Here is a 57,671-nt window from a genome sequence, read left to right as displayed (position 1 = left end):
CAGCAGGAACAGTTACGGGTGCTTTTGCAACACGAGACATAATAAGCTCCTTACGCTACGAAACCGATGATTTCGCCACCTAAACCCGCAGTGCGAGCGGCGCGATCTGTCATCAAACCTTTAGAAGTAGAAACAATCGCAATACCCATGCCCGCTAATACTTGAGGAAGCTCATCGCGACCTTTGTATACACGTAAACCTGGACGTGAAACACGTTTGATTGTTTCAATTACTTCTTTACCTTCAAAATATTTCAATTCAACAGCTAACTCAGGTTTTGCATCACCTGATACTGAATAATCTGAAATATAACCTTCTTCTTTAAGTAAGTTAGCAATAGCCACTTTAACCTTCGAAGATGGCATTGTTACTGCAGTTTTTACTGCAGCTTGACCGTTGCGGATGCGTGTAAACATGTCCGCGATAGGATCAGTCATCATAACCATTTACTCCCGTGAATTACCAACTAGCTTTCTTAAGACCTGGAACTTCACCACGCATCGTTGCTTCACGCAACTTAATACGGCTTAAGCCGAATTTACGTAAGTAACCATGTGGACGACCAGTAACATTACAACGATTACGTTGACGGCTACTTGATGAATCACGTGGTAAACTTTGAAGTTTCAATACCGCATCCCAACGCTCTTCTTCAGAAGAGTTTACACTTGAGATGATCTCTTTTAACGCACGACGCTTTTCAGCGTACTGAGCTACTAGTTTTGTACGTTTTGCTTCACGAGCTTTCATTGACGCTTTTGCCATGACTCTACACCTTATTTCTTGAACGGAAAGTTAAAGGCAGTAAGCAAAGCATGACCTTCTTCATTCGATTGCGCAGTAGTAGTGATAGTAATATCCATACCACGAATCTTATCGATTTTATCATAATCGATTTCTGGGAAGATAATTTGCTCTTTCACGCCCATGCTGTAATTACCACGGCCATCGAACGATTTAGGGTTCAAGCCACGGAAATCGCGAATACGAGGAACAGAAATAGAGATTAAACGCTCTAAAAATTCCCACATACGCTCGCCGCGTAGAGTTACTTTTGCGCCAATAGGGTAGCCTTCACGAATCTTAAAACCCGCAACTGATTTGCGTGCTTTAGTGATCAGAGGCTTTTGACCTGAGATTGCAGTAAGATCATTCGTGGCTGCTTCTAATACCTTTTTATCGGCAATCGCTTCACCAACACCCATGTTAAGGGTGATCTTTTCAATCCGAGGGACTTGCATGACACTTTTATAGTCAAACTTCTTTTGAAGCTCAGCTACAACTGTATCTTTATAAAAATCATGCAGTTTCGCCATCGTTTACTCCAATTATTAAACTAATTCGTTATTAGATTTGAAGAAGCGAACTTTCTTGCCGTCTTCATCTCTAAAACCAACACGATCTGCTTTACCCGTTTTAGGGTTAAGGATCGCTACGTTTGAAACGTCTAAAGGTGCTTCTTTCTCAACAATTCCACCAGGCTGCTGTAACTGAGGTACAGGCTTAGTGTGCTTCTTGATCATGTTTACGCCTTCGACGTATACCTTGCTTTCTTCAACAAGAACTTTAGTAACTTTACCAGTTTTGCCCTTGTCTTTACCTGCAAGTACGATTACTTCATCATCACGACGAATCTTAGATGCCATTATCGTGACTCCTTATAGTACTTCTGGAGCTAATGAAACGATCTTCATGAACTTCTCAGTTCTTAATTCACGTGTCACAGGCCCGAAAATACGAGTACCAATTGGCTGTAAGTTTGCATTAAGCATTACAGCCGCGTTTCCGTCAAAACGAATGGCTGAGCCATCCGGGCGACGTACGCCCTTTTTAGTGCGCACCACTACCGCAGTTAGAACATCACCTTTTTTTACTTTACCGCGAGGAATTGCTTCCTTAACTGCAACTTTGATGATGTCACCTATGCGTGCATAGCGACGGTGCGAGCCACCAAGGACCTTTATACATTGCACGCGTCGAGCGCCACTGTTATCAGCAACGTCAAGCTGTGTTTGCATTTGGATCATTTACATGTGCTCCGCTATTTATCTAATACTAAGATAGAAATTCAAGGCCAAAAATTCGACCCGTCACTGCCTTTTCAACCCCCACTCACAAGATGAGGGCGCGAGATTATAACACCAGTAGAAAAAAAGTGGTACTTTATTTAGACAATTTTTATGAATTCTCTATATAGCCTACTTTCACTGATGAGGCTCTCGGAAAAAGACCTATAAAAAAACGGCTTCCTTGGAAGCCGTTTTTATTCATTCACACCATAAAGTGAGAATTAAATTACTTTCGCTTTTTCCACTACATCTACTAATGTCCAAGATTTAGACTTAGAGATTGGAGCACATTCACGAATAGTTACAATGTCACCCATTGCACATTGGTTAGTTTCATCATGAGCTTTCAACTTAGTTGAACGCGAAATGAACTTACCATAGATTGGGTGCTTAACACGACGCTCAATCAATACAGTGATAGACTTATCCATTTTGTCACTGATTACGCGACCTTGTAGTGTACGAATTTTATCGCTCATTACTTACCTGCCTTTTCAGCTATGATAGTCTTAACACGCGCAATATTGCGACGTACAGTTCTTAGCAAGTGAGTTTGTGCTAACTGACCTGTGCTTGCTTGCATGCGATAGTTAAACTGTTCGCGCAAAAGCTCAAGTAATTCAGCATTTAGCTCTTCAATGCTTTTCTCTTTTAATTCGCTAGCTTTCATTACATCACCGTTCTAGTTACGAAGGTTGTTTTGAACGGAAGTTTAGCTGCTGCTAAAGCAAATGCTTCGCGCGCTAATTCTTCTGATACACCTTCCATTTCATAAAGAACACGACCTGGTAGAATTTGACATACCCAATACTCTACAGAACCTTTACCTTTACCCATACGAACCTCAAGAGGTTTCTTAGTAATAGGCTTGTCTGGGAATACACGGATCCAAATTTTACCTTGACGCTTAACGTGACGAGTCATCGCACGACGAGCTGCTTCAATTTGACGTGCAGTCATACGACCACGCTCAACTGATTTTAACCCGTAAGTACCGAAGCTAACTGAACTACCTACTTGTGCAAGACCGCGGTTACGCAATTTAAATTGCTTACGGAATTTAGTACGTTTTGGTTGTAACATAACTTATCCCCTACTTGCTCTTGCGGTTGTTTCTTTTCTTAGGCTTAGCTGGTGCTTCTACCTGTGCAGGCATACCACCGATCACTTCACCTTTGAAGATCCAAACTTTAATACCAATAGTACCGTAAGTTGTTTCGCCACGCGCAGTTGCGTAATCGATGTCAGCACGTAATGTATGTAAAGGTACACGACCTTCACGATACCATTCTGAACGTGCGATATCAGCGCCGCCTAAACGACCGCTAACTTCAACTTTGATACCCTTAGCACCTAAACGCATAGCATTTTGTACGGCACGCTTCATGGCGCGACGGAACATAACACGACGTTCTAATTGACTACCAATGCTGTCAGCAACTAGCTGCGCATCCATTTCTGGCTTACGTACTTCAGCAATGTTGATTTGTGCTGGTACACCGGCAATTTTAGATACCTGTAAACGTAATTTTTCTACATCTTCGCCTTTCTTACCGATAACAACACCTGGACGAGCCGTGTGGATTGTTACGCGGATTGATTTGGCTGGACGCTCAATTACAATTTTTGATAATGATGCACGCTTAAGCTTTTCAGATAAGTATGCACGTACCAAATGGTCACCGTGTAAGTTATCTGCAAACTCTTTGCTACTTGCAAACCAAGTAGACGCGAAAGGTTTAGTGATACCTAAGCGAATACCATTTGGATGGACTTTTTGACCCATTCTAATATCTCCTAGCTATCAGCTACAATCACAGTGATGTGACTTGTACGCTTAAGGATACGATCCGCGCGACCTTTCGCACGAGGCTTAATACGCTTCATTGTTGGACCATCGTCAACCATAATAGTTTTAACGAATAATTCATCAATGTCTGCACCTTCGTTATGTTCAGCATTCGCGATCGCTGAGTTAAGTACTTTCTTAACCAAAACAGCAGCTGATTTGTTGCTGTATTCTAAGATTTCCAAAGCTTTCTCAACATTTAAGCCGCGGATTTGATCCACAACTAAACGCGCTTTTTGTGCTGAACCACGGGCAAATTTATGTTTAGCAATAGCTTCCATTTAACTTCCCCTTACTTCTTCGCTTTCTTATCGACGACATGGCCGCGATAAGTACGAGTTGGTGCAAATTCACCCAATTTGTGACCGATCATTTCTTCGGTTACAAATACAGGAACGTGTTGACGGCCATTATGGACAGCAATGGTCAATCCGATCATATTAGGTATGATCATTGAGCGACGGGACCAAGTTTTAATTGGCTTTTTATTCCCGCTTTCCACCGCTTTCTCTACCTTCGTCAACAAGTGTAGGTCAATAAATGGACCTTTCTTGAGAGAACGTGGCATGGTGATTCCTCTTTAATTAATAAGTACTATTACTTAGTACGACGACGTACGATAAACTTATCAGTACGCTTGTTTTTACGAGTCTTATAACCCTTAGTTGGTACACCCCAAGGAGATACCGGATGACGACCGCCTGAAGTTTTACCTTCACCACCACCGTGAGGGTGATCAACTGGGTTCATGGCAACACCACGAACAGTTGGGCGAACACCACGCCAACGATTTGCACCTGCTTTACCTAAAGAGCGAAGCATATGCTCAGCGTTACCGATTTCACCTAAAGTAGCGCGACAATCTGCTTCAATCTTACGCATTTCGCCTGAACGAAGACGTAAAGTGACATAAGCACCGTCTTTAGCAACTAATTGAGCATAAGTACCCGCTGCACGAGCGATTTGAGCACCTTTGCCAGGTTTAAGTTCGATTGCATGAATAACACTACCTAATGGTGTGTTACGCAATGGTAATGTGTTACCTGCTTTGATTGGCGCATCTACACCAGACTGGATTGAATCACCAGCTTTTAAGCCCTTAGGAGCTAAGATGTAACGACGTTCACCATCTGCATATAATACTAACGCGATGTTAGCACTACGGTTTGGATCATATTCCAAACGCTCTACAGTTGCAGGGATACCATCTTTAGTACGTTTAAAGTCAATTACGCGATAATGATGCTTATGACCACCACCAACGTGACGAACAGTAATACGACCTTTGTTATTACGACCACCAGACTTAGAGTTTTTCTCTAACAATGGAGCGTAAGGCTTACCTTTGTGCAACTCTGGGTTGACCACTTTAACAACGTGGCGACGACCCGGAGAAGTAGGTTTACATTTTACGATAGCCATTTATACCTTCTCCTATGCTTCTGCGCCAACGAAGTCGATGTCGCTGCCTTCAGCAAGAGTAACGTAAGCTTTTTTCCAGTCGCTACGACGACCAAAACGAGCACCAGTACGTTTTGTCTTACCTTTAACATTTAGTGTGCGAACACCTTCAACTGAAACTTCAAAAAGTTTCTCAACAGCTGCTTTGATTTCAGCTTTAGTAGCATTTGTAGCAACTTTGAAAACAACAGTGTTGTTTGCTTCAGCAGCCATTGTGCTTTTCTCAGAAATGTTCGGTGCCAAAAGCACTTTTAACAAACGTTCTTCGCTTATCATGCTAACATCTCCTCAACTTGCTTAACTGCTGATGCAGTCATCAATACTTTTTCGAAACCAACTAAGCTTGCAGGGTCGATACCCGCTACGTCGCGAACATCAACTTTGTATAAGTTACGAGCAGCTAAGAACAAATTCTCTGTTACTTCTGGTGTAACAATTAATACGTCTTTAAGCTCTAAACCTTTAAGCTTGGCAACTAATTCTTTAGTTTTTGGCGTTTCAACTGCAAAATCATTTACCACAACTAAGCGTTCTTGACGAACTAACTCAGATAAGATGCTTGCAAGAGCACCACGGTACATTTTACGGTTTACTTTTTGGCTGTGGTCTTGAGGCTTAGCTGCGAATGTAACGCCACCAGTTCTCCAGATTGGTCCACGAGTTGTACCAGCACGTGCACGGCCAGTACCTTTTTGACGCCATGGTTTTGCGCCACCGCCGCTTACTTCTGAACGAGTTTTCTGAGCACGAGTACCTTGACGAGCACCAGCTGCATAAGCAACTACTACTTGGTGTACTAAAGCTTCATTAAACTCACGTCCAAAAGTTGCTTCGGAAACTTCAAGAGCGCCTGAAGCGTCTTTTAATGCTAATTCCATCACAAATCTCCTGGGCGTTATGCTTTAACAGCTGGTTTGATGATTACGTTACCGTTGATTGCACCCGGAACTGAACCTTTAATAAGGAGCAAGTTACGTTCTGCATCAACACGAACCAATTCAAGGTTTTGTGTAGTTGTCTTCACAGCACCCATATGACCAGACATTTTTTTGCCTTTGAATACACGACCTGGTGTTTGACACTGGCCGATCGAACCGTTAGAACGGTGAGAAATAGAGTTACCGTGAGTAGCATCTTGCATGCTAAAGTTCCAACGCTTAATACCACCTTGGAAACCTTTACCTTTAGAAGTACCGGTTACATCTACTAATTTTGTCTCGTTGAATAACTCAACAGTGATTTCACTGCCGGCTTCAAGACCTTCACCTTCATTTTCGTTTAAACGGAACTCCCACAAGCCGCGGCCTGCTTCGATACCTGCTTTCGCGAAATGCCCAGCGGCTGGTTTGTTAACACGGTTAGCTTTTTTGCTGCCCGTAGTAACTTGAAGCGCTGAATAACCATCGTTGTCTACAGTTTTTACCTGAGCAACACGGTTGGCTTCAACTTCAAGGACGGTAACAGGAGTAGAAACGCCATCTTCAGTGAAGATACGAGTCATACCAACTTTACGTCCAACTAGACCTATAGTCATGTTAAAAACCCCCTATTAACCCAAGCTAATTTGAACGTCAACACCAGCTGCTAAGTCTAAACGCATTAATGCGTCAACAGTCTTTTCAGTAGGTTCAACGATATCAATTAAACGCTTGTGAGTACGAATTTCGTACTGATCACGCGCATCTTTGTTAACGTGTGGAGAAATCAAAACTGTGAAACGCTCTTTGCGAGTAGGTAATGGAATAGGACCACGAACCTGCGCGCCAGTACGCTTAGCAGTGTCAACGATTTCTGCTGTAGATTGATCAATCAAACGATGATCGAACGCTTTCAAACGAATGCGAATTCTTTGATTTGTCATGAAACAAATCCCCAAATTTAAAGAACGAACAAAATACTGCCCATCACCTTTTTATTGAAAAGGGGGGAGTATCGCTATAAACATTCAACTCCCTATCGGAGTTGCTGTATGAACTAAGTTCTTTCAAAGCAACTTAGTTATTTCCCGATGGCTAGGCCAATCGTGAGCGCGTATTATACATAAAAAAAGATAAAAGGCAATGGATTAAATATCCTTACCTTTTATCTTCTTTTAAGATAGTAGTAATATTTAAATTCAACAGTTACTTAATTACCACCATTATAATTTTTACTGTAGCTGCCACTATTACTGTACGTGCCTCTAGTCGCGATTGCTTCAGCTTTATTACTATAAACATTAGCTCTTTGAGAATGGAAGTATGGATGGTTTTTTAAACTGGTAGTCATATCCCAAATGGATGGATTTTCAGCTCTGGCAAGTAACCTTTGTTGAAATGCTTCGGTCGAATCTAAGTCAACCGTCAATTGATAGGATGGAATAAAGTCATTTAAATAATTACCCGCTAGCATTTGCTTGTTACCATTTCTTTCGATATTTAACGCAAAAGATTGTGAAGGTGTTAATCCATCAGTAAATTGTGTCAGTAAGTTTACCTTATCAACCACTCCACTTACGCCGACAATCTCAGTGATAATATCGCCTTGACGTAAGCCTAGCTTAGCTAATGGGCTATTCGCTTCAATAGAGGTAATCAGTAGACCTTTTTGTTTTAACTCTTTCCCCTTTACCCCTAAACTGGCATTACGTCTCTGGCTGTTTATCAATGTAATTCGTCCGTCGCTGTGCTCACTTGTTTCGAAATAGCGCTTAAGCATTAACATTAATGTATTGTATTGCTCATCCAGTTGACTTTCTTTTAGAGAATCTTTTATCACTCCGCCTTTTAAATCACCTTGAGCCAATGCAAACCAACTGCTGGGGATAATGGTTGGTTGGTTGTCTCCCTTAAGGGTTTGAGTTTTGCCATTCCTTTTAATTGACAGAGTTAATTGTTGCTCTTGGTTATTTTCGCGTAAATAGTTAGCTAACAACTCATTTGGTGAAAGCCGCTCGTTATTTGATAAGCCAGTGATCTCATCATTACTTCGTAAGCCCAAGTTAAATGCGAGTGTATTAGGCAATACCGTTAACACTTTTATATTGTTGTCTTTGCTGTATTTGTCATCAACTACAGCGCCAAAAAATTGATAAACACTTAAGGGGGAAAAGTGTGAGATAGCTTCTTCTGTCTTTGCTTGTTTTTCATACGCCAACATGATGTTATCAAGGGAGCGTCTTAAAACGCTCGGCAAATTCTTCACATCTTCTATTACTGGCTTGTAAGATTTTTTCGTTGTCAGTTGAGTATTGGCAGCACATTGACGATCACTGACTAAAAGAATATCGACAGCATCATTTTCATTAAGTCCTATGGTATAATTTTTATCACTCACTAACGGTAGCACAAACTGATGCACCTTTTGTTGCTCAAACAACTGAGCATATTTTTTGCGCGCCTTTCTATTTCTTTCAAATGACTGACTAAAGCTGCTAGGTCTAGATAAACGCTTTTGGAACTTATATAGCTCTTTTGGGGTTTCTAAAATCGTGAAAACCTTTGTTCCTTCAGTTACAGTATAATGAGTACTTTCAGCCTTAAATCCGGTGTCTAGCGCTAAAGTTTGATTGTCGATATCAACAATTTTTAAGTAAGTTGTAGCTTCTTGCTCATTAACCAAATCTATATGTGTGCATTTTTGTGCATACGCACTGCCAACAGGAAGGCTGCCAATAAACATGGCGAATACTGCTGTTCGAGTCGATATAACATTCATCTTTTATTCCTTCTAACAATTAAGTCATTATTGTTGTACTAGCTCTTTCTAATTCATCAACCATCCATTGTTCGCTCATACTAATTAGGTGGTTTTTCTGTTTTATTCCATTTCACAACCACAAGTTCTTATACAGTCATTCCTCGCCCTTAAGGTTCTGCTCTTAGTGACATTGAAACAATCCTAACAACACTCTTTAATATCAAGTAGATGCTTAAGCTACTAAGTGAGAATTAAATACTAAAAAGATCATCTTTTTCTTGCTCTAGTTGAGCAAAGTATTGCTGAATAAGTTTAGATCGTCGGTCTAAAATTTCTATTTTCTCTTTGGTACTTTTAGTCCCTACAAGCCGGCTATTGATTTCGGACAAATCATGCATTATCAATACTTGGTTATAAGCAGGTACATCAGCCTTATATAACTGTTCTTCCAGTTTGTTATTAAGCACCAAGACTGCTTCTAATTCCTGCTGCAACTGATGTTGACTCCACATTAACCAGCCAATTGATAACATCATTAACGAAGCGGCACTAGCATAAGTAAATGATTTAATTGAAAACGACTTTTTCTTTTTAACTGGCAGCTGTTTAGCAAGCTGTTGCCACACTTCATCTGAGGGTGACATTAACGACATTTGATTGGCAGAAACTTTCAGCGCCATTAATTTTTGGCGTTCAATTTTACACTGCGTGCATGACTGTATATGCAACAGCTCTATATCACTCAATGATTCAGTTAATCGGTCACTGGTTATGTGCATATGTTTTTACCTCCGGTGACATTCGTATTCTCTTTAAGGCACGTGATACGATTGATTTGGAATAACTAGGTGATTTTGATACTAGAACAGCGATCTCTTCATGATTATATTGTTCGACAATAAATAACCATAAAATTAACCTTTCAACTTCCGATATTTTGGCAAATAGTGACTCTATCAACCGACTATCTGCAATCACCTCAGATACACAATTTTCCTCATCAAACAACATATCAGGCAACTCTTCTATAAATTCCATACGGTTATTACGCTTAATGAAGTTTAGTGTATTGTTAAATGCGATCCGCTTACACCAAGCAACAAAAGATTGTTGTTTCTTAAAACAATGTACTTTTTCAAAAATATCCAAAAAGGTATCTTGCAATAATTCTTGGGCTGTTGCTTGGTTCTGACACACTTTATAAATAACGGTATATAACTGGGAAGATAATAAACGGTAGCAACGCTCACACGCTTGCGTGCTTCCTTGCTTTAATTCATCCACTAAACTTATTTCCCAAATCTCCAAAAATAACTCCTTTTATTGCTCTATAGTTATTAAACAATTAACTTGATTATATCGTCGCACTTTTTTTGTTGTTATCGCATTATTCAGCTTTATTAATTGTCATTATTTTAAATACTATAATAATGGTTATCATCTATGTAAGAAGAGCAATCACTAAAACACTATTGCCCTTCTTATTTTATTTGATTAATTTTTGCTATTTGCTGTTAGTGTTAACGTTTCTGTATCGGGGATTATCTGCGGCACGACTCTTTGCTCTGCTATTAATACTGCTAAACCTTATTTGTCTGTGTGGCATAGGAAAAGGTTTGGATATAAAATTCTTTTTACGTAATTCTTGTCTCGCTTCATTAATGTATTTTTCAGCATTCACCTCTAAAGATAACGTATAACCAGGTAAATATTGCGGCTCGTAGACACCTTGTAATTCTACTGATTTACCATCACGTTTTACTACCATAGAAACACTTTCATTCGGTTGCCATGCCCTAGTTTGCGCGATTAACGTCTCGATATTATCGGTCGCCTTTGATCCGTCCCCAAGGGTAATAATTAAGTCATCCTTCTTTAACCCAAGCTTTTTCATAGGGCTACTTTCAGTGAGAAATGTTACTAAAATCCCTGCCCCTTTAATTGCTTTTCCTTTAAGACCAAAGCTATTACTGAGTCTTTTGTCTCGATGCAAACGGATATAATCGGCTTTTATGTCTTTTGTGCGATAATATTCCTGTAAAGCCAACATTTCCCTGTCATAGGCAAAAGCCAACTTTGGATCTAACCTTTTTCTGTTGGTTATTTGTAAGGGTTGGTTTGTTGTATTATCAAAAGAATAATGACTGCCCGGAATGATCTTAAATTGTTTTTTCCCAGTTATCTTAAGCTTTTCATGATCTCTAATAACATCAAAAATTAAAGGCGCTTTGTAATCAACACCTTTTATATAACTTGCAAATAAATCTCGCGGTTCTCCGTCATTTTTAGTTATGTTTCTATTCCCCATACCTATGATGCTATCACCAGATTTCAATCCTAATTCAGCCGCCAACGAAAAAGGTAACACTGTTAAAATTTTAATTTGGTTTTTGTCACTATAATCATCATCAATAACGCTACCAAAGTATTCATCGATTTTGGTAGGCACAATATTCGCTTCAAAATCTCTTTCCTGTTGATGATAATCCCTAATACGGGTCATTACACGAGTTAAACCTTGCTCGAGCTCATCAGGTAATGGTTCGTTATCTACATACAAACTGTCTTTTTTTCCAAATATTATGTCATCTGACTGCAATTCACAGTTTGTACTTTGTTGGTTCACAAGATTAATAGGAGCAAACTCCGAATTTTCTGTTAAACCAATAGTAAGTTTATAACCACTGTCTATTTTTAAATGAAAAACCTTAATTTTTACATCAACCAAACCTTTGGCGCTTGCCCTTGGCGCAAAATCAGAGTTGCTTAACTGATAATATGATTTAGGGTATTGCAGCAAGGTGATAGAATGCTCGCCAGGCATGATTTTATATTCATGCCGACCGCTCATGACCTCACGGTAATTACGAGAAACCAACACGGGTTTACTATCTACGCTGGCAAGATCTAACACAAAGTCATCCGTTTGCTCAAAAGTTAGTACGGAACACTGTTCTTTTGCATAACTATTGACACAAAATAACAAGGTTATAGTGGTAAAAATTTTAGATACTGAATTCATTCTCATCTCCTTTTGACTGCACAAAGTGCTGTTGAATCACTTGGCGCCTTTTCTGTAGTATTTTTATTTTTTCTTTAGCTGAACTAGCTTGATATAACTCTTCATCAATTTCTCGTAACACCTCAACTAAAGCGGCTTGTTGAAAAGTAATGTGCGATTCATTATTTAGTTTGTCTTCTAACATCATATTTATGACTAAGACTTCATCTAACTGCCGTTGTAACTGATGTTGACTCCACATAAGCCAGCTAATGGATAGCATCATTATTGAAGCAGCGGTGGCGTAAATAAGTGGCTTCGATGAAAACACCTTATTCTTTTTAACCGGCAGTTTTTGACGCTCTGCTTTACATTGGGTGCACGACTCTATATGTAACAGCTCTATGTCACTTAACGACTCTGTTAATCGGTCACTGGTTATATGCATATTGATTTTACCTCCGGTGTCAGTCGTATTTTTTGTAATATTGCGCCAAATACGCTCAGGAGGTAACTTTAATGATAACGCATTAGCATCTGCTCTTAGTTTAGTGATCAATTCATAATCTAATTGGCAGCTTTTACACTGTTCCAAATGCTCCGGTTCAATATCATTCAATGAAGAGTTGAACTTACCATTACAAGCATGCATATTGTTGTCTCCCATATTTTTCTCTAAGCTTTTTTAAGCTTCTTGAAACGATTGACTTAGAATAACTGGTAGAACGACCAACAAGATCGGCGATTTCTCTATGGCTATATTGCTCAACTATAAATAACCAAAGTATTAACCTTTCCTGACTGGGAAGATCTTTGAACAAATAACTCAGTAAATTTTCTTGTTCGTAACTGTGATCTTGTGACAATGCTTCAATATGCATCCTCTTGAGCTCACTCTGTCCATTACGTTTAACCTTTTCTTTATTTAACACATTGATAGTCTTGTTAAATGCAATACGTTTTAACCAAGCGATAAATGTGTACTGAGGTTTAAAACTATGAATATTTTCAAAAGCGCTAATAAAGGTATCTTGCATAATGTCCTCAACACAGGCCGGTTCATTGCAAATTTGCGAAATAACTGTGTAAATATTCGATGACCAACATTGATAACATTGCTCAAATGCCTGTGCTTCTCCCCTCTTCATCCTATCTACGATATTTTCATGCCATTCGTTCAACAATCACCATCCTTTGTACTTTTTTACACTAATAAACAAGTCAGCTGGACTAACGGTCGCACTTATTTACATTTATATTTCACTATTATCATATTGCACTACTGCACCGTACGTTTTCTTCAGCGAATAGCCAATTAAATTGTGAAGATTGCAATTTTCTACCAGAAGTTATTTTTGTTTAACGCAACTTCTGGTATACTCGCGCGGTTTTTATTCACTAACCTTATTAGAGCAATACAATGGCAGATTTAAGCAAATACAGAAATATTGGTATTTTCGCTCACGTTGATGCTGGTAAAACCACAACAACTGAACGAATTTTGAAACTTACAGGTAAAATCCATAAGCTTGGTGAGGTTCACGATGGTGAATCAACAACTGACTTCATGGAGCAAGAAGCAGAGCGTGGTATTACAATCCAATCTGCTGCGGTAACTTGTGAGTGGAAAAAACACCGTTTTAACGTAATTGACACTCCGGGTCACGTTGACTTTACCGTTGAAGTATACCGTTCATTAAAAGTTCTTGATGGTGGTATTGGTGTATTCTGTGGTTCTGGTGGTGTTGAACCGCAATCAGAAACTAACTGGCGTTATGCTAACGAGTCAAAAGTTGCTCGTTTGATTTTCGTTAACAAGTTAGACCGTTTAGGTGCAAACTTCTTCCGCGTTAAAGATCAAGTTAAAAAAGTATTAGGTGCTAACCCGCTTGTAATGACTTTACCAATCGGTGAAGAAGATGATTTCGTAGGTGTAGTAGACGTTTTATCTCAAAAAGCGTACGTATGGGATGATTCAGGTCAACCAGAAAACTACGAAATCACTGATATTCCAGCAGACTTGGTAGACCAAGCAGCTGAGTACCGTGAACAGTTAATCGAAACAGCGTTAGAAGCTGACGAAGACTTATTAATGGACTATTTGGAAGGTGAATTAGACCCAACGGATGAGCAAATCAAAGCGTGTATTCGTAAAGGTACTAATGAATTATTATTCTTCCCAACGTACTGTGGTTCAGCTTTCAAAAACAAAGGCATGCAACTTCTACTTGATGCTGTTGTTGATTACTTACCTTCACCAACTGAAGTTCCACCTCAGCCATTAACTGATGAAGAAGGTGAGCCTACTGGTGAACATGCGATCGTTGACGCTGACGAACCATTCCGCGCCTTAGCATTTAAGATCATGGATGACCGTTTTGGTGCCCTTACTTTCATTCGTATCTACTCAGGTCGCGTCAAGAAAGGTGATACTGTACTTAACTCATTCACAGGTAAGACTGAACGTATTGGCCGTATGGTTGAAATGCAAGCTGATGATCGTACTGAGTTAACTGAAGCGCAAGCAGGTGATATTTTAGCCATCGTAGGTATGAAAAACGTTCAAACAGGTCACACATTATGTGATGTTAAGAACCCTTGTACGCTTGAAGCTATGGTATTCCCAGAACCAGTTATTTCAATTGCTGTTGCTCCGAAAGATAAAGGTTCAACAGAGAAAATGGGTATCGCTATCGGTAAAATGGTTGCTGAAGATCCTTCATTCCAAGTTGAAACTGACGAAGACTCAGGTGAAACTATCCTTAAAGGTATGGGTGAACTTCACTTAGACATTAAAGTTGATATCCTTAAGCGTACTTACGGTGTTGAACTTGAAGTTGGTAAGCCTCAAGTAGCATACCGTGAAACTATCACACAAGAGATTGAAGATTCTTATACTCATAAGAAACAATCTGGTGGTTCTGGTCAATTCGGTAAAATTGATTACCGTATCAAGCCAGGTGAGCAAAATTCAGGCTTCAAATTCACTTCATCAGTTGTTGGTGGTAACGTTCCTAAGGAATTCTTCCCTGCGATTGAAAAAGGTTTTGCTGGCATGATGCAAGAAGGTCCAGTTGCAGGTTTCCCTGTACTAGACGTTGAGGTTGAGTTATTTGACGGTGGTTTCCACGCAGTTGACTCATCAGCGGTTGCCTTTGAAATTGCAGCAAAAGGCGCTTTCCGTCAGTCAATGCCTAAAGCCGGTGCCCAACTTCTTGAACCTATCATGAAAGTTGACGTGTTCACACCAGAAGATCACGTGGGTGATGTTATCGGTGACCTTAACCGTCGTCGTGGTATGATCAAAGACCAAGAAGCTGGTACAACAGGTGTTCGTATCAAGGCTGACGTACCACTTTCAGAAATGTTTGGTTACATTGGTCACTTACGTACAATGACATCAGGCCGTGGCCAATTCTCTATGGAGTTCAGCCACTACGCAGCTGCACCACAAAACGTAGCTGAAGAAGTTATTGCTGAAGTTAAAGCACGTAACGAGAAAAAATAATTTCTAACATTTAGTTAGATTATTTCAAAGCCCTGCTAACTAGCGGGGCTTTTTGATCTAGATACACAAAATAGCACAACAACAACTGTCATCACCTTATGCAATTGCCTCACTTTCTCCATAGTATTTGCTATTAATCTCACCCTGCATTCCATTAATCTTATAGCCATTAATTTAACATCTAAATCAGGTAGTATGTTTCTTAAAATACGTCCAAATATAACAACAAATAAGGAAATTCAGATGATAAAATTTTCTAAATTCACTTTAACCATTGCAATGCTATCGGCAGCCACTCTATGCCAAGCAGATAACTTTTCATTCAATAGTCAAGTAAACGACAAATCAGATACACTCGTAGTGTTTCATGGCACCAATGGTGTAAATAAAACCTTTAAAACATTTGATGTAAAAACAAATGGCCAGCTAAGCAAGGCTATGCAGGCAACAGATTTTAAAGGAGACTATGGCAAATTTGTTACAGTAATAGCACCAAATAACATCAACTATCAACGGGTGTTAATCGTTGGTGTTGACAACAATCTCTTATCGAAAAAGCAAATCACTAAACTCGGCGGGAATATTTCCGCACAATTAGAACATAAGCAAATAAAGACCATTACTGTTGCTGCCGATGATTTAGGCCAAAACAATGCCAAAACCAGTGCTTTACTTGCTCATGGCATAAATTTAAGAGCCTACCAATTCGATAAATACCGCAAGGAAAAACGCGTAGAAAAAAACTACCTGTTTGATGTTAATAACGGTAAAACGAGCCAAAATGCTTTTACGCCACTATCGCACATTGCAAGTGGAGTATTTTTTGCTCGCGATCTCACTAATGAAACAGCTACAGAAATGACACCTGTTGAATTTGCCCAAGCAGCACAGTCCTTAAAAAAATTAGGAGTAAAGGTCAAAATACTCACGCCAAAAGAAATGAAGAAGCTCGGTATGGGAGCGTTAGAAGGAGTTGGCCGTGGTAGTAAAGACGGATCTCGACTAGTTATTGCTCATTACAAAAATAGTGACGATGCGCCAATTGCTATCGCTGGTAAAGGCATAACCTTCGACTCAGGCGGTTACAATATTAAAACCAGTAACTCAATTGCTCACATGAAAGTGGATATGGCAGGTGCCGCTGCTGCACTTGGTACCATTAAAGCACTGGCGCTTAGCAAAACAAAAGTAAATGTTGTTGCCGTGATGGGTATGGCCGCCAATATGGTTTCTGAATACTCAATTGCACCTGGTGATGTGTTAACCACTGCCGAAGGCTTAACCGTAGAAATCACCAATACCGATGCTGAAGGGCGACTAGTGCTTTCAGATGCTATGTGGTATGCAAGAAAATATTACAAACCACAGGTCATGGTAGATTTAGCAACTCTGACAGGCTCCAAAATACGCGCAGTAGGAAATGACTATGCAGCAATCTTTTCGGAAAGTGACGAGCTGGTCAGTGAACTTATCAATGCTGGTGAGCAAGTAAACGAAAACCTGTGGCGTCTACCTTTAGGTTATAAAGATAAACTCAACAGTGACATTGCCGATCTTCGTAATACGGGAACAGGTGGACCTGGTGCCACAACAGCAGCAAGCTTTCTACAGCATTTTGCAGGTGATGTAAAATGGGCGCATTTAGATATTGCAGGCAACGCATTAGCCGATTCTGCAAAAGGTGAAGTACCTAAAGGTGGTACGGGTTATGGCGTTCGCTTATTAACCGAATGGATTCAAGCTCAAGTAAATCAGTAAATCAGTTCGACATATTAAACAAAAAGCCTGCAAATCTTAATTTGCAGGCTTTTTTAAAAAAAATATAACCTAATCTTCTTTGATAATATGAACGTCGCGCTGTGGAAACGGAATAGTAATACCCGCTTTATCGAAGGCAATTTTCAAGTTTTCATGCGTGGAAAAGTAAACATTCCAATAATCATCAGATTGACACCAAGGACGAACAGTAATATCAATTGAACTCGCACCATGCCCTGAGATAAACACATCCGCTCCGGGATCTTTTAGAACCAACTTATTATCATCCAGTACTTGATGAATGATCGCTTTGGCCGTAGCGATATCATCTCCATAACTAATGCCAAACATCATATCAACACGACGTGTCGGCTCTGCAAAAATATTTTTCACGCAGCCATTAGAAAGCAAGCCGTTAGGAATATAAACACGCTGATTATCCAACGTAGTGATTAATGTATTAAAGATTTGTATTTCTACCACTCGTCCTAAGTGCCCCTGTGCTTCAATCACATCGCCCACTTTGAATGGCTTGAAGAATAAGATCAAGACACCACCGGCAAGATTAGAAAGACTTCCTTGTAGTGCTAAACCTACCGCCAAACCAGCGGCACCTAGCATTGCAATTAAAGAAGCTGTTTCTACGCCAACCATTGAGGCAAAAATAATTACTAGAATCACTTTCAGCACAATGCTAATAAAACTTAATAAAAAGCGCTGTAGTGTCACTTCAACGTTCGCTTTATCCATTGAATAATCAACCGCACTGACTATACGCCCGATAATCCACCAACCAATCAGCAGAACCGCAAGCGCCATAATAAAATTCATGCCGTATTGCATAACAAAATCATTTAGTAACTGAGTGATTTTTTCTATATTCATTAATATTATTCCCTATCTCCTTTCTCAGGTAGGTCTCAGCATATGTAATATTTTCGTTAAAATCCAGAGAAAACCGCCATTGAGAAAGGGGAGCTTATATCACTATTTGTTCGACAGATTATAAAAACTGAGTACCGTTGTCCCAAAGCATCGCTGATAAGCCACCAAAACAATCAATCATATGTATAGAGTTTTATTGCGCATGAATATTTACCGACACAAATTGACCAGCATTATTGAAGCGGACGGTTCTGTTCGGTATAAGTACTGACTCTAGCTCGCTTGTGTAATTTTGAAGGTCAGCAAAGTGACTTAGATGTAGAGTTGTTCTATTTAGCAAGCAATTTGCTATACTTTACATACTCACATACAGCTGATTTCCATCTGGCTATTTGCACATAAGATCAAAGTCTTATAACTTTGGGAATGTTATGCAGAAAAACAAAGCATTCGATGTTGAGTCGAGTATCTCGCAGCAAAACCTAAATTTTTTACTAAAAGGAAGCAAAGAAACTCTCTTTTATATCTTAGCGATCGCTTTCTTAATTATAGGTATTTTAGCGTACAGAAATTACATTATTGGTAATCATTGGGTGGCAATCTCATTACTGCTTTTTGTTTGTATCGCCTCTGCCGCTCTATATAGTATATTTAAAGGTACAGCTAGACCGCTTTATATCAACACCGCTGTCACTTCTTTATTAACAGCACTATTTATCACTATTCATTATCTAGGCACGAGTGCTATTAATTGGCTTTACCCAACCTGTTTAGTGTTGATTTATCTGCTGCCAAGAAGAACTGCATTATTTTTTAATATACTCACTTTAGCATTTGTATGCTATTACAGCTTTGGACATATGCCACTGACAGAAGCGGCAAGAACATCGATTGCATTTTTCCTGATGTTGGTATTTTCAAACCTGATTGGTGCTCACATTAAGCGCTTGCATCAAAGCCTTACGGATGAGTCAATAAAAGACCCATTGACTGGAGCATTAAACAGAAGACTATTACATTCTTATGTTGAAAACAGCCTTGCTCATAAACAAAGAAGTAATTTAGATTCTTCACTTATTATGATTGATATTGATCACTTTAAGATCATTAATGATACATGGGGACACAATACTGGGGACACAGTCATTCAAATGATTGCAAGTTTAATCAGCCAAAATAGTCGTGAAACTGATCTACTTTTTAGGGTAGGTGGTGAAGAATTTGTCCTTCTTATGCATGATACTCAATTAAAACATGCTACCAGCCATGCTGAAAAACTCAGAGCTCTCATAGAGTCATCCCCTATCATTCCTGAACACCAGATCACCGTGAGTATTGGTGTTGCCTCGCTGCAAAATCAAAACGCAACAAACAGTGAAGCTTGGCTTGAACAAGCGGATAATGCCCTTTATCAGGCAAAAAATAATGGTCGTAATAAAGTCTGTATTTTTGAAAATGATGATTGCATAAATTAACAATACACTTGATTGTAAAAACCAGCATTTTCGAGAACAGTCGATGCTACTTCTTCGGTACAGCGATACAACACCAACTCATGCATCACCTTCTTTTTGTTACCGTCAGATAACAAGAAAGGCGCCTAAGCGCCTTTCCTAATCAGTTTAGATATTCTATCTAACCATCAATTAGTCGATGCTATCTCTTAGGTACAGCGATACAACACCAACTCATGCATCACCTTCTTTTTGTTACCCAGATAGCAAGAAAGGCGCCTAAGCGCCTTTCTTAATCAGTTTAGATATTCTATCTAATCATCAATTAGTCGATGCTATCTCTTAGGTACAGCGATACAACACCAACTCATGCATCACCTTCTTTTTGTTACCGCCAGATAGCAAGAAAGACGCCTAAGCGCCTTTCTTAATCAGTTTAGATATTCTATCTAATCATCAATTAGTCGATGATTTTTGATACAACACCAGCACCTACTGTACGACCACCTTCACGGATAGCGAAGCGTAAACCTTCGTCCATCGCTACTGGGTTGATTAGCTCTACAACAAACTTCAAGTTGTCGCCTGGCATTACCATTTCTACACCTTCAGGTAATTCTACTGCACCTGTGATGTCAGTTGTACGGAAGTAGAACTGTGGACGGTAACCTTTGAAGAATGGTGTATGACGACCACCTTCATCTTTTGATAATACGTAAACTTCTGACTCAAACTTAGTGTGAGGAGAAATTGAACCTGGTGCACATAATACTTGACCACGCTCTACGTCTTCACGCTTAAGACCACGTAAAAGAATACCACAGTTCTCACCTGCACGACCTTCGTCAAGCAACTTACGGAACATCTCTACACCTGTACAAGTAGACTTTTGTGTCTCACGAATACCAACGATTTCTACTTCTTCACCTACTTTGATGATACCACGCTCAACACGACCTGTTACAACCGTACCACGACCTGAAATTGAGAATACGTCTTCAATCGGCATGATGAATGCACCGTCAATCGCACGCTCTGGCTCTGGAATGTATGTATCTAATTGGTCTGCTAATTCAATGATTTTCTCTTCCCATTGTGCTTCGCCGTTCAATGCACCTAATGCTGAACCTTGAATCACTGGTAAGTCATCACCTGGGAATTCGTATTCTGAAAGTAATTCACGTACTTCCATTTCTACTAATTCTAATAACTCTTCGTCATCTACCATGTCACATTTGTTCATGAATACGATGATGTAAGGTACACCAACCTGACGTGATAATAAGATGTGCTCACGTGTTTGTGGCATTGGACCGTCTGTCGCTGCTACTACTAAGATAGCACCGTCCATTTGTGCCGCACCTGTGATCATGTTTTTAACGTAATCGGCGTGACCTGGACAGTCTACGTGTGCGTAGTGACGGATTGCTGTATCGTACTCAATGTGAGAGGTATTGATTGTAATACCACGCTCACGCTCTTCTGGAGCGTTATCGATTTGTGCGAAATCACGAACATCACCACCGTGAGTTTTTGTTAATACCGCAGAGATAGCAGCTGTTAACGTAGTTTTACCGTGGTCAACGTGTCCGATAGTACCTACGTTTACGTGCGGTTTCGAACGTTCAAATTTTTCTTTAGCCATTTTTCAATTACCTTAAAAAGATATTAATTAATATTAAAAATTATTTTCTCTCAGCGAGAGTTAAAAAGACAAAAAATTAAACAGTTAATTCTAGATAAGGCGGCTTGCCTTGTCAAAAATTACCTCCAGCTTTTGCCTTAATTACAAACTCACTGGGAGTTTGTTTATTATTGAATCAACACAGCAAGCATTAACTCAAAATATTCAGCCTCATGGTGTTAATTAAATAACTGAACCACCACGGCCTTCTATCACAGCATTAGCAACCGCTTTTGGCGCTTCATTATACTGCTGAAATTCCATTGAATATGACGCTCGTCCTTGGGTCGCACTTCGTAAATCTGTTGCGTAACCAAACATCTCTGCAAGCGGCACTAAGGCATTAACTACTTTTAAACCAGCAGGGCCTTCATCCATACCATCGATAATGCCACGGCGACGATTTAAATCACCAACAACATCACCCATATTCTCTTCAGGTGTCGTCACTTCAACTTTCATCATAGGCTCTAACAATGCGGGTTTAGCGTCCATAGCCCCTTGTTTAAAGCCAATAGAAGCAGCAACCTTAAATGCCATTTCATTAGAATCGACATCATGGAAAGAGCCATCATATAGTGTCACCTTAACACCAAGCAATGGAAAGCCCGCTAACACACCGGAATCCATTTGCTCACGACAACCTTTTTCAACTGCTGGAATATATTCTTTAGGAACCACTCCACCAACAATTTCATTGACGAATTCAAAACCTTCGCCTTCAAGTGGTTCTAGTTTCAACCAGACATGACCATATTGACCACGACCGCCTGATTGACGAACAAATTTACCTTCTACTTCAACAGAAGAACGAATGGTTTCACGATAAGAAACCTGAGGATTACCAACATTACAATCAACGCTAAATTCGCGTTTCATGCGATCAACGATAATATCTAGATGCAGTTCACCCATACCTGAAATAATGGTTTGCCCTGTTTCTTCGTCTGTTTCAACGCGGAATGACGGATCTTCTGCCGCTAATTTCGATAATGCGATCGCCATTTTTTCCTGATCGGCTTTTGTTCTCGGTTCAACAGCCACAGAAATTACTGGCTCAGGAAACTCCATGCGTTCTAAGGTGATCACATGATTTGGATCACATAGGGTGTCTCCTGTGGTCACATCTTTCAAACCGATTGCCGCAGCTATATCACCTGCGTGTACTTCTTTGATTTCTTGGCGATCATTTGAGTGCATCTGCACAATACGACCAAAACGTTCTTTCTTACCTTTCACAGGGTTGAAAACAGAATCCCCTGTCTTCACCACACCGGAATAGACTCGGAAGAAGGTTAATGTCCCTACAAATGGGTCCGTAGCAATTTTAAACGCTAACGCAGCAAATGGCGCATTATCATCAGCTTCACGTACACCTTCTGTTTCGGCTTTGTCATTATTGATGCCACGAATCGCTTCAACTTCTGTTGGCGATGGCATATATTCAACAACACAATCTAATACAGCCTGTACCCCTTTGTTCTTAAACGCAGAGCCACAAGTACATAAAATTATTTCATTTTTTAACGTACGTTGACGTAATGCTAATTTGATTTCTTGTTCGGATAAGTCACCTTCTTCAAGGTACTTTTCCATCAGTTCATCGTTAGCTTCAGCCGCTTCTGATATCAGATTTTCCCGCCATTCTTCAGCAAGCTCTTGCATATCAGCAGGTATTTCTTCGTAGCTAAACGTCATCCCTTGATCAGCTTCATTCCAGTTGATAGCTTTCATTTTGATCAGATCGACAACGCCTGTAAATTCTTCTTCAGCACCAATCGCTAATTGAATAGGTACGGCATTAGCACCTAAGCGATCTTTCATCTGCTCGACGACATTTAAAAAACTCGCACCTGCACGATCCATTTTATTAATGAAAACCATACGAGGGACAGAATATTTTTCCATTTGGCGCCAAACAGTTTCTGTTTGCGGTTGCACACCACTCGATGCACAAAGCACTAGTACTGCACCATCAAGTACGCGTAATGAACGCTCTACTTCAATAGTAAAATCAACGTGCCCTGGGGTGTCGATGATATTGATTCTGTGATCGTCAAATTGAGCATCCATTCCTTTCCAGAAACAAGTGGTTGCCGCAGAGGTAATAGTAATTCCTCGCTCTTGCTCTTGTTCCATCCAGTCCATGGTTGCCGCGCCATCATGCACTTCACCAATTTTATGGGAAAGACCTGTGTAAAATAAAACACGTTCAGTTGTTGTCGTTTTACCAGCATCGACGTGTGCGCAAATGCCAATATTTCGATAACGCTCAATAGGTGTTATACGAGCCACTCAATTTTCCTTTGTACAGTAAAGTTATAGTCAAATAGTTTTAGCCTAAAGCTATTTGACTATAGCTTGATTGTTAACGCTATAGAGTAGAAAAGCGTAGTCACCGTTTTACCGGTAACCACGCTATCTAACTTATTACTATCGTGATTACCAGCGATAGTGTGCGAACGCTTTGTTCGCTTCGGCCATACGGTGAACGTCTTCACGTTTCTTAACCGCTGCACCTTTGCTATCTGATGCGTCAAGCATTTCGTTAGCAAGGCGTTGAGCCATAGATTTTTCACCACGTTTACGAGCTGCTTCAACTAACCAACGCATGGCTAGTGCATTACGACGTACTGGACGAACTTCAACTGGAACTTGATAAGTAGAACCACCTACACGACGAGATTTAACCTCGACTTGTGGGCGAATGTTATCTAAAGCTTCTTCGAATAACTCTAAGTGAGTTTTTTCAGAATTTTTCTCAGTTAAAATGTCTAATGCACCGTATACAATTTTTTCTGCAGTAGATTTTTTACCATCAACCATAAGGATGTTGATGAATTTTGCTAAAAGTTCGTTATGGAACTTAGGATCTGGCAATATTTTTCGTTGCCCAACGACGCGTCTTCTTGGCATCTTGATATCTCCGTTTAATTCAGGGTTTACCCAAAATTGTTAATTAGTTAATTTGGCCTTACTTCACGGAAACCGTTAAGATTTAGGGCGCTTCGCACCGTATTTAGAACGGCCTTGTCTACGATCGTTAACACCTGAACAGTCAAGTGCGCCACGAACCGTATGATAACGTACACCAGGTAAGTCTTTAACACGACCACCACGGATTAAGATTACGCTATGCTCTTGTAAGTTGTGACCTTCACCACCGATGTATGAAGTTACTTCGTAACCGTTAGTTAAACGAACACGAGCAACTTTACGTAGTGCTGAGTTAGGTTTTTTAGGTGTAGTAGTATACACACGAGTACATACGCCACGACGTTGCGGACAAGCTTGTAACGCTGGAACGTTACTTTTTTGAACCTGTCTGACACGTGGTTTACGTACCAATTGGTTAATAGTTGCCATTATAGCTCCTGATTAATTAAAACATTGGGTAAATTTTCATGACTAAGTTTGCCAAATTTACCCGCTTATAAACGTGAAAAACCGCGACCTTTTATTCAGAGTACACAAGGTACAGAATATAAGGTCGCGGAATTCTAATGGTCAAGCTTTAACCTGTCAAGCTTTAGTCAAGATTAACAGGTTAATTTGACGATTTTTTACATATCCGTTGAAGATCCACCTGGTTCAGCGTTCAAATCAGCATTTAAAGCATCAGTTAATGCTTGAGCTGCTTCGTCTGCAGATACTGTTACTTCTTCTTCAACTTCAGCGGCACGATTTTTCGCACGCTCTTGGTGATACGCATAACCAGTACCAGCTGGGATCAAGCGACCAACAATAACGTTTTCTTTCAAGCCACGTAAGGTATCCACTTTACCGCCAACAGCAGCTTCAGTAAGTACACGTGTTGTTTCTTGGAAAGATGCAGCTGAAATGAATGATTCTGTCGCAAGTGATGCTTTGGTAATACCCATCATTTGCATTTCATATTCTGCGGGTTTTTTGCCTGCTGCTTCAAGTTCACGGTTTGCGATATTTACGCGCGCCACTTCTACTTGTTCACCTTTTAGGAATTCTGAATCACCCGCATCAAGGATCTCACACTTACGGATCATCTGACGTACGATAACTTCGATGTGTTTATCGTTAATCTTAACACCTTGTAAGCGGTAAACTTCTTGAACTTCGTTAACAATGTAGTTCGCAACTGGTGCTACACCACGTAAACGTAGGATATCATGCGGTGACTCTGGGCCATCGGCAATGACTTCACCTTTTTGTACTGATTCACCTTCAAACACGTTTAATTGACGTGTTTTAGGGATCATCTCTTCGTATACTTCACCATCTGGCTGCGTAATTAGAAGACGTACTTTACCTTTAGTTTCCTTACCAAAGCCGATGATACCGGTCTTCTCAGCTAAGATAGCTGGTAGCTTAGGTTTACGCGCTTCAAATAAGTCAGCAACACGTGGTAGACCACCAGTAATATCGCGAGTTTTCGATGACTCTTGTGGAATACGTGCTAACGCATCACCGATATTTACTTCATTACCATCTTCAAGGTTAACAATTGCATTACCCGGTAAGTAGTATTGTGCTGGAATATCAGTACCAGCAATCATCACATCATTACCTTTAGCGTCAATCAGTTTAACCATTGGGCGCATTTCTTTACCAGCAGCATTACGCTGACCAGCTTCAGTAATAACTAAGCTAGATAAACCAGTAAGTTCATCCGTTTGACGAACAACTGTCACACCATCAACAAGATCAACAAATTGAACTTTACCTGCTACTTCCGTGATGATTGGATGCGTATGAGGATCCCAATTAGCAATTACATCGCCAGACTTGATATCTTCACCATCTTTCTTAGAAAGCACTGCACCATATGGTACTTTATAACGTTCTTTTTCACGACCTAACTCATCAATAACAGTTAGCTCGGAAGAACGAGAAGTGATCACTAATTGATTTTCAGAGTTAGTAACAAACTTCGCATTTTGCAGTTTTAACGTACCGTTATTTTTAACTTGTACACTGTTCTCTGCTGAAGCACGCGAAGCCGCACCACCAATGTGGAAGGTACGCATGGTTAACTGAGTACCAGGTTCACCGATTGATTGTGCTGCGACAACCCCAATGGCTTCACCTTGGTTAATCAAATGACCACGAGCCAAGTCACGACCATAACATTGTGCACAAATACCAAAGTCAGTTGAACAAGTAATGATCGAACGAACTTTTACTTGATCCACTGAGTGTTCTTCTAACGTATCACATAATTTTTCATCAATCAGTGTGTTACGAGGAAGTAATACTTCTTCAGTACCAGGAATCATTACGTCTTCACAGACAACACGACCAAGTACACGTTCTCTTAACGGTTCAACAACATCACCACCTTCAATAAGTGGAGTCATTAATAAACCTTCCTCTGTACCACAATCAGGCTCAGTTACCACTAAATCTTGTGCTACATCCACTAACCGACGTGTTAAGTAACCAGAGTTAGCTGTTTTCAATGCCGTATCAGCCAAACCTTTACGCGCACCGTGAGTTGAGATGAAGTATTGTAGTACGTTCAAACCTTCACGGAAGTTCGCGGTGATCGGAGTTTCGATGATTGAACCATCCGGTTTTGCCATCAAGCCACGCATACCTGCTAACTGTCGGATCTGAGCAGCACTACCACGAGCACCCGAGTCAGCCATCATATAGATAGAGTTAAATGAATCTTGCTCTTCAGGCTCACCATCACGATTGATAACAGTTTCTTTTGATAAGTTGTCCATCATCGCTTTCGACACTTTTTCGTTCGCAGATGACCAAATATCGATAACTTTATTGTATTTCTCACCAGCCGTTACAAGACCTTGCTCAAACTGGGTTTGAATTTCTGCTACTTCTTCTTCCGCGCCGTTGATGATAGTGTATTTTTCATCAGGAATAACCATATCATCAATACCAACTGATGCACCGGCAACCATCGCATAATGGAAACCTGTATACATAATGTGGTCAGCAAAAATAACGGTATCTTTCAAACCAAGGTTACGATAAGCATGGTTAATCAAACGAGAAATTGGCTTTTTACCTAACGGTTGATCAATAAGCTCATAAGGTAATCCTTTCGGACATACTTGCCATAAGATAGCACGGCCCACCGTGGTATCACGCAGATTTGTATGTTCAACTAATTCACCTTCATCGTTACGCAGATGCTCAGTGATACGAATTTTTACTCTCGCATGTAACTCTGCAACGCCGGTACGGTAAGCTTTTTCAGCTTCTTTGGTATCAGCAAACACCATACCTTCACCTAAGCCATTAACACGATCACGCGTTAAGTAGTAAAGACCTAATACAACATCTTGTGAAGGTACGATAATCGGATCACCGTTCGCCGGAGATAACACGTTGTTGGTTGACATCATTAATGAACGAGCTTCAAGCTGAGCTTCTAATGTCAATGGTACGTGTACCGCCATTTGGTCACCATCGAAGTCAGCGTTATACGCCGCACAAACGAGAGGATGCAAATGAATTGCTTTACCTTCAATAAGTACCGGTTCAAACGCCTGGATACCTAAACGGTGAAGTGTCGGAGCACGGTTAAGCATGACTGGATGTTCACGAATAACTTCGTCTAATACATCCCATACTTCTGCGCCTTCACGTTCTACTAATTTTTTAGCCGCTTTGATCGTTGTAGCTAAGCCACGAGCTTCTAATTTACCGTAGATAAAAGGTTTGAATAGCTCAAGTGCCATCTTCTTCGGAAGACCACACTGATGTAATCGTAGCGTTGGGCCAACCGTGATTACTGAACGGCCTGAATAGTCAACACGCTTACCAAGTAAGTTTTGACGGAAACGACCTTGCTTACCTTTGATCATGTCTGCAAGTGATTTCAGAGGACGCTTGTTAGAACCTGTAATGGCACGACCACGACGACCGTTATCTAATAAGGCATCAACTGACTCTTGTAACATACGTTTTTCGTTACGCACGATAATATCAGGAGCAACTAGCTCTAATAAACGCTTCAAACGGTTGTTACGGTTAATCACACGACGATATAAATCGTTCAAATCAGACGTTGCAAAACGACCACCATCAAGCGGTACTAATGGACGCAAGTCTGGCGGAAGAATCGGTAATACTGACATGATCATCCATTCAGGGCTATTTCCTGATTGGGCGAATGCTTCCATCAATTTTAAACGTTTCGTGATTTTCTTACGCTTAGTTTCACTACCAATTTCAGGTAGTTCTTCACGCATTTGCGCAACTTCAGCTTCTAAATCAATTTGCTGTAATAATGCTAATACCGCTTCTGCACCCATTAACGCATCAAATTCATCACCATGCTCTTCTAAAGCATCAAGATATTCTTCTTCGGTTAAGATTTGGCTACGCTCTAATGTTGTCATACCTGGCTCGGTAACAACATATGATTCAAAATAAAGTACACGTTCAATATCACGCAAGGTCATATCTAATAAAAGACCTATACGAGATGGTAATGATTTTAAGAACCAAATATGTGCCACTGGGCTTGCCAGCTCAATGTGCCCCATACGTTCACGACGTACTTTAGTTAATGTAACTTCAACACCACATTTTTCACAAATCACACCACGGTGTTTTAAGCGCTTGTATTTACCACAAAGACATTCGTAATCTTTAACTGGACCAAAAATACGTGCACAGAATAAACCATCGCGTTCCGGCTTAAAGGTACGATAGTTAATTGTTTCAGGTTTTTTAACCTCACCAAAAGACCATGAACGAACCATGTCTGATGATGCTAATCCGATACGAATACCATCGAATTCTTCTGTTTGATTTTGTTGCTTAAGAAACTTAAGTAAATCTTTCACACTCTGTCTCCTGTCGGAGTTAACCTTGGGAGAAGTGCAAATAATGCACTTCTCCATGTACTGATACGTTCAGCGACGAAGCCTTTGCTTATTCCTGATCTAACTCAATGTTAATACCTAATGAGCGGATCTCTTTAAGTAATACATTGAACGATTCTGGAATACCCGGCTCCATGCGGTGATCGCCATCGACTAAGTTTTTGTACATCTTAGTACGACCATTGACGTCATCCGACTTAACAGTAAGCATCTCTTGTAAGGTATATGCAGCACCGTATGCTTCAAGTGCCCATACTTCCATCTCACCGAAACGCTGACCACCAAACTGAGCTTTACCGCCAAGTGGTTGCTGTGTTACTAAGCTATAAGAACCTGTTGAACGCGCATGCATCTTGTCATCAACTAAGTGATTCAGTTTCAACATATACATATAACCAACGGTCACTGGACGTTCAAACTGGCGACCTGTACGACCATCAGTTAACGTGAACTGTCCACTTTCTGGCATGTCAGCAAGCTTAAATAACTCTTTAATTTCTTTTTCACTGGCACCATCAAATACTGGCGTAGCGATAGGTAAACCAGCACGTAGGTTACCGGCTAGGCGCATTACTTCATCGTCAGAGAAACTATCAATATCAACTTCTTGACGTGAATCACCTAAGGTATAAACCTCTTTTAAGAACTCACGTAACTTGGTAATTTCTCGTTGCTCTTCAAGCATACGATTAATTTTTTCACCAATACCACGTGCCGCCATACCCAAGTGAGTTTCAAGGATCTGACCAATGTTCATCCGCGAAGGTACACCCAACGGGTTTAATACGATATCAACTGGCACACCGTTTTCGTCATACGGCATATCTTCCACTGGTACAACGTTCGAGATAACACCTTTGTTACCATGACGACCCGCCATCTTATCACCAGGTTGAATACGACGTTTAACGGCTAAGTAAACCTTAACAATTTTCAACACGCCTGGAGCTAAATCATCACCTTGAGTGATCTTACGACGCTTGATTTCATATTTCTTATCAAAATCAGCTTTAATATTGTCGTATTGTTCAGCAATTTGTTCTAACTCAGCTTGTTGATCTTCGTTAGATAAGTTTTGTACTAACCACTTATCACGAGACATGCTATTTAGCTCGGCATCATTTAAGCCAGCTGAAAGAAGAAGCTTTTTAGCTCGGGCGTAAATACCATCTTCTAAGATAGAGAATTCATCGCCTAAATCTTTCTTCACTTCTTTAAGCTGCATCTCTTCAATTTCTAAAGCACGCTTATCTTTCTCGACACCATCACGGGTGAAGATTTGTACATCGATAATCGTACCAGAAACAGAGTTAGGCACACGTAAAGAGCTGTCTTTCACATCTGCGGCTTTTTCACCAAAAATAGCACGTAGAAGTTTTTCTTCTGGTGTTAGTTGTGTTTCACCCTTAGGCGTCACTTTACCAACTAAGATATCGCCACCATTTACTTCGGCACCGATGTATACAACACCAGATTCATCCAATTTAGATAATGCAGATTCACCAACATTCGGGATATCTGAAGTAATTTCTTCAGAACCTAATTTAGTATCACGTGCAATACAGCTTAATTCTTGGATATGAATAGTAGTAAAGCGATCTTCTTGGGCAACACGCTCAGATAACAACATTGAATCCTCAAAGTTGTAACCATTCCACGGCATAAATGCGATACGCATATTTTGACCAAGAGCTAATTCACCCATATCAGTTGATGGGCCATCGGCTAACACATCACCACGAACGACTGGTTCGCCTAAACGACAAGTTGGACGCTGATTGATACACGTGTTTTGGTTTGAACGTGTGTATTTGTTTAAGTTGTAGATATCAATACCTGCTTCACCAGCAACCATTTCATCTTCATTCACTTTAACAACGATACGTGAGGCATCAACGTAATCAACAACACCGCCACGTTTAGCAACCGCTGTTACACCAGAGTCTACCGCTACGATTTTCTCCATACCCGTACCAACAAGAGGCTTATCCACTTTTAACGTTGGTACCGCTTGACGTTGCATGTTCGAGCCCATCAAGGCACGGTTAGCATCATCGTGTTCTAAGAATGGGATCAATGAGGCAGCAACTGAAACGATTTGCTGTGGTGAAACATCCATATATTGAACTTGTTCAGCCGACATCAAGGTAAATTCATTTTTGTGACGACATGGTACTAGACCATCAACAAGCTTACCGTTTTCATCCACCTCAGCGTTGGTTTGAGCGATAACATAGTTACCTTCTTCAATCGCTGATAAGTAATCAACTTCATCTGTAACTTGCCCATCAACAATACGGCGATAAGGCGTTTCTAAGAAACCAAAGTCGTTAGTACGCGCATAACATGACAGCGAGTTGATCAAACCAATGTTTGGACCTTCAGGTGTTTCGATAGGACAAACACGACCATAGTGAGTTGGATGTACGTCACGTACTTCAAAACCTGCACGTTCACGTGTTAAACCACCTGGACCTAATGCAGAGATTCGACGTTTATGCGTCACTTCTGATAACGGGTTGTTTTGATCCATAAACTGAGAAAGCTGTGATGAACCAAAGAATTCTTTAACAGCCGCTGAAATTGGTTTCGCGTTAATTAAGTCTTGTGGCATGACTGCATCAAGATCACCTAACGATAAACGTTCACGCACTGCACGTTCAACACGTACTAAACCAACTCGGAATTGGTTTTCAGCCATTTCACCAACACTACGGATACGACGGTTACCTAAGTGGTCGATATCATCGACATCACCTTTACCGTCACGAATCGCAATAAGTGTTCTCATTACCGAAATAATGTCGTCATTAGAAAGCGTGCCTTCACCTGTTTCTTCGTCACGGCCAACACGACGATTAAACTTCATACGACCTACATTTGATAAGTCATAACGTTCTAATGAGAAAAATAAATTGGCAAATAATGTTTCAGCAGCATCTTTTGTTGGTGGCTCACCAGGACGCATCATGCGATATATTTCAACTAATGCTTCTAAACGGTTCGTTGAACTGTCGATGCGTAAAGTGTCTGACATGTATGAACCAACATCAAATTCGTTCATATATAGTGTCGATAATACTTTGTGGCCCGCTTGGCTTAATTCAGCTAATAACTCAAGCGTTAACTCAGCATTTGCTTCAGCAATCACTTCACCAGTAGATTCATCGATATACGCTTTAGATAATACTTTACCAACAATATATTCTGCAGGTACTTCTAACTCAGTAACATTTTCTTTTGATAGCGAACGAATATGACGTGCTGTAATACGACGACCTTGTTCAACCAAAACATCGCCGTTTGGCATTTTGATATCAAAAGTAGCAGTTTCACCACGTAAACGCTCAGGCACAAGTTCCATAATTAACTTGTCGCCTTTAATTTCAAACGATGTTGTTTCGTAGAAAAGCGCTAAAATTTCTTCAGTAGAATATTCTAATGCACGTAAGATAATCGACGCAGGTAATTTACGACGACGGTCAATACGAACAAAAAGGTTATCTTTAGGATCAAATTCGAAATCTAACCATGAACCACGATAAGGAATAACTCGAGCGTTATATAACACTTTCCCTGAAGAATGTGTTTTACCTTTATCATGATCGAAGAACACGCCAGGTGAACGATGTAATTGAGAAACAATAACACGCTCAGTACCATTAATAACAAACGTACCGTTTTCTGTCATTAATGGGATTTCCCCCATATAGACTTCTTGCTCTTTGATATCTTTTACGGTACCCGCTGGTGCTTCTTTATCATAAATTACTAAACGTAATTTAACGCGCAGCGGAGCTGAATATGTAACACCACGTATTTGACATTCTTTCACATCAAATAATGGTTCACCTAAACGATAGCTTACAAATTGTAATTCTGAGCTACCTGAATAAGCTTTAATTGGGAAAATAGAACGAAACGCGGCTTCTAAACCTGTTTCACCTGTCGGATCAATATCAATAAACTTACGGAAAGATTCGAGCTGGATAGATAACAGGAATGGATAATCCATTACCTGTACGCTTTTACCAAAGTCCTTTCGAATACGTTTCTTTTCAGAGTAAGAGTAAACCATGGGGTTCCTCAGCTTGCTGGTTATGGCCGAATCTGCCTAAAAATACCAATTGGAGTAAATAACTAGTCATCATATGTTTATATTTTGACCACTTATCTAATCCAATTGGTATCAGACAGGGTATTGCAGTGATACTTTAATAGTAAGTATCAAATAATGCACTGTTTTCGTTTAAAAAAAAACCTATTTATAAAGCTTTTAAAAAAACATCTTTCTTTAGCGCAAAAAGGCCGGTGACGTTTAAATCACCAGCCATTGCCTTTTCAGGCAAATAATCTGTTTGTAAACAGATTATTTAATTTCAACAGAAGCACCTGCTTCTTCAAGTGCTTTCTTAAGCTCTTCAGCTTCAGCTTTTTCAACACCTTCTTTAAGTGCTTTTGGTGCACCTTCAACAAGTTCTTTAGCTTCTTTAAGGCCTAGACCTGTAGCGCCACGAACTGCTTTGATTACAGCAACTTTCTTATCGCCGAAACCAGTTAAGATTACGTCAAATTCAGTTTGCTCTTCAGCAGCAGCACCAGCGTCACCGCCAGCAACAGCAACAGCAGCTGCAGCAGATACGCCGAACTTTTCTTCCATTGCTTCAACTAATTCAACTACGTCCATTACTGACATTTCAGCAATAGCATTTAGGATATCGTCTTTAGAAATAGACATTTTAAATTTCCTGTTTCAATAAACAATCAATAGATTGTTTTAAATAACTATAAATACAAAAAGCGTGCGTTGGTTTTTGTTTAATCCAACAATTAAGCCGCTTCTTGCTCTTTCTGATCGCGTACTGCAGCAAGTGTGCGGGCAAGTTTGCCTGCAGATGCTTCTTTCATAGCGCTCATTAAACGTGCAATTGCTTCGTCGTATGTCGGTAATTTTGCAAGAACCGAAACATCAACTAAGTCACCTTCAAATGCTGCTGCTTTTAATTCAAAAGCTTCGTTTGTTTTAGCGAAGTCAGTGAATAAACGTGCAGCTGCACCTGGATGCTCGTTTGAAAATGCAATTAATGAAGGACCTTTTAATGTGTCAGTAACACACTCAAAATTTGTACCTTCTAATGCGCGACGTGCTAATGTGTTACGGACAACTTTCATCCATACACCATTTTCACGAGCTTCTTTACGCAAAGTTGTAATTGCTTCAACTGTAACGCCGCGTGAATCTACGACTACAGCTGATTGAGCGCCACTGGCAGCTTCTTGAACTTCAGCAACAATTGCTTTTTTGTCATCAAGATTGATAGCCATTGGCTTTTACTCCTGGTTCAACCGGAAAATCCGGCATTTACTATCCCTGAATTCATTACATGAATTCAGGCCGTTACGGCGAGGACCAGAATTAAGGAAATACTGGGTAATCACCATCTACGTAGGTCATATTAAGTATTTAAATCAGAAGAAATAAACACACCTACGGTCTTTGACGGGGTTGTACTTTTTAACGATATAGATTGTTAAAGAGACAACACCTACCAAAATTTAAGGGGCGAAATTATAGTTTACAATTTCGCCAAAGTAAAGCATCAATAATTTGATTTTTACTTATGCAAGTAGCACTCGCCCATAACGCTATGATACGAGTGCAAACAAGCGAAAATTAAAGCGTCAAGCTACCTTGGTCTACGCTAACACCAGCGCCCATAGTAGTTGATACAGAAATCTTCTTAATGAACTGACCTTTAGCATTAGCAGGCTTAGCTTTCTTAAGCGCTTCTAATAAGGCTTCTAAGTTTTCTTTCAACTTAGCATCATCGAAATCAACCTTACCGATAGTAGTATGGATAATACCGTTCTTATCGTTACGGTAACGAATTTGACCCGCTTTAGCATTGTTTACTGCAGTAACAACATCTGGAGTTACTGTGCCAACTTTAGGGTTAGGCATTAAACCACGTGGGCCTAAAATCTGACCTAGTTGACCAACAACACGCATAGCATCAGGAGTAGCGATAACAACATCAAAGTTCATCTCACCTTTCTTCACTTGCTCTGCTAGGTCATCCATACCTACAACATCAGCACCAGCTTCTTTCGCTTTATCAGCGTTAGCGCCTTGCGTAAATACAGCAACACGTACATCACGACCTGTACCATTTGGTAATACAGTTGCGCCACGAACGTTTTGGTCTGATTTACGTGCATCAATGCCAAGGTTTACAGCAACATCTACACTTTCACGGAATTTAGCTGTTGCTAATTCTTTTAAAAGTGCCAATGCTTCGTTGATTTCATAATCTTTTAATACGTCTACTTTTTCACGGATAAGACGAGCGCGTTTTGATAATTTAGCCATTGATTAGTCCTCTACCACTAAACCCATTGAACGAGCAGAGCCCGCAATAGTACGCACTGCAGCTTCTAGTGAACCAGCAGTAAGATCCGGTTCTTTAGTCTTAACAATTTCTTCAAGTTGCGCTGTAGTAACAGTACCAACTTTTTCTGTGTTAGGACGACCTGAACCGCTTTTAACGCCAGCTGCTTTTTTCAATAAGTAAGAAGCAGGTGGAGTTTTTGTCTCAAATGTGAAAGAACGGTCATTGTATACAGTAATAACTACTGGTACTGGAGCGCCCTTTTCTAGTGAATCTGTTTTTGCATTGAATGCTTTACAGAATTCCATGATATTCACACCGTGTTGACCTAATGCAGGACCAACTGGGGGTGACGGATTTGCTGCACCAGCAGCAACTTGTAGCTTAATTAAAGCTTGGACTTTTTTAGCCATCTTTAAAACTTCCTCTATATGGGTGCAAACGCCCAGCTGTAACAGCATGAACCTTATGGTTTGAGCTCCCCGTGATTAAAAATCGATTTTTATTTCTAGACACACTAATTTAATAAGAATCAACGCGCCAAAAAAAATCGGCAGCGGATTATATATTAATCAAGCATACCGATTCAAGTGTTTTATTAGGGCGTGTTGATCTTTCAAGTTTGTCTTTGCAGCAGTTTGTTGGAAATTTATACAAGGCAGTGCTTTTGATATGTGGTTGTTCCACATGATAAAGCACTAACATAGTAGAAACGACAACAAACGCTGCCTGAAAGGTTCGGTTAAAAGCGTTTTACTCTTTGTTGTGAGGAGATTTGCTTAGATGACTAAGCGTCATTCCTCACGCCGCGATTAAAACGCTTTTATTTCGAACAAAAATCAAACAGCAAAGATCTACACGCCCTAGCTTAGGATAAACATCGTCCGTAATAAGCAATTAGAAGAGAAGAAACTTACCAAAGACTTGTTTACACTCTAGCGCTAAAACATCACTAAAACGCAAAAAGCGAAAGATTTCTCTTTCGCTTTTTTCTTACATTGCTCCATTAGAGCAAATTTAACTAACCTTTTTCAACTTGCCCAAACTCTAAATCTACAGGTGTTGAACGACCAAAAATAAGCACAGACACTTTAATTCGGTTTTTCTCATAATCGAGTTCTTCAACCACACCATTAAAGTCAGCAAATGGTCCATCAATAACACGTACCACTTCACCCGGTTCAAACAATGTTTTAGGTTTAGGCTTATCACCATCTTCTAAGCGCTGTAAAATACGATCCGCTTCTTTTTGCGTGATAGGCGCAGGACGATCACTGGTACCACCAATAAAACCTAAAACGCGAGGAACACTTTTCACTAAGTGCCATGCCTCTTCATCCATTGCCATCTCAACTAACACATAGCCTGGGAAAAATTTACGAGCACTTTTACGTTTTTGGCCAGCGCGCATTTCCACAACTTCTTCCGTTGGTACTAGGATCTGACCGAACTTATCTTGTAGCCCGTGAATTTCAATATGCTCAAGTAAGGTTTTTTGTACACGTGCTTCATAACCAGAAAAAGCTTGTACAACATACCAACGTAACTTAGGTTTATTTTCTTGGGCTGAATCGCCGTCAGTGATTGAGTTTTCTTCAGACATATTAAACCTTTAATCCTGTAATGAAACCAACAAGTTCAAATAAAATTGAGTCCAAGCCCCACATAACCAATGACATAATTAATGTAGCAACCAATACAATCAAGGTTGTTTGGACCGCTTCTTGTCTCGTTGGCCAAACCACTTTACGTGTTTCAGTTCTTGCTTCTTTCGCAAAGTTAATGGCATTGCGGCCTTTTTCAGTTTGACCTGCAACTAAGCCAGCAATCACCACTGCGATCACTACGCCAACAGCACGCAATAAAACCGACTGTTCGCCATAAATATAATTACCAACTACAGCGCCCGCTAAAAAAAGTATAGCGATGCCCCATTTTAAAGAGTCAAGAGAACCGCTTTCTTGGTTTTCTGTACTTGCATTCATAATTCTAAACCTGTTATTGCATGTCTAAATCAGACAATTCACTCACTAGTTGAGCACTTCAATTAGTGGTAAATCATCACCACCAATAAAAATATGGCAGGGGTAGAGAGATTCGAACTCCCAACCGTCGGTTTTGGAGACCGCTGTTCTACCAATTGGAACTATACCCCTTTAAATTTCAGTTACACTTGTCGAGCGATTCTTAGTTTGTTTGGGAAAATTAAGAGCAACACGAGAAGTGAGGGGCTATTATACTGATGACAACAGATTACTCAAGGGATATTTATAAGTTCTTATTAAGATAAAACCTGATTAGTGTATACTGCAATTGCGTAATTTTTCTTTTCCTAAATGGAGTATTTTTATGTTTTTAAACAAACCATTAGTTTGTGCTATTTCACTTTCCCTTGCCATGGCAGGCTGTGCAACCACCAATGCAGAAAAAGGCGCAACCATTGGTGCTGTTGCTGGTGCAATTCTCGGTAAATCAACCAGTAACCACAAAGATAAGCGCTTAGTATGGGGGGCAGCTATCGGTGCCATTGCTGGGGCTGCAATTGGTGACTACATGGACAAGCAAGAACAAGAATTTCGTGAAGAATTATCTGGCTCAGGTATCGATGTTATTCGGGAGGGGGATAATATTCGCTTAGTGATGCCATCAAATATTACTTTTGCTACCGACCAATCATATATTTCGGCAGGGTTTCATCAAACGTTAAATGATGTTGCTAGCGTATTGCTTAAATTTGATAAAACGTTACTTAGCATTGAGGGCCATACTGACAATACAGGCAGCGAGCAGTACAACCAGACATTGTCGACTAAACGAGCACAAAGCGTTAAGCAATATTTGATTTCAAAATCGATACAAGATACTCGTTTAAAAATATCAGGATTTGGAGAAAGCAGACCCATTGTCGACAATAGCACCGAACGTAACCGTGCGTTAAACCGTCGAGTGGAAATACAAATTATCCCAAATACAGCCCCATAGGCGCTTTGATATTTTATCGGTTTGGGCTCAATGATGGCTTAACTGATCTTGATCAACACACTAATTAATAATAGCGATTATGATAGCGCCAACATTAACTTTAGGAGCTATTAATATGAGCTGTTGTGGACAATGCGGTGGTGAAAACCATGAAGCAAAACAAGAAAATGAGCAAGAACAAGTAGAGCAAACGACTGAAAGTTCAGAAAAAGAATAGAATAATTTTGCCCAAAATTATTTCTTTATAAACGCTTATCTTCGCTAAGATAAGCGTTTCTCTCAAAGCACTTCCTTACCCTATCAATCTATAACGATAACGCCCTTTCATGATTTATTTGTTATATCCTAACGCTATAACTATATTTACAGGATAGCTATATTCAATGACATAAGGGTTATTTTATTGATGAATGTTTCTTTCACTATCGAACAATATCTTAATAAGTTGCCTTTTTGTGTAGCCTTAGTAAAAGATGATGAGTTAACTTCCAATCATAAAATCATATTTTTAAATACACGATTTAATAAAGAACTAGGTTGGTCACTCCAAGATATTCCCGATAAAAGCACTTGGTTTAAAGTTGCCTTTCCTGACAAAGACTATCAAAAAGTAGTTACCGCACAATGGGAGTTGGTTATTGAATCTGTTGATGAAAACGCTGAGTACGTTTCCATGGATGTGAACATCAAAAGCAAATTCAATGGCACACACCGATATAGGGTATATTGTGAAGTTAACGAATATTTATTTGATGATTATTATATGGTGTTTTTCTCCCCTCTCAGTTAATCCTATTAACGCCCACCATAACTGAGATCATTTTAACCCTCCTTTGTTAATCGTGATTAATCACCATAATTTATCAAGCTATAAATATCAGATACTGTTAAGTTACTGTTTTATTGGACTTAGCACTATTTATTATACAAACCTGAGGTTAAATAGTACTTGCATATCACTGATGGCCTTAACATTTCCCACGCTTTCTATCACAACCAAATCGCAAAAAAGGATGCCGAAGCCCCCTTTTTCAATCAGTTCTAATGTGAAGCCAAAATATCGAGAACAGTCGATGCTACTTCTTCGGTACAGCGATACAACACCAACTCATGCATCACCTTCTTTTTGTTACCGTCAGATAACAAGAAAGGCGCCTAAGCGCCTTTCCTAATCAGTTTAGATATTCTATCTAACCATCAATTAGTCGATGCTATCTCTTAGGTACAGCGATACAACACCAACTCATGCATCACCTTCTTTTTGTTACCCAGATAGCAAGAAAGGCGCCTAAGCGCCTTTCCTAATCAGTTTAGATATTCTATCTAACCATCAATTAGTCGATGCTATCTCTTAGGTACAGCGATACAACACCAACTCATGCATCACCTTCTTTTTGTTACCGCCAGATAGCAAGAAAGACGCCTAAGCGCCTTTCTTAATCAGTTTAGATATTCTATCTAATCATCAATTAGTCGATGATTTTTGATACAACACCAGCACCTACTGTACGACCACCTTCACGGATAGCGAAGCGTAAACCTTCGTCCATCGCTACTGGGTTGATTAGCTCTACAACAAACTTCAAGTTGTCGCCTGGCATTACCATTTCTACACCTTCAGGTAATTCTACTGCACCTGTGATGTCAGTTGTACGGAAGTAGAACTGTGGACGGTAACCTTTGAAGAATGGTGTATGACGACCACCTTCATCTTTTGATAATACGTAAACTTCTGACTCAAACTTAGTGTGAGGAGAAATTGAACCTGGTGCACATAATACTTGACCACGCTCTACGTCTTCACGCTTAAGACCACGTAAAAGAATACCACAGTTCTCACCTGCACGACCTTCGTCAAGCAACTTACGGAACATCTCTACACCTGTACAAGTAGACTTTTGTGTCTCACGAATACCAACGATTTCTACTTCTTCACCTACTTTGATGATACCACGCTCAACACGACCTGTTACAACCGTACCACGACCTGAAATTGAGAATACGTCTTCAATCGGCATGATGAATGCACCGTCAATCGCACGCTCTGGCTCTGGAATGTATGTATCTAATTGGTCTGCTAATTCAATGATTTTCTCTTCCCATTGTGCTTCGCCGTTCAATGCACCTAATGCTGAACCTTGAATCACTGGTAAGTCATCACCTGGGAATTCGTATTCTGAAAGTAATTCACGTACTTCCATTTCTACTAATTCTAATAACTCTTCGTCATCTACCATGTCACATTTGTTCATGAATACGATGATGTAAGGTACACCAACCTGACGTGATAATAAGATGTGCTCACGTGTTTGTGGCATTGGACCATCTGTCGCTGCTACTACTAAGATAGCACCGTCCATTTGTGCAGCACCTGTGATCATGTTTTTAACGTAATCGGCGTGACCTGGACAGTCTACGTGTGCGTAGTGACGGATTGCTGTATCGTACTCAATGTGAGAGGTATTGATTGTAATACCACGCTCACGCTCTTCTGGAGCGTTATCGATTTGTGCGAAATCACGAACATCACCACCGTGAGTTTTTGTTAATACCGCAGAGATAGCAGCTGTTAACGTAGTTTTACCGTGGTCAACGTGTCCGATAGTACCTACGTTTACGTGCGGTTTCGAACGTTCAAATTTTTCTTTAGCCATTTTAAAATACCTCTAGGGTCTTAACAAATGTAATAATTTATATGAATGTAATGATATTAGATAGAATATAAGAAGTGGTGCTGATAGGCAGATTTGAACTGCCGACCTCACCCTTACCAAGGGTGCGCTCTACCAACTGAGCTATATCAGCACGACGACAAAGATGGAGCGGACGGCGGGAATCGAACCCGCAGCTTTAGCTTGGAAGGCTAAGGTATTACCACTATACGACGTCCGCATATTCTATCAGAATATCTCTATAAAAAATGGTGGAGGGAGGTGGATTCGAACCACCGAAGGCGGAGCCGTCAGATTTACAGTCTGATCCCTTTGGCCACTCGGGAACCCCTCCATATTTTTTAACTCACTATTTAAAGTGTATTAATGGTGCCGACTGCCGGAGTCGAACTGGCGACCTACTGATTACAAGTCAGTTGCTCTACCAACTGAGCTAAGTCGGCACTACATTAAGTGGTGCGAATTCTAGAGTAATGTTTTGCCCCTTGCAATACAAAAACGTAAAAAAAAGCATGTTTTTTACTGTTTGACGTTTTTTTATTCAACACTTAGTTAAAAAATAAGACATCAATGGCCATAACTAAGCATACCAACAAATAATAAATCACAAATAACATGATTATCACTGGTTAATAACGCTGCTAACGATTTTGCATTACCACCCGTTAGTATCACAATTAATGCTTGTTCGGAAATTTTCAATTGTTGTTGAGCAAGTTGCTTTGCCGTGTCGATAGCACTTAAAGTTGCAACCCAAGCACCTTGATTGACTGCCTCTGAAGTATTTTTAGCAAAGGCAATATCGTCAATCGCTTTAGTTTCAGCGACCACATTTTCGGTGTTAGCCAATAAGCTACTACATAATAAATTTACCCCAGGTAAGATCCAGCCTCCACAATGCTCCCCTGTCGCCTGTAATAGATCAATCGTTGTCGCTGTCCCTGCATCAATAACCAAACAATGGTTATCCGGAAAGAGTTTTTTTGCGCCAAGCAGTGCTAACCAACGGTCAACCCCTAGGCATTCAGGCATATCATAGGCACAAGTAACACCAAAACGCTGCGCTTGCGTTTGTATAACCAAACAATCAATAGCTCGTTTTTGAAACCAATGTTCTATCAGCTCTGTCACTTGTTGCTGTGATACATTGGCAATCAGACATTGAGCTACGTGATCACATTGTTGAGATAACCAGGTATGTGACAATGAAGCGGTATCAACATAATGTACCGCTGACATCTGGCCATTATCATAAAACACATACTTAGTACGAGTGTTACCAATATCAAACAATACCTTCATTCACGTCCCCGAACACTTACTTCACCGCCGTAAACAGGCTTTATTTGTCCGTCACTTTCCAGCAATAGTGCCCCTTGATTATTGATACCTCGGCAAACACCTAACACTTCTCTATCTCCCGTTATCAACTTCACTGATTTATTTAAATACAAATCCTGAGCTAACCAATCATCCACCATAGTAACAATACCATGATGTTTGTGTTGTTCTAATCGGGTATATAAGGCATTGATAATGGCTGCACATAGCTCATTTCGGTCAACTTGAGTTGTCAGGTGAGATTGTAAATCTGTCCAAGGCTGATCAATTTCATTGGCGGCATCTAATGGCATCGCAATATTCAGTCCTATGCCAATAACACTATGACAGGGTTCTAATGCTTGTCCTTCAAGATCAATTAAAATCCCAGCTAACTTTTTACCCTCGAGGTAAATATCATTCGGCCACTTCAACTCCACATCAATCTGGTAAAGCCGCTTAATCGCATCACTGACAGCTAAAGCAGTTACCACACTCAGTCCCATAGCCGCAGACATACCTTGTTCTAAGTACCAATACATAGACATATAAATATGTGAACCAAATGGCGATATCCACTGTCGGCCTCGCCGTCCTCGCCCAGCAGATTGGTATTCAGCAATGATCGTTTGCCCTTGTTTAATTTGATGAGGAATACGACGCATTAAATAACTATTGGTTGAATCAATCAGTGCATGCACTTCTAACTTAGTCGCTAATGCTTGTACGGAAAGTTGGGCGAGGATGCTTGTTTTATCGAGCAATAAAATGGGAGAAGCTAATCGATACCCTTTACCAGTCACACTGAAGACATCAATTCCCATCTCTGCTAGACCCGCAATTTGCTTTGAAACTGCGGCGCGGCTAATACCCAGCTCTTTACCTATCAGTTCACCAGAAACAAACTGTCCGCTAGCTAATTGTTTGATTAGTTGTTCTTTTACTGAATTTGCCATACTAACGTTGCTTTTCTTTATGAACTAATGGCATTAAGCCTTTGTCATCTAACAAACGCACTTCAGGCTCTAGCCAGATATCAAATTTCTGTGCAACTTGCTGCTGTACGTATTGCGCTAATTGATAAATGTCTTTACCCGTTGCCTGTCCATGATTGACCAACACTAATGCTTGCTGCTTATGCACGCCAGCTTCACCTTGCCTATAACCTTTCAAGCCACTTTGCTCAATTAACCAGCCCGCTGCGAGCTTTACTTGATTATCCTCTTGTGGGTAGGATGGCATATTAGGGTAAACCTGCTGTAATTTATGAAAAACATCAAGCTCGACAATTGGGTTTTTAAAAAAACTGCCCGCATTCGGTAAAATTTTAGGATCCGGTAATTTTGCTTGGCGAAGCTGTACAACTTGATTAAATACTTGCTCAGCTGTTGCCTGTAGCCCTAACGCTTCTAAGCCCTGATAAGATAAGTTAGGCCCCCATTGTTTAGATAACGTAAGGGTGACGGACACTATCAGTCCTTTTCCGTAATATTGGTGCTTAAAAATACTGTCGCGGTAGGCGAACTGGCATTGCGCTTTCGACAGAGTGTGAAGTTTCTGCTTAGCAAATTCATACCATTGAACACTTTTCACTACATCGGCAAGCTCAACACCATAAGCACCAATATTTTGCACTGGCGCAGCCCCAACACTACCAGGGATCAGCGCTAAATTTTCTATCCCGTGATAACCACGGGCTAAACAAAACTCAACCAATTGATGCCAGTTTTCACCGCTTTTTACTGTCAGCTCAACTTGATGCGCAGCTTCTTTTACACTTATACCAGTAAAATTAGGCTGAATAATAGTAGGCGTTGTGGATTCAACAAATAAGGTATTACTACCTTCCCCTAAAATATAAAACGACTGGTCAGGTAAAGGAAAAATGTCGTTGAGCTGCTCTATAGAACTTGGCGCATAGTAATGAGGGCAATAAGCAGCAATAGCAAAGCTATTATATTGGGTCAATTGCAATTGATGACTCGCTAACAAGATTGATTAAAACAAAAAATTTCAACTATTGTAATGCAAAAGTATCAGCAGCGGTATGCTTTATCCGATAATTGACAACCGCCTTTATCCATATTTTCGCACGGGGAGTTTAATAATATTCGTTTTGTCATGATAATACTTATTATGATAGTTATCGGTATCAATATTTTCACTTTGATTGACAATAACACCGCCGATTGGGGCATTGACCTGACTTAACACTTTAAGACCCGAAGTAATGTGTTCACGTTTAGTCTTAGTGCTATGAACAACATATAATACGCTATCGACTGAACGAGAGGTGATAGCAGCATCACTCACCGCGTTAACAGGTGGTGTTTCAATGATAATACGATCATAAAAATTACTAAAAACTTTGATCAACATATTAAATCGTTTCATCGATAAAAATGCTAACGGGTTAGCTGGGGTGATCCCTGACGTTAAAATATCCAACCTAACATTGGTATCTCGCACAATACACTCATTAATTTGATGGGTTTTGGCTAATAAATTAGACAAACCTGGGCGGTGCATATCAAGGTCTAAACTTTTATATATCGTGGGATGACGCATATCCGCCTCAATCAGGAGCACCTTTTCCATCTCACTAAATGAACGAGCCAGTTGCAATGCCACGGTTGACTTGCCTTCATTGGGTACAGAAGAAGTAATAGCGATAACTTGCGGCGGCTTTTTATCATTGCTCAGCAACAGTGATGTCCTTAACGAACGAATCGCCTCAACAAAACGGTTATCCGTACAAGTACCTTTTTGATAATCTCGAGTCGCTTTAAATTTAGGTAGCACCGCAAGAATGTCTGCCTCATGAAAGCTATCTAACTTACGACGAGAATTTAATGTATCCATTAACAGCTCTTTCATCACGACAATAAATGCCGTCAAGGCGACCGATAAAACGAAGCCCATGATCACCATTAAAGATTTATTCGGAGCAACGGGAAACTGAGGGGTGATTGCTTTATCAATAAAGCGTACATAAAAATTGGATTTATAATTCCCCATCGCATCGGTTTCTTTTAATCGAACCAAATAACTACTATAAAGCTCTTTATTAGTTTCCACCTCTCGTTGTAATTGTGAAAAGCGATTATTCAAACGGCTAATACGTAGAAATTCAGCTTTTGTTTTAGCTAAACGTTCATCAAGAGCCTCTACTTTGGCTTGCGCGACGAAATAAGCTTCCTCAATCGCTGTCACTTGCTCCGCCACTTGCCTGGCCAAGTTTGTGCTTAGCGACTGTAACTCGGCTTCCACTGATTTGCGCTTTGGATGTTTTGGACCATAACGCTGCGACAGCTCATTTACTTTGCTTTCCAATTGATCTTGCGCGGTACGTAATTTGATATAACTAGGGCTATTGGTTATCTCGGAAAGTTCAATCAGTAGTAAGGGCTCCCCTTTATGCTGCTGAATAAACTGATAAGTCACCTTCAAATCATCAACTTGTTTAGAGGCTTTTAACGCAGAAGAAGTAAGCTCAGTCAGTTCCGATTCAATTAAGCCTGCAATCCCTTTTACATCGACAATGCCTTCTTGCTCTCTAAACGCCTGCAATGCCTGCTCAGATACCTCTAACTTAACCGCCAATTCTTGTAATTGGTCAACCAGCCAATGTGAGGTGGACTCTTTTGACGCACTGTGTAATTCATCTTGATATTCCAAGTAAGTTTGACCAATTTGATTGGCCACTTCACTGGCTAACTCGGCATCATAGGCAGTAAAGCTTATTTTCACTAACTCGGTATCAACAATCGGCGTAATGGTTAAACCCGCTTGTAATATTGCCACCGCTTGGCTAAACGATAAGCTAGTTATTTGCTCAGCGTCATTGTCCGAAAATAACGCATGTTCTTTATATTTACCACTGCTGAAGGCTGGATGCTCAGTAAGCTGCAAAGTGGTTACCACTCGTTCAGCAAATTTACGAGATCGTAACAGTTCGTATTGTGTTTGTACTTGTTCCCAACTCGCAGCAGATTCATTAAAAGCTTTCTTAATTGATAAGGTATTACTCGGTTGATTACTGCCTATTTGCAGTATCGCTGTCGCTTGATAAGACGGCATCAAAAAAGAGGCGTACAATCCTACTGCTAGCGAAACTAGTAGTGCAAAAGCTAATATTTTCCATCGTTTACTCCACAGTGGGCTTAATATTTCCTTTAAAACAACTTCTTCTTGCGTTGCTGCTAACTGTAGATGTTCTTTATCACTCAAAAAAAACTTTGCTCTATTTTAATTATGTCATCGGGTAATATTGGGGTCATTACAACCCCAGTTACTACCATGCTTTTACCATCAACTGTCCTTGTAATTTTCCAATCCGTTTTAGATGCTCGACTGGTTAAACCGCCAGCCAATGCAATCGCTTTATCTAATGTCAAATCATCTTGATACGAATAACCACCTGGGGTTTTCACTTGCCCATGAATAAAGAAGGGGCGGTACTCAACAATCGAGACAGTTACTTGAGGGTCAATCAAATAATCACCTAATAACCCGTTACTAATTTTTTGTGCTAAGGACTTAGTTGATAGCCCAATCACTTTAATATCATCTAAAAAAGGAAACGAAATGATGCCCGATTTACTGATTTTTGTATTAAGGGTTAAATCTGGCTCACCATAGACTGAAATTAAAATTTTATCGCCTGCTCCTAACAAATAGTCAGAAGCATTAGCACTGCTAATTAATAGAACAAAAAAAACACTCGCCAGTATTCTCATGAGTTGCCCCAATTAATGCTAAACACGAACATTGACCCCAAACACTACCGCATTCCGTTGATAATCTAACAATAACGTTTCGGTATTAAAGTTTTCAAAATGGTAACGTAGATAAAACGATAACCACTCATTACGCTGATAATTTACACTTGCCTGAGCAAACCAATAATCTTCTTCAATATGCATATTGCTGTACATCACTTGCTCTTGGTTAACTCCTACTTGCACTTCACTGGTTAAATAGGGATAAAACTGATGTGATAATTCCATGCGATGACTGTCGACAACCCGATAGCTATTGTTCAATCTGTTCGCTTCCTGAAAATCCCGACTTGAGCGCACTATAAATTTTGTCGAATCAATCGGATGCCAATACCAATCTAAGCGCCAACTGAACGCACTATCATCGTCAAACCCTGGCTGTTCAAATGCAACTTTTTGATAACCTAATAACGCAGACAAGCGCGTTGCTATTGATGTTTGCCACTTAATACCTGCCAGCCCAGTTATCTTTTGCTTATTTTGTTGTTGGTTATGAGTGAACTCAATGTTTTGTATATCCAGCTCACTCGCTAAGTAAGTACTTCCTGACAATAAATAATCAAAGCTAATACCCGCTTGCTGTCGTTGATGATCAAGTGTGCGTGTCAACGCTCTGCGTGTTTGATATCGACTATCATAAAAACTTAAATTCACAGACAATTTCGCCATTGAGTCTGTCTGACCAAATAAATAACCAGCATCAAATGAGGTAATGGCTTTACTATCTCCAACTCGTAAAGACTCAGCAGCTCCTAATGACAAGCCAGTACCTCTTAACTCATACTGCTCCTGTGCTTTGCCACGTAAATAAAATATTTGTTTATCTGCAACTTTATAACGATAGCTTGGTGATATCACAAAGTTACTATGGTTATCTTGAGAAAATTTTTGGTAGTTATAATGATGAAAATTCCCATCTAACGAGAACAATTGTCGCTGCTGCGCTACTTGTAGTTTTGCTTGACTATGTATGGCAACGTAAGAAGTTGCCTTCCTTTGTTGATAACTATATAGAAAATTATCGATATAACCCAGTTCAGGTGTTATCCGCAGTTCAAATATGTTACCTGTTTTAGTATGAAATAAATTTTGTTCACCGACCGCATGTACTGAGAACAAAAGCATCCCAAACACGGCAAAACAAATTGTCATTTCACGCACAATCATTAATGTATTTTACGAATATTATTCTTATTGTCTGCTTATTGCACAGCATTTCAGCATAAAAAACAAGTTTTAAACCTAATAATTACACATTTGTAACATCATGTGACGATATAGCACCGCCATAATTCACTACAAAACCAATTAAATCAATACATTACTTAATAAGCTTTGATAGGTGACGATAAAGGTGGCGAAAGTAGCCTTGTGCCAGCGATAAACAATCATTGCCGCCGTATAGCGAACGGATCACTGAAACACGATAACCATGAACCACCTCAATCATGGCTTCAAACCGGCCAAAATCACTTTGCTGTTTAAGGTAGCGCTTAGTTGCTCGAGTAAGCTGTCGCTCAGCGTAGTCAGTTAACGATTTATTTTGTCCTAGTTCTGGCAATATTGTCAGTGAAAATAAAGACTGTAAACGCACAACAACCGTAATCAAAATGGCTTGCTTTCCTACTCGCTCAAAATGCTGCTGCACAGCCAACCAATCAATATCATTATAGAAATATCGAGCGATCATATAGATATGATGTAATTGACCAAGGTTTAACTTGTTCTTGCGGTAATTGTCATCTGCCAGTTCAGAATGGGCCACCGCAAGTATAAATTGATGCGTAGCAGACAATTGCTCAACATGATTGGCATTCGAGATCATTAAAGGACTCGCTTTTTGCCATGCTTGCTGAGTTGTCAACATATTGCTGAGTGAGTATTTTAACGGCAAATAGTGTAACTCAATGGATGTGACACTATTTGCCCGTTTTAAGGCCGGCAAATGATGATGGTGATGTGGGTGTATATCAAAAGGCTGGGTAAACTCCTGATAACCATCTTGTTGCAATACTTGCTGAGCTTTTAGTAATTGCTCTTGAGGGATGAGTAAATCAATATCGACCATGTATCGACTACTGTTATTGTCATAAGTGCCATTTAAAATACTGGCAGCACCTTTCAACAACAGCACACGAATATCGTTGGCAGTTAAAAGCTGGCAACAATGGTGTATTTCTTCCAGTATTTTATCTGTTCGCTCCTGATAAGTCTGTGCGATTTGCGCCAAATATTCTCTTAGCAATGGCGGTAGAGCTTGCCACAATTGCTTATGTTTTAGTTGCTCTATGAGAGCTGACGTCAACCAAAACTCATTTGCTATTTGTACTATGGGTAAGTAGTGTTTTTCATCGTTAAGAACGACGATTGTCTCTGTACAATCTAACTCACTAGCTGTTAATAGTTGGGTGAACAGTTCAAGATGATAATGTGTTATCGGTGGCAATTTCTGCTGTGACATAGCATTAACTCGATAACTTCTCTAACACGCTATTCGAGCAAGCATATTGCATACGACTACGCGTCATCCGACTCAAAAAAACAAATAATCGCTCAACAAGGTTAATATCAAGTTTTTGATGCACTTGATAACCACTTTGCGTTAATACAGCTAACGCCTCTATCACAGTCAAGGGCTGCTCTTGAAAGCCTTCATTGCACTCACTGCCCTGCTCAGCAGCCGTAAATTCTGGGTTAATCAAGCGCATTTGACATGACGGTGTTGGTGAAACGACAAATTGCTGTGGCCATAAATATTTGACCACTCGTCCATCTTGTTTTCGCCAAGCGCTTTGCTTTGCTAAACTCGGATACTCAGCGGTCAGCACAGGCCAACTTCCAGATTTAACCGCTATCGGTAACGCCAGCGAGATTAAATTAAAATCGGGATCTAACACCATCATTTCATCAGAGTACAAGGCAAAGCCGCGCTGAGCTAATTGCGCCGCTAATGTTGATTTCCCTGCTCCTGACACTCCTGGCAATAAAAGACATTGGTTTGAATTTTTCAGTGCAGCTCCATGGAAACAAAAAAGATAATCACTTTTTTGGTAAGCAAGTACTTGCATACGCTCAATTAATTCGGGCATTAACTGTTCATAGGGCAGTGATTGTTCAATACAATAACCATTACAGCTAAATGAAAATCTATGATCACTGTGTTGACGGATCTCAACATAAAAATCAATTAGTTTATTGTGCTTTCTACAAGGTGCTAGCAATCGACTGACTTCATCAGTAAACGCCACAGAATCCGCTTCAATGACAAAGTAACTGTCATTAACACAGTAACATTTTGACGAACAGCTATCTATTTCCGGTACTGGTCGACTTATTTCGGGATACTGCTCGGCTAAATAGTGTTTTTCCTGCGGTTGTTTATTAAACAAATCAGACACTGAAGCAAGGTGAGATTCGATATCTACTTGACGGCAGTCACTAGCCTTTAACACCTGTTGAATGGCTTGTTGCTCTGATACCCCTTGATCTAGGGCTAACAATAAGCTCACGGATAAAGGAGATAAATGAAATAACGATTGTTTTATATGATGGAACACTAAAGCACTATCATTTTCAACAAATAGCGTTAAATAATCTGTATTAAGAGAGAACTTAGTCACAGTCATCATGACATAACCCAAAGGTCACTATCGACAACCTTTACCGTTTCTGTTGCAGCCTGAACGGGGGGGAGCAGAGTTGGCAGGTGACATCATAGTAGTGAGAGCAATAGGCGTGATTGCGGCAAGTTTACCGAACTTTTCCATAAACCTCCTGCGTTGCTCATCTGTTTCAATATGCGATGCATCTGCTAACGGCTGATTTTGTTTTATACTTTGTTCTTGTTGTTGACTCATACGCTACAGTACGATAGTGAAAGCTTAATGACAAAAGCATATCACTATACGACTGTAAAAACTAATGGGTTAAATGCGCTTAATGAACACTTTTGATCGGCGCTGAAAGTTATACATTTGTTTTTTACTTTCAGGTAATTTTTCAATGGGCTGCTCAACAAAGCCTTGCTCAATAAACCAATGACCACTAACGGTTGTGAGCACAAAGACCGTATTAAGCCCTTGTTTTTTAGCATTGTCGACTATTGCCGCCATTAACCGCTCTCCGCGATTACCCTTACGATAATCTGGATGGATCACCACACATGCTACTTCACCACTATTTTCTTCTGGGTAAGGGTACAATGCCGCACAGGCAATAATCACATCTTCTTTTTTGATGATGGTGAAGCGATCAATTTCCACTTCAAGCAATTCACGCGAACGTTTAACCAGTACCCCTTCTTCTTCCAGCGGTTGGATCAATTCTAAGATGCCTGCAACGTCATCAATGGTTGCGGTAGATATTTGCTCTTTGTGATCTTTGGCGATCAACGTGCCTGAACCATCACGAGTAAATAACTCTTGCAACAAGGCAGTATCACTTTGATAACTCACACAATGGCAACGTTCAACGCCATTTTCACCCGATTGAATAATTGATCTGAGTAACAACTGACGGACATGACAGTCGTTTTCATCCAACAAGGTTTTCACTGTTCGCACACTACAGCTACGGATCAGCTTGCCACCATGATCAATTAAACCATCGTCTTCCGTTAAGGCAATTAATTTATCCGCTTTCAAAGCTATCGCTGTTTGCGTCGCCACATCTTCTAACGCCAAATTAAACACTTCACCGGTGGGTGAATAACCGATAGGAGAAAGCAAGACAATCGAGCCATAATCGAGCTGTTTGTTGATACCGTCGGCATCAATCCTTCTGACACTACCGGTATATTTATAATCAACGCCGTTGCGCACTCCCATAGGCTTAGCAATAACAAAATTGCCGGTACTGACACGAATTTGCGAACCATGCATCGGTGAATTCACCACGCCCATGGTCAACAAAGCCTCGATGTGCAAACGCAAAGAACCGGTGGCATCTTTAACCGCCACCAAAGTATCAGCATCGGTCACACGAATGTTATTTTCGATATGTCGACTAATGCCTCGCCCTATCATTCGATCTTCAATTTGTGGCCTTGCACCATGCACGACCACTAATTTCACCCCTAAGCTACGTAGCAATGAAATATCATGGATAATGTTAGCAAAATTAGGATGTAATACCGCTTCACCACCAAACATCAATACCACGGTTTTACCACGATGCGCATTAATATATGGAGCAGCATTTCTAAACCACTTGACATAATTTTGATCACTATTCACTATTTGTTGCATGGTGTCACTCACTGCCTAATTACTTCTGTTGACCCAAAATATATTCCATGGCTACTTCATCAGCAGCATCTTTATTAGGACTTGGTTCACTGTCTTCGATAATATTTTCAGCTAGTAAGCTTTTATCCATTTCAGTAAAGCCGAGCTTGGCAAAATATTGTGGAATATAAGTTAAGACAATAATTTGCTCGAGTTCCATTTGCTGAGCAAATTCAAGCAAATACTGCACTAAGGCTTGACCTTGCCCTTGGTTTTGCGCTTGCTTATCAATCACAATTGAGCGTATTTCAGCTAACCCTGTTTGATAGATATACAAGGACGCACAACCAACAACTTCACCATCGATTTCAGCAACAACAAAATTTTGAATATCATGAATAATGTTATCTCGACTACGCGGTAATATTTCCCCTTGCTCTGCCCAGTAATTGACCTGCTGATGGATGTTATCAACATCTGACATACGGGCACGACGAACCGACATTGCCGCAGCGCGTTGAGCATTCAAGCGTTGTTTTACTTGCCTTAGGGCAATTTGAATTTGTTGCTTACCCGGCGCACCCACGACTTGTTCATTGAGAATTTCTTCATTACCCGATTGAATTGACGCTAATGCTTTTTCCACTTGCACACGTGAGGTGCCACCTAATGCTTCACGTTTATCGAGCGTCGATTCTATCGATAAATGTTGGTAAACGTCCTGTTCAATTTTCTCACTAAATTCTTGCAACTGCGTTAAGGTTAAATCTTCTAACGGACAGCCTTTATCAATCGCCGCAAGGACCACTTCACCGACGATATGGTGCGCTTCCCGAAATGGAATATCTTTACTGACTAAGTAATCAGCAAGTTCAGTCGCATTAGCATACCCTTGTTGAGCGGCCGCTAGCGTTCTTGAACGATTAACTTTTAGGCCATCTGCGACTAATACTGCCATTTCCATACATTCTTGCCATGTATCCATGGCATCAAAAAGTCCTTCTTTGTCTTCTTGCATATCCTTGTTATAAGCAAGTGCGAGTGCTTTCATTGTGGTTAACATACCAGTTAACGAGCCAAATACCCGACCTGCTTTACCACGAATTAATTCACACGCATCTGGGTTTTTCTTCTGTGGCATTAATGAAGAACCTGAGCTCACTAAATCGCTCATTTCAACAAATCCTGCTTCGCCTGAATTATAAAAAATTAAATCTTCAGCAAAACGTGATAAATGCATCATTGAAATACTCGCTGCAGCAAGCAATTCAATGACATGATCACGATCAGAGACCGCATCTAAACTATTCATAGTTGCGGTTCTAAACCCTAAACGATGAGCGAGCGCATTACGATCTATGGGGTAAGCCGTGCCCGCTAACGCACCTGAACCTAATGGTGAAGTATCTAAGCGATACAGCGCATCTTTTAAACGGCCAATATCACGGTTGAACATTTCAACATAGGCTAAACACCAGTGACCAAATGTGACTGGTTGCGCACGCTGCAAGTGAGTATAGCCAGGCAATACCGTGTCTTTTTCACGTTCCGCTAAGTTCATCATCGCTTGTTGTAAATTCACCAAAGCAAATAATAAATCACCGCCTGATTCTTTACACCACAGTTTCAGATCCGTGGCAACCTGATCGTTACGACTACGTCCGGTATGTAGTTTCTTACCGAGATCGCCCGTTTTTTCGATCAACTGGATCTCTACCCAGCTATGAATATCTTCAGCATCAGAGGCTAAAATTTGCTTTGGGTTTTCTTCCACCGACGCTTTTAGCTCTGCCAATGCTGCCGTTAAGCGTTTCAGTTCATCATCAGTTAATATACCGACTTCATGAATGGCTTGTGCCCAAGCCATTGAACCAACGATATCTTGCACTGCCATACGATAATCAACCGGCAGTGAATCATTAAATTTTTTAAACTGAATACTGGCTTTTTCTTTAAACCGACCGCCCCATAACGCCATAATTATTTATCCTTCTGCGAAAGAGCTGTAATTCTGCTAGATAAGCTAAATAAACGGATAAAACCTTCAGCATGTTTTTGGTCATAAACATCATCAGCACCAAAGGTTGCAAATTCTTCGGAATACAAGCTATTTGGTGAGCGACGTTGCGTCACCGTGGCATTACCTTTATACATTTTCACCACTACATCACCGGTGACTTGCTCAGCAAACGATGCACCGGCGGCAAGTTGTGCTTTTGCTAAAGGCGTAAACCAGCGACCATCATAAATCACGTGGGAAAATTCTAAACCAACCGACTCACGATATTTCAATGATTCTTTATCTAAGATTAAGGTTTCTAACCCTTTGTATGCCGCCATTAATACTGTACCGCCTGGAGTTTCATAACAGCCACGCGACTTCATACCTACTAAACGGTTTTCAACAATATCAATACGACCAACACCATGGGCCGCAGCTTTTTCATTAAGGTACATTAACGCGTCATAAGCCGATAATTGCTTGCCATCCACCGCAACAAGTTCGCCTTTGTCAAAACTTAATTGTACTGTCTCTGGTGTATCAGGAGCATCCATAGGATCAACCGTCATGGTCCAAACATCTTTTGATGGTTCACACCACGGATCTTCTAACTCACCACCTTCATGAGAAATGTGCCAAGCATTGGCATCACGGCTATAGATTTTAGTCAGTGATGCTGCACAAGGAATGTTACGTTCAGCTAAATAATCTAATAAGTCTTCACGAGAAACCATATCCCATTCACGCCATGGCGCAATGACAGTTAACTCAGGCGCAAGTGCAGCAAAGCAGGATTCAAAACGAACCTGATCGTTACCTTTACCAGTACAGCCATGACAAACGGCATCAGCACCAACTTTTAACGCAACTTCAACATGAGCTTTCGCAATCACTGGGCGTGCCATTGATGTGCCTAATAAATACTGCCCTTCGTATACTGCACCCGTTTTTAAAATTGGGTAGATATAATCTTTAACAAACTCTTCTTTGAGATCGACAACATGACATTCTGATGCGCCTGAGGCAATCGCCTTTTCCTGAATGCCTTCAAGTTCTTCTTCTCCTTGACCAACATCGGCACAAAACGCGACCACTTCACAACCATCATAGTTCTCTTTTAACCAAGGAATGATCGCTGAGGTATCTAAACCACCCGAGTATGCTAATACCACTTTTTTAATTTGTTTTTTCGTTGTTAATGCCATTGTTATTACCTATAAAATTTTAAAATCTGTTGATTGTTTTTACTTTGATCCTATTAATTTAAGATCAACAAAATTTGTTAGTTAACTAGTCCGCTAATAACGAGACCAATACTGCAGCTTGTCCCCACATACGATTTTCAGCTTGCTGAAACACCACTGACAGCTGTTCATCATCAAATAATGCCGTACTGATCTCTTCCTCTAAGTGTGCTGGCTGACAATGCATCACCACGCTAGCTCCGGTAGTTTCCATCAGCTGATGATTCACTTGAAAAGGTGCAAAGTTTGCTAAAATAGTTGCTTTATCTTTAGCATTTTCATCGCCCATAGAGATCCAAGTATCAGTATAGATGGCATCTTGCTGACCGATCGCATCAATATCCGTAGTAAAAGTAAATACCGCACCACTGTTGCTTGCCAATTGCTCTGTTTTACTCAACATAGCTTCACTTGGGCCAAAACCTGATGGACATACCAAGGTGAAGTCGACACCTAAAGTTGCCGCCATTAACATTAAAGAATTTGAGACATTATTCCCGTCACCAACATACGCCAACTTAACTGTAGACAAGTCTGAGAAATTTTCTGTTAATGTAATAAAATCCGCTAATGCTTGGCACGGATGATACAAGTCGCACAACGCGTTAATAACAGGAACTGACGCATGTTGTGCTAACCCTTCGATGGATTGATTTTCAAATACCCGAGCAACAATTGCATCTGCATAGCAAGAAAGGTTTTTCGCATAATCACTGACACGCTCACGCTCACCCAATTTACCATTTTGTTGACCAAGGTAGAGCGCATGACCACCTAACTTGGCAATCCCCATATCAAAACTGACATGTGTTCTCAATGACGGCTTTTCAAAAATCATTGCCACCGATTTACCAGCAAGTGCTTGGTTATATTTTTTCGGTTGTTGCTTAATATCAATTGCTAGGGCTATCAAAGCCTCAATTTGGGCTTTATTTAGCTGGTCATCCGCTAAAAAATGAGCAAAATTTGTTTGTTGTAATGACATTTCTTTGTCCTCCCCGAGCCTCTACGGTCGGGCTAAAAAATTACGATAAAAATGGTTCATTACTCGGACTTAATGTTGTTAACTGTGTGTTCAGTAACTCAATAAATATCAATTAAGACGAGTAGTTAGTAGGTTCAATGCGGGTGCCAATGCTTTCACCGTTTAGCAAATGCACTATTTGCTCTGGTAATTGCCAACTGGCCACCGCGATACTTCGTCGTAATTGATTTGCAGCATGAAACGCTGCATTGACTTTTGCTGTCATGCCACCAGCAATAGTGCCATTATTGATTAATTGCTGTGCCAACGACTGATCTAAACTAGTAAGGTAATCACCTGATTCTCCCTTTACACCGTTAACATCAGTCAACAATAACAACTCAGCATTTAATAACTGACAAATTACCACCGCGGCATCATCAGCATTAACATTGACCAGTTCACCATTTGCTAATGCGCCAATAGATGAAATCACGGGTAAAAAGTTCGCTTTCAATAGGGTATCTAATAATTTACTACTATGAGGCTGAGGCAGCCCCACTTGACCTAAATTTTGTTCATTTAATGTACAGGTGACCATATCACCATCTTTTAACGATAAACCCACTGCAGAAATATCTAAACTGGTTGCACTAGCTACAATAGACTTATTAACGGTACCAGCTAATGCCCCAGCAATAACCGGCATTTGCGCTGCAGGTGTGACGCGCAAACCATGTTTTTTCTCAGTGGTAAAACCACATTGAGCAAGCATATCATCAACGACGCAACCACCACCATGTACTAACACAATCGACTGATTGTTTAATGATTTAATTACAGTCAACAGTTCGGTCAATGCACTGGCACTTGCTAAAATAGCGCCGCCAATTTTAATCACTAATGGTTT

56 protein-coding genes and 5 tRNA genes (2 of these 61 cut by a window edge) are annotated in these 57,671 nt (G+C 40.3%); 5 read left to right on the top strand and 56 right to left on the bottom strand.

The features are described from left to right. The 23 genes from rplF to IV514_RS01645 all read right to left on the bottom strand — a co-directional run. On the bottom strand, positions 1-40 hold the start of the coding sequence (rplF, locus tag IV514_RS01755) for a 50S ribosomal protein L6 (protein WP_206483190.1). Its footprint begins 494 nt before the window's first position; the window shows 40 of its 534 coding nt (coding positions 1-40); it begins with the start codon at positions 38-40; its stop codon lies beyond the left edge, outside the window. Between the two features lie 10 nt (positions 41-50). Further along, a complete protein-coding gene (gene rpsH, locus IV514_RS01750; protein WP_206483189.1) occupies positions 51-446 on the bottom strand; it encodes a 30S ribosomal protein S8 in 396 nt (131 codons plus the stop codon). A gap of 13 nt (positions 447-459) precedes the next feature. Then, a complete protein-coding gene (gene rpsN, locus IV514_RS01745) occupies positions 460-765 on the bottom strand; it encodes a 30S ribosomal protein S14 (protein WP_130603174.1) in 306 nt (101 codons plus the stop codon). Between the two features lie 11 nt (positions 766-776). After that, the gene (gene rplE / locus IV514_RS01740; protein WP_074496188.1) at positions 777-1,316 is read right to left on the bottom strand and encodes a 50S ribosomal protein L5; all 540 of its coding nucleotides are present in this window, start codon (positions 1,314-1,316) and stop codon (positions 777-779) included. 15 nt (positions 1,317-1,331) lie between these two features. Continuing rightward, the gene (rplX, locus tag IV514_RS01735) at positions 1,332-1,646 is read right to left on the bottom strand and encodes a 50S ribosomal protein L24 (protein ID WP_206483188.1); all 315 of its coding nucleotides are present in this window, start codon (positions 1,644-1,646) and stop codon (positions 1,332-1,334) included. Positions 1,647-1,658: 12 nt separating this feature from the next. Beyond that, positions 1,659-2,027 carry a 50S ribosomal protein L14 gene (rplN, locus tag IV514_RS01730; protein WP_206483187.1) on the bottom strand — a complete coding sequence of 123 codons (369 nt, stop codon included), beginning with the start codon at positions 2,025-2,027 and terminating at the stop codon, positions 1,659-1,661. A gap of 263 nt (positions 2,028-2,290) precedes the next feature. Continuing rightward, positions 2,291-2,548 (bottom strand): 30S ribosomal protein S17, encoded by a 258-nt coding sequence (rpsQ, locus tag IV514_RS01725; protein ID WP_206483186.1) that lies wholly within the window; start codon positions 2,546-2,548, stop codon positions 2,291-2,293. Then, positions 2,548-2,739: a 50S ribosomal protein L29 gene (gene rpmC / locus IV514_RS01720; RefSeq protein ID WP_206483185.1), complete on the bottom strand. Its 192-nt coding sequence runs from the start codon at positions 2,737-2,739 to the stop codon at positions 2,548-2,550. The genes rpsQ and rpmC overlap by 1 nt, the downstream gene beginning before the upstream one ends. After that, positions 2,739-3,152: a 50S ribosomal protein L16 gene (gene rplP / locus IV514_RS01715; protein ID WP_206483184.1), complete on the bottom strand. Its 414-nt coding sequence runs from the start codon at positions 3,150-3,152 to the stop codon at positions 2,739-2,741. The genes rpmC and rplP overlap by 1 nt, the downstream gene beginning before the upstream one ends. 10 nt (positions 3,153-3,162) lie before the next feature. Continuing rightward, positions 3,163-3,855, bottom strand: a complete 693-nt coding sequence (gene rpsC, locus IV514_RS01710) for a 30S ribosomal protein S3 (RefSeq protein WP_206483183.1) — start codon at positions 3,853-3,855, stop codon at positions 3,163-3,165. An 11-nt stretch (positions 3,856-3,866) separates the two neighbouring features. Continuing rightward, complete coding sequence (gene rplV, locus IV514_RS01705) at positions 3,867-4,199, bottom strand: 50S ribosomal protein L22 (protein WP_206483182.1); 333 nt, start codon at positions 4,197-4,199, stop codon at positions 3,867-3,869. 11 nt (positions 4,200-4,210) lie between these two features. Then, positions 4,211-4,486 carry a 30S ribosomal protein S19 gene (rpsS, locus tag IV514_RS01700; protein WP_118958503.1) on the bottom strand — a complete coding sequence of 92 codons (276 nt, stop codon included), beginning with the start codon at positions 4,484-4,486 and terminating at the stop codon, positions 4,211-4,213. 29 nt (positions 4,487-4,515) lie between these two features. Next, positions 4,516-5,340 (bottom strand): 50S ribosomal protein L2, encoded by an 825-nt coding sequence (gene rplB, locus IV514_RS01695; protein WP_206483181.1) that lies wholly within the window; start codon positions 5,338-5,340, stop codon positions 4,516-4,518. 12 nt (positions 5,341-5,352) lie between these two features. Beyond that, entirely contained in the window at positions 5,353-5,655 is a 303-nt protein-coding gene (gene rplW / locus IV514_RS01690; protein WP_206483180.1) for a 50S ribosomal protein L23, read from the bottom strand. Beyond that, entirely contained in the window at positions 5,652-6,257 is a 606-nt protein-coding gene (gene rplD / locus IV514_RS01685) for a 50S ribosomal protein L4 (RefSeq protein ID WP_206483179.1), read from the bottom strand. The genes rplW and rplD overlap by 4 nt, the downstream gene beginning before the upstream one ends. A gap of 17 nt (positions 6,258-6,274) precedes the next feature. Continuing rightward, positions 6,275-6,913: a 50S ribosomal protein L3 gene (rplC, locus tag IV514_RS01680; protein WP_206483178.1), complete on the bottom strand. Its 639-nt coding sequence runs from the start codon at positions 6,911-6,913 to the stop codon at positions 6,275-6,277. A gap of 15 nt (positions 6,914-6,928) precedes the next feature. Further along, on the bottom strand, positions 6,929-7,240 hold the full coding sequence (gene rpsJ / locus IV514_RS01675; RefSeq protein WP_206483177.1) for a 30S ribosomal protein S10: 312 nt from the start codon (positions 7,238-7,240) through the stop codon (positions 6,929-6,931). A 266-nt stretch (positions 7,241-7,506) separates the two neighbouring features. Then, positions 7,507-9,075: a PDZ domain-containing protein gene (locus tag IV514_RS01670; RefSeq protein WP_206483176.1), complete on the bottom strand. Its 1,569-nt coding sequence runs from the start codon at positions 9,073-9,075 to the stop codon at positions 7,507-7,509. A gap of 233 nt (positions 9,076-9,308) precedes the next feature. After that, on the bottom strand, positions 9,309-9,836 hold the full coding sequence (locus IV514_RS01665) for a hypothetical protein (RefSeq protein WP_206483175.1): 528 nt from the start codon (positions 9,834-9,836) through the stop codon (positions 9,309-9,311). Further along, the gene (locus IV514_RS01660) at positions 9,820-10,365 is read right to left on the bottom strand and encodes a sigma-70 family RNA polymerase sigma factor (protein WP_206483174.1); all 546 of its coding nucleotides are present in this window, start codon (positions 10,363-10,365) and stop codon (positions 9,820-9,822) included. Before IV514_RS01660 ends, IV514_RS01665 begins: the two co-directional genes overlap by 17 nt. A gap of 196 nt (positions 10,366-10,561) precedes the next feature. Further along, positions 10,562-12,079, bottom strand: coding sequence for a PDZ domain-containing protein (locus tag IV514_RS01655; RefSeq protein WP_206483173.1), 1,518 nt, complete (start codon positions 12,077-12,079; stop codon positions 10,562-10,564). Continuing rightward, positions 12,063-12,710: a hypothetical protein gene (locus tag IV514_RS01650; RefSeq protein WP_206483172.1), complete on the bottom strand. Its 648-nt coding sequence runs from the start codon at positions 12,708-12,710 to the stop codon at positions 12,063-12,065. Before IV514_RS01650 ends, IV514_RS01655 begins: the two co-directional genes overlap by 17 nt. Beyond that, the gene (locus IV514_RS01645) at positions 12,697-13,239 is read right to left on the bottom strand and encodes a sigma-70 family RNA polymerase sigma factor (protein ID WP_206483171.1); all 543 of its coding nucleotides are present in this window, start codon (positions 13,237-13,239) and stop codon (positions 12,697-12,699) included. Before IV514_RS01645 ends, IV514_RS01650 begins: the two co-directional genes overlap by 14 nt. A 239-nt stretch (positions 13,240-13,478) precedes the next feature. On the opposite strand from IV514_RS01645, the gene fusA (IV514_RS01640) reads away from it, so the two are divergent. Together fusA (IV514_RS01640) and IV514_RS01635 are read left to right on the top strand one after the other, a co-directional pair. Further along, entirely contained in the window at positions 13,479-15,566 is a 2,088-nt protein-coding gene (gene fusA / locus IV514_RS01640; RefSeq protein WP_206483170.1) for an elongation factor G, read from the top strand. Positions 15,567-15,809: 243 nt separating this feature from the next. Next, on the top strand, positions 15,810-17,324 hold the full coding sequence (locus tag IV514_RS01635) for a leucyl aminopeptidase (protein ID WP_206483169.1): 1,515 nt from the start codon (positions 15,810-15,812) through the stop codon (positions 17,322-17,324). Between the two features lie 69 nt (positions 17,325-17,393). Here IV514_RS01635 and IV514_RS01630 read toward each other — a convergent pair whose 3' ends face one another. Next, complete coding sequence (locus IV514_RS01630) at positions 17,394-18,209, bottom strand: mechanosensitive ion channel domain-containing protein (protein ID WP_206483168.1); 816 nt, start codon at positions 18,207-18,209, stop codon at positions 17,394-17,396. Between the two features lie 431 nt (positions 18,210-18,640). On the opposite strand from IV514_RS01630, the gene IV514_RS01625 reads away from it, so the two are divergent. Next, positions 18,641-19,684: a GGDEF domain-containing protein gene (locus tag IV514_RS01625; protein ID WP_206483167.1), complete on the top strand. Its 1,044-nt coding sequence runs from the start codon at positions 18,641-18,643 to the stop codon at positions 19,682-19,684. A gap of 439 nt (positions 19,685-20,123) precedes the next feature. Here IV514_RS01625 and tuf (IV514_RS01620) read toward each other — a convergent pair whose 3' ends face one another. The 13 genes from tuf (IV514_RS01620) to IV514_RS01560 all read right to left on the bottom strand — a co-directional run bounded on the left by tuf (IV514_RS01620) (position 20,124) and on the right by IV514_RS01560 (position 37,727). After that, complete coding sequence (tuf, locus tag IV514_RS01620) at positions 20,124-21,308, bottom strand: elongation factor Tu (protein WP_206483154.1); 1,185 nt, start codon at positions 21,306-21,308, stop codon at positions 20,124-20,126. A gap of 222 nt (positions 21,309-21,530) precedes the next feature. Then, positions 21,531-23,642, bottom strand: coding sequence for an elongation factor G (fusA, locus tag IV514_RS01615; protein ID WP_206483166.1), 2,112 nt, complete (start codon positions 23,640-23,642; stop codon positions 21,531-21,533). A gap of 147 nt (positions 23,643-23,789) precedes the next feature. Then, entirely contained in the window at positions 23,790-24,263 is a 474-nt protein-coding gene (gene rpsG, locus IV514_RS01610) for a 30S ribosomal protein S7 (protein WP_206483165.1), read from the bottom strand. Positions 24,264-24,338: 75 nt separating this feature from the next. Then, complete coding sequence (rpsL, locus tag IV514_RS01605) at positions 24,339-24,713, bottom strand: 30S ribosomal protein S12 (RefSeq protein WP_074499547.1); 375 nt, start codon at positions 24,711-24,713, stop codon at positions 24,339-24,341. A gap of 197 nt (positions 24,714-24,910) precedes the next feature. Further along, entirely contained in the window at positions 24,911-29,143 is a 4,233-nt protein-coding gene (gene rpoC, locus IV514_RS01600) for a DNA-directed RNA polymerase subunit beta' (protein WP_206483164.1), read from the bottom strand. Between the two features lie 88 nt (positions 29,144-29,231). Further along, positions 29,232-33,260 carry a DNA-directed RNA polymerase subunit beta gene (gene rpoB, locus IV514_RS01595; RefSeq protein WP_206483163.1) on the bottom strand — a complete coding sequence of 1,343 codons (4,029 nt, stop codon included), beginning with the start codon at positions 33,258-33,260 and terminating at the stop codon, positions 29,232-29,234. Between the two features lie 291 nt (positions 33,261-33,551). After that, the gene (gene rplL / locus IV514_RS01590; RefSeq protein ID WP_206483162.1) at positions 33,552-33,920 is read right to left on the bottom strand and encodes a 50S ribosomal protein L7/L12; all 369 of its coding nucleotides are present in this window, start codon (positions 33,918-33,920) and stop codon (positions 33,552-33,554) included. A 92-nt stretch (positions 33,921-34,012) separates the two neighbouring features. Further along, the gene (gene rplJ / locus IV514_RS01585) at positions 34,013-34,507 is read right to left on the bottom strand and encodes a 50S ribosomal protein L10 (protein WP_206483161.1); all 495 of its coding nucleotides are present in this window, start codon (positions 34,505-34,507) and stop codon (positions 34,013-34,015) included. A gap of 349 nt (positions 34,508-34,856) precedes the next feature. Beyond that, a complete protein-coding gene (gene rplA, locus IV514_RS01580) occupies positions 34,857-35,552 on the bottom strand; it encodes a 50S ribosomal protein L1 (RefSeq protein ID WP_206483160.1) in 696 nt (231 codons plus the stop codon). 3 nt (positions 35,553-35,555) lie between these two features. Then, positions 35,556-35,984 (bottom strand): 50S ribosomal protein L11, encoded by a 429-nt coding sequence (gene rplK / locus IV514_RS01575; protein ID WP_206483159.1) that lies wholly within the window; start codon positions 35,982-35,984, stop codon positions 35,556-35,558. Between the two features lie 608 nt (positions 35,985-36,592). Beyond that, positions 36,593-37,174, bottom strand: a complete 582-nt coding sequence (nusG, locus tag IV514_RS01570) for a transcription termination/antitermination protein NusG (protein ID WP_206483158.1) — start codon at positions 37,172-37,174, stop codon at positions 36,593-36,595. A gap of 1 nt (position 37,175) precedes the next feature. Further along, a complete protein-coding gene (gene secE / locus IV514_RS01565) occupies positions 37,176-37,556 on the bottom strand; it encodes a preprotein translocase subunit SecE (RefSeq protein WP_206483157.1) in 381 nt (126 codons plus the stop codon). Between the two features lie 94 nt (positions 37,557-37,650). Then, positions 37,651-37,727 (bottom strand) — tRNA-Trp (locus IV514_RS01560). A 193-nt stretch (positions 37,728-37,920) separates the two neighbouring features. On the opposite strand from IV514_RS01560, the gene IV514_RS01555 reads away from it, so the two are divergent. Next, positions 37,921-38,553: an OmpA family protein gene (locus IV514_RS01555; protein WP_206483156.1), complete on the top strand. Its 633-nt coding sequence runs from the start codon at positions 37,921-37,923 to the stop codon at positions 38,551-38,553. Positions 38,554-38,956: 403 nt separating this feature from the next. After that, positions 38,957-39,343 (top strand): hypothetical protein, encoded by a 387-nt coding sequence (locus tag IV514_RS01550; RefSeq protein WP_206483155.1) that lies wholly within the window; start codon positions 38,957-38,959, stop codon positions 39,341-39,343. A gap of 679 nt (positions 39,344-40,022) precedes the next feature. On the opposite strand, the gene tuf (IV514_RS01545) is transcribed toward IV514_RS01550, so the two are convergent. From tuf (IV514_RS01545) to argB, 19 genes are all read right to left on the bottom strand, one after another. After that, on the bottom strand, positions 40,023-41,207 hold the full coding sequence (gene tuf / locus IV514_RS01545; protein WP_206483154.1) for an elongation factor Tu: 1,185 nt from the start codon (positions 41,205-41,207) through the stop codon (positions 40,023-40,025). Between the two features lie 75 nt (positions 41,208-41,282). Next, positions 41,283-41,358 (bottom strand) — tRNA-Thr (locus tag IV514_RS01540). Between the two features lie 13 nt (positions 41,359-41,371). After that, positions 41,372-41,445: transfer RNA gene (locus IV514_RS01535), tRNA-Gly, on the bottom strand. Between the two features lie 29 nt (positions 41,446-41,474). Continuing rightward, a tRNA-Tyr gene (locus IV514_RS01530) sits at positions 41,475-41,559 on the bottom strand. 33 nt (positions 41,560-41,592) lie between these two features. Beyond that, a tRNA-Thr gene (locus IV514_RS01525) sits at positions 41,593-41,668 on the bottom strand. Between the two features lie 124 nt (positions 41,669-41,792). Next, on the bottom strand, positions 41,793-42,527 hold the full coding sequence (locus tag IV514_RS01520) for a type III pantothenate kinase (protein WP_206483153.1): 735 nt from the start codon (positions 42,525-42,527) through the stop codon (positions 41,793-41,795). Next, complete coding sequence (gene birA / locus IV514_RS01515; protein WP_206483152.1) at positions 42,524-43,501, bottom strand: bifunctional biotin--[acetyl-CoA-carboxylase] ligase/biotin operon repressor BirA; 978 nt, start codon at positions 43,499-43,501, stop codon at positions 42,524-42,526. Before birA ends, IV514_RS01520 begins: the two co-directional genes overlap by 4 nt. Before the next feature lies 1 nt (position 43,502). Continuing rightward, a complete protein-coding gene (gene murB, locus IV514_RS01510; RefSeq protein ID WP_241242139.1) occupies positions 43,503-44,519 on the bottom strand; it encodes a UDP-N-acetylmuramate dehydrogenase in 1,017 nt (338 codons plus the stop codon). Between the two features lie 102 nt (positions 44,520-44,621). After that, entirely contained in the window at positions 44,622-46,775 is a 2,154-nt protein-coding gene (locus IV514_RS01505) for a polysaccharide biosynthesis tyrosine autokinase (protein WP_206483150.1), read from the bottom strand. Continuing rightward, positions 46,772-47,284, bottom strand: a complete 513-nt coding sequence (locus IV514_RS01500; protein WP_206483149.1) for a polysaccharide biosynthesis/export family protein — start codon at positions 47,282-47,284, stop codon at positions 46,772-46,774. The genes IV514_RS01505 and IV514_RS01500 overlap by 4 nt, the downstream gene beginning before the upstream one ends. 18 nt (positions 47,285-47,302) lie before the next feature. Continuing rightward, the gene (locus IV514_RS01495; RefSeq protein ID WP_206483148.1) at positions 47,303-48,478 is read right to left on the bottom strand and encodes an outer membrane beta-barrel protein; all 1,176 of its coding nucleotides are present in this window, start codon (positions 48,476-48,478) and stop codon (positions 47,303-47,305) included. A gap of 169 nt (positions 48,479-48,647) precedes the next feature. Beyond that, positions 48,648-49,787 (bottom strand): nucleotidyltransferase family protein, encoded by a 1,140-nt coding sequence (locus tag IV514_RS01490; protein ID WP_206483147.1) that lies wholly within the window; start codon positions 49,785-49,787, stop codon positions 48,648-48,650. Between the two features lie 4 nt (positions 49,788-49,791). After that, positions 49,792-50,955, bottom strand: a complete 1,164-nt coding sequence (locus IV514_RS01485; RefSeq protein WP_206483146.1) for a hypothetical protein — start codon at positions 50,953-50,955, stop codon at positions 49,792-49,794. Between the two features lie 18 nt (positions 50,956-50,973). After that, complete coding sequence (locus IV514_RS01480) at positions 50,974-51,183, bottom strand: hypothetical protein (RefSeq protein ID WP_206483145.1); 210 nt, start codon at positions 51,181-51,183, stop codon at positions 50,974-50,976. A gap of 69 nt (positions 51,184-51,252) precedes the next feature. After that, positions 51,253-52,563 carry an amino-acid N-acetyltransferase gene (argA, locus tag IV514_RS01475; protein WP_206483985.1) on the bottom strand — a complete coding sequence of 437 codons (1,311 nt, stop codon included), beginning with the start codon at positions 52,561-52,563 and terminating at the stop codon, positions 51,253-51,255. Between the two features lie 28 nt (positions 52,564-52,591). Then, complete coding sequence (gene argH / locus IV514_RS01470) at positions 52,592-54,529, bottom strand: argininosuccinate lyase (RefSeq protein WP_206483144.1); 1,938 nt, start codon at positions 54,527-54,529, stop codon at positions 52,592-52,594. Between the two features lie 2 nt (positions 54,530-54,531). Then, positions 54,532-55,758, bottom strand: a complete 1,227-nt coding sequence (locus IV514_RS01465; RefSeq protein ID WP_206483143.1) for an argininosuccinate synthase — start codon at positions 55,756-55,758, stop codon at positions 54,532-54,534. A gap of 85 nt (positions 55,759-55,843) precedes the next feature. Next, positions 55,844-56,782: an ornithine carbamoyltransferase gene (locus IV514_RS01460; RefSeq protein ID WP_206483142.1), complete on the bottom strand. Its 939-nt coding sequence runs from the start codon at positions 56,780-56,782 to the stop codon at positions 55,844-55,846. 112 nt (positions 56,783-56,894) lie between these two features. After that, a protein-coding gene (argB, locus tag IV514_RS01455) for an acetylglutamate kinase (RefSeq protein ID WP_206483141.1) crosses the window boundary here: on the bottom strand, positions 56,895-57,671 show its 3' portion. The gene runs 21 nt beyond the window's last position; only the last 777 of its 798 coding nucleotides appear in the window; its start codon lies beyond the right edge, outside the window — the gene reads right to left on this strand; the stop codon is at positions 56,895-56,897.

Origin of the sequence: Thalassotalea sp. G2M2-11, assembly GCF_017168195.1 — a bacterium.
In the GTDB taxonomy this organism is placed as follows: Bacteria; Pseudomonadota; Gammaproteobacteria; order Enterobacterales; family Alteromonadaceae; genus Thalassotalea_E.
The sequence above is the reverse complement of the archived record's forward strand: the minus strand, read 5'-3'. Positions and strand labels throughout refer to the sequence as shown.

What these genes read in the sequence shown, in the direction of transcription:
- IV514_RS01460 (WP_206483142.1), bottom strand. Translation starts at nt 56,782, where the DNA reads ATGTCATTACAACAAACAAATTTTGCTCATTTTTTAGCGGATGACCAG.
- rplK (WP_206483159.1), bottom strand. Translation starts at nt 35,984, where the DNA reads ATGGCTAAAAAAGTCCAAGCTTTAATTAAGCTACAAGTTGCTGCTGGT.
- rpsJ (WP_206483177.1), bottom strand. Translation starts at nt 7,240, where the DNA reads ATGACAAATCAAAGAATTCGCATTCGTTTGAAAGCGTTCGATCATCGT.
- rpsH (WP_206483189.1), bottom strand. Translation starts at nt 446, where the DNA reads ATGGTTATGATGACTGATCCTATCGCGGACATGTTTACACGCATCCGC.
- IV514_RS01630 (WP_206483168.1), bottom strand. Translation starts at nt 18,209, where the DNA reads ATGAATATAGAAAAAATCACTCAGTTACTAAATGATTTTGTTATGCAA.
- rplV (WP_206483182.1), bottom strand. Translation starts at nt 4,199, where the DNA reads ATGGAAGCTATTGCTAAACATAAATTTGCCCGTGGTTCAGCACAAAAA.
- rplA (WP_206483160.1), bottom strand. Translation starts at nt 35,552, where the DNA reads ATGGCTAAATTATCAAAACGCGCTCGTCTTATCCGTGAAAAAGTAGAC.
- IV514_RS01670 (WP_206483176.1), bottom strand. Translation starts at nt 9,075, where the DNA reads ATGAATGTTATATCGACTCGAACAGCAGTATTCGCCATGTTTATTGGC.
- rplD (WP_206483179.1), bottom strand. Translation starts at nt 6,257, where the DNA reads ATGGAATTAGCATTAAAAGACGCTTCAGGCGCTCTTGAAGTTTCCGAA.
- rpsS (WP_118958503.1), bottom strand. Translation starts at nt 4,486, where the DNA reads ATGCCACGTTCTCTCAAGAAAGGTCCATTTATTGACCTACACTTGTTG.
- IV514_RS01480 (WP_206483145.1), bottom strand. Translation starts at nt 51,183, where the DNA reads ATGAGTCAACAACAAGAACAAAGTATAAAACAAAATCAGCCGTTAGCA.
- IV514_RS01485 (WP_206483146.1), bottom strand. Translation starts at nt 50,955, where the DNA reads ATGATGACTGTGACTAAGTTCTCTCTTAATACAGATTATTTAACGCTA.
- rplX (WP_206483188.1), bottom strand. Translation starts at nt 1,646, where the DNA reads ATGGCATCTAAGATTCGTCGTGATGATGAAGTAATCGTACTTGCAGGT.
- rplW (WP_206483180.1), bottom strand. Translation starts at nt 5,655, where the DNA reads ATGATAAGCGAAGAACGTTTGTTAAAAGTGCTTTTGGCACCGAACATT.
- IV514_RS01635 (WP_206483169.1), top strand. Translation starts at nt 15,810, where the DNA reads ATGATAAAATTTTCTAAATTCACTTTAACCATTGCAATGCTATCGGCA.
- rplL (WP_206483162.1), bottom strand. Translation starts at nt 33,920, where the DNA reads ATGTCTATTTCTAAAGACGATATCCTAAATGCTATTGCTGAAATGTCA.
- tuf (WP_206483154.1), bottom strand. Translation starts at nt 21,308, where the DNA reads ATGGCTAAAGAAAAATTTGAACGTTCGAAACCGCACGTAAACGTAGGT.
- IV514_RS01650 (WP_206483172.1), bottom strand. Translation starts at nt 12,710, where the DNA reads ATGCATGCTTGTAATGGTAAGTTCAACTCTTCATTGAATGATATTGAA.
- IV514_RS01465 (WP_206483143.1), bottom strand. Translation starts at nt 55,758, where the DNA reads ATGGCATTAACAACGAAAAAACAAATTAAAAAAGTGGTATTAGCATAC.
- birA (WP_206483152.1), bottom strand. Translation starts at nt 43,501, where the DNA reads ATGGCAAATTCAGTAAAAGAACAACTAATCAAACAATTAGCTAGCGGA.
- rpsQ (WP_206483186.1), bottom strand. Translation starts at nt 2,548, where the DNA reads ATGAGCGATAAAATTCGTACACTACAAGGTCGCGTAATCAGTGACAAA.
- IV514_RS01495 (WP_206483148.1), bottom strand. Translation starts at nt 48,478, where the DNA reads ATGACAATTTGTTTTGCCGTGTTTGGGATGCTTTTGTTCTCAGTACAT.
- rpsC (WP_206483183.1), bottom strand. Translation starts at nt 3,855, where the DNA reads ATGGGTCAAAAAGTCCATCCAAATGGTATTCGCTTAGGTATCACTAAA.
- IV514_RS01490 (WP_206483147.1), bottom strand. Translation starts at nt 49,787, where the DNA reads ATGTCACAGCAGAAATTGCCACCGATAACACATTATCATCTTGAACTG.
- rplJ (WP_206483161.1), bottom strand. Translation starts at nt 34,507, where the DNA reads ATGGCTATCAATCTTGATGACAAAAAAGCAATTGTTGCTGAAGTTCAA.
- rplC (WP_206483178.1), bottom strand. Translation starts at nt 6,913, where the DNA reads ATGACTATAGGTCTAGTTGGACGTAAAGTTGGTATGACTCGTATCTTC.
- rpsN (WP_130603174.1), bottom strand. Translation starts at nt 765, where the DNA reads ATGGCAAAAGCGTCAATGAAAGCTCGTGAAGCAAAACGTACAAAACTA.
- rpmC (WP_206483185.1), bottom strand. Translation starts at nt 2,739, where the DNA reads ATGAAAGCTAGCGAATTAAAAGAGAAAAGCATTGAAGAGCTAAATGCT.
- nusG (WP_206483158.1), bottom strand. Translation starts at nt 37,174, where the DNA reads ATGTCTGAAGAAAACTCAATCACTGACGGCGATTCAGCCCAAGAAAAT.
- IV514_RS01500 (WP_206483149.1), bottom strand. Translation starts at nt 47,284, where the DNA reads ATGAGAATACTGGCGAGTGTTTTTTTTGTTCTATTAATTAGCAGTGCT.
- IV514_RS01655 (WP_206483173.1), bottom strand. Translation starts at nt 12,079, where the DNA reads ATGAATTCAGTATCTAAAATTTTTACCACTATAACCTTGTTATTTTGT.
- rpoB (WP_206483163.1), bottom strand. Translation starts at nt 33,260, where the DNA reads ATGGTTTACTCTTACTCTGAAAAGAAACGTATTCGAAAGGACTTTGGT.
- rpsG (WP_206483165.1), bottom strand. Translation starts at nt 24,263, where the DNA reads ATGCCAAGAAGACGCGTCGTTGGGCAACGAAAAATATTGCCAGATCCT.
- rplE (WP_074496188.1), bottom strand. Translation starts at nt 1,316, where the DNA reads ATGGCGAAACTGCATGATTTTTATAAAGATACAGTTGTAGCTGAGCTT.
- fusA (WP_206483170.1), top strand. Translation starts at nt 13,479, where the DNA reads ATGGCAGATTTAAGCAAATACAGAAATATTGGTATTTTCGCTCACGTT.
- argH (WP_206483144.1), bottom strand. Translation starts at nt 54,529, where the DNA reads ATGGCGTTATGGGGCGGTCGGTTTAAAGAAAAAGCCAGTATTCAGTTT.
- tuf (WP_206483154.1), bottom strand. Translation starts at nt 41,207, where the DNA reads ATGGCTAAAGAAAAATTTGAACGTTCGAAACCGCACGTAAACGTAGGT.
- rplB (WP_206483181.1), bottom strand. Translation starts at nt 5,340, where the DNA reads ATGGCTATCGTAAAATGTAAACCTACTTCTCCGGGTCGTCGCCACGTT.
- rplP (WP_206483184.1), bottom strand. Translation starts at nt 3,152, where the DNA reads ATGTTACAACCAAAACGTACTAAATTCCGTAAGCAATTTAAATTGCGT.
- rpsL (WP_074499547.1), bottom strand. Translation starts at nt 24,713, where the DNA reads ATGGCAACTATTAACCAATTGGTACGTAAACCACGTGTCAGACAGGTT.
- secE (WP_206483157.1), bottom strand. Translation starts at nt 37,556, where the DNA reads ATGAATGCAAGTACAGAAAACCAAGAAAGCGGTTCTCTTGACTCTTTA.
- rplN (WP_206483187.1), bottom strand. Translation starts at nt 2,027, where the DNA reads ATGATCCAAATGCAAACACAGCTTGACGTTGCTGATAACAGTGGCGCT.
- IV514_RS01665 (WP_206483175.1), bottom strand. Translation starts at nt 9,836, where the DNA reads ATGCACATAACCAGTGACCGATTAACTGAATCATTGAGTGATATAGAG.
- IV514_RS01555 (WP_206483156.1), top strand. Translation starts at nt 37,921, where the DNA reads ATGTTTTTAAACAAACCATTAGTTTGTGCTATTTCACTTTCCCTTGCC.
- IV514_RS01520 (WP_206483153.1), bottom strand. Translation starts at nt 42,527, where the DNA reads ATGAAGGTATTGTTTGATATTGGTAACACTCGTACTAAGTATGTGTTT.
- IV514_RS01625 (WP_206483167.1), top strand. Translation starts at nt 18,641, where the DNA reads ATGCAGAAAAACAAAGCATTCGATGTTGAGTCGAGTATCTCGCAGCAA.